A 56,800-nucleotide genomic window follows, 5' to 3' on the forward strand; every position below is an offset into this window, starting at 1 on the left:
GGTTTGAGTGCGGGCGCCCAGCCCGCTTACCGGCCTGCCTGCAACGGGTTTTCGTGCTGACCTACCCCCTTTCCTGCCCACCGCCACACTTTTCAAAAACGCGCCGGCCGGTTACCCGCACCGGCCACGGCGCTTTTGTTCGTTGCCGCTTAAATCTTGCCCTGCGCCACTTCGTCCGGCTTCAGTTCGACGATCGCGTCGAGCGCCTCTTTCACATCCAGCGCGTACTTGGCCAGACGCTTCTGCTCCTCGTTTTCCGCCAGATAGGCCGGCACCGGAACCGGGTGGCCATTCTCGTTGACCGCCACCATCACGACCAGACAATCGGTGGTCTGCATCAGTTCGCCGCCCTTCGGATCCCCCGCCTGCACTGATACGTGGATGTGCATGCTGGTGCGCCCCGTGTGAACCACGCGCGCGCGCAGTTCGACCAGATTGCCGACGAGAATCGGCCGGCGGAAGCGGATATTGCCGACGCTGACCGTCACGCAATAACGTCCGGACCAGACCGCGGCACACGCGTAGGCGGTTTCGTCGATCCATTTCATCAGTGCACCGCCGTGCACCTTGCCGCCGAAGTTGACCGAGGTGGGCTCGGCGAGAAAGCGGAAGGTAGTTTCCGAACGGTCCAGCGGCGCAGCAACAGGGGTGCTCATCTTGACTCCGGGCAAACGAATGTTTCTAAAGGAGCCGATTATACGAGCGCAATTTTGACTGTGTGACGCGGCGAGGGTCGGTAACTATGTTTTGCCGCAGACAAAAGGGTCTGCTTGCGAGATGCGGCGCAGCATTTTCCCCGGATTGATCGTTACAGGAGGAAGTCAGCGGACGCCACAAAGTCAAGTCGATTTCCGCCAAAATGGCGTTCTACGCCGACACGATGTTTCATTTGTGATAAGAAATTCCTTCATCGATCGTGCCGTACATATCGATGCTGCCCGAACCCGCGCCCGACGATGCCGCGCCACCCTGCGCACAGGCGGCGCACAAAAGCACGGTAACGGCGATGGCAAGCAGGAGCTTCATGACGGCGCTTTTCTCGAAGTCGGGCTTTGATTCTAGCCTGGCTCGGCGAAGCCGCGCACAAACGCCCCGGCAGGCTGGCGAGTGCAAGCTGCATTCGACGCTTCACGCCAGGCCGAAACATCGAATGCAGCCTCCCGCTATAGTGAAGACGTTGGCGAACGCTCGCCTGCGCCGTACCGGGAGATTCACATGACTGCCCAGCTTTCTGACGAACAGAATCACTTTCCAGGCCTCAGCCGGATCGGCGCGCTGCTCGCCGATCCCGGCCGCGCCGCCATGCTATGGGCGCTGATGGACGGCAGTGCGCGCCCGGCCGGCGAATTGACGATGGTGGCAGGTCTTTCGCCGTCGGCCGCCAGCGCGCATCTTGCCCGCCTCACCGAGGGCGGTCTGCTGACCGTCGAGGTACGCGGGCGACATCGCTACTTCCGGATTGCCTCACCCGACATCGCCGCCTCCATCGAAGCGCTTGCCAACGTGGCACAGGCGAGCGCACCGCTGCGCGTGACACCGCGTCCGGCCCGCACGGTCCCCGTCGACATGCGTTACGCACGCACCTGCTACGACCACATGGCGGGCGAACTGTCCGTGCAACTGTTCGAGCGGATGCTGAGCCACGACCTCCTGACCCTGCACGGCAATACGCTCGACGCCACCGCCAGGGGGGCGGCTCAACTCGCCCGCTGGGGTATCGACGTCACCGGCCAGCGCAGCCGCCGCCGACGTTTCGCCTGCACCTGCCCGGACTGGAGCGAGCGGCGCCCACACCTCGGTGGCGCACTCGGCGCGGCCTTACTCGATGCCTGGTCGACGCACGGCTGGGTGGAGCGCACCGAGCGGCCGCGCATCCTTCGGATCACACCGGCTGGTCACCAGCACTTCAACGAGTTCCTGACGAACTGAGCGCCGCCCGGCCAGGTGCGGTCGGGTCATAGCCGCCGTTTCCGGCACAACCGGACCGGCAGGATTTTTTGTTACACGGCTGGTAAGGAGGCTTACAAATGCGGACGCCTTGAAACATGCCACAACGCTAAAGTTCTTTCACGGATGCAACCACCGAGTGTCCGTTAGAGAGACAACATGAAAACGATCAGCACCGAACAACGTACAACGCGCCGCGTCACCGTTTATACCCGCGGTTATACGCTGATAGCAGCCGCAGTCTTGACGCTCGCAGCCCAGACCGTCCTCGCCCAGGAAGCCCCTCCTCCGGAAAACGCGCCTGGCGCGGCCCAGAGCACCGGCAATACCGATCCGCCGGGCCGCGTCGCCCGCCTGAACTACACCTCCGGTGCCGTGACGACCGAGCCTGCCGGTGCCACCGACTGGTCCTACGCGCAGATCAACCGTCCGCTCACCACCGGCGACCAGCTCTGGGACGACCAGAACGCACGCGCGGAAATGCACATCGGCTCGACCGCGGTGCGACTCGGCGATTCGACCAGCCTTGATATCCTCAATCTCGACGACTCCAACGCGCAGCTGAAAGTCGCGCAGGGCACGCTGTCGACCCGCGTGCGGGAACTGGCGCCGGGCTCGACGTATGAGATCGATACGCCGAATCTCGCGCTTGGCATCACCGCTCCCGGCGACTACCGTGTCGACGTCGCGCCCGACGGCAGCAGCACGACCGTCACCGTGCGCGGCGGCGCCGCCACTGTGTATGGCGACAACGGTCAGGTGCAGATCGCCGCCGGCCAGCAGATCCGCTTTGCCGGTACCGCGCTGCAGCAGGTGGCGGACACCGGCGCGCCGGGGCTCGACGGCTTCGATCAGTGGGCCGCCAGTCGCGATGCCGAAGAAGACCGCTCGGTGTCGGCCCGCTACGTCTCGCGCGACGTGCCTGGTTATGAGGATCTCGATGCCAACGGCACATGGCGCAGCAGCCCGCAGTACGGCGAGGTGTGGACGCCAAATGCAGTGCCGGCCGGCTGGGCGCCTTATCACGACGGCCATTGGGTCTGGCAGGCGCCGTGGGGCTGGACCTGGGTCGACGACGCGCCGTGGGGCTTCGCGCCGTACCACTACGGCCGTTGGGCCTACGTCGACGACTCGTGGGCGTGGGTGCCCGGCCCGGTCGTCGTCGATGCGCCGCCGGTGTATGCGCCGGCGCTGGTCGGCTTCGTCGGCGGGGGCGGCGGTTCGTTCGACTGGGGCGTGAGTCTGGCGGTCGGCGGTGTGGCCGCGGCGGGCGTCGCATGGTTCCCGCTCGGTCCCGGTGAGGCTTGGCATCCGCGTGGAGGCGGCTGGAGTCCCGGCTACTACAACCGCGTGAACAACTACAACCATGTGAACGTCACGAACATCAATAACGTGACGAACATCAACAACATTCACAACACCTACATCAACTACCGTGCACCGGGCGGTGTCACGGCCGTGCCGGCGACTGCCTTTGTGCATGGCCAGCCGACTGGCCGGTTTGCGCAGAAGGTCGATCCGGCGCAGTGGCGCAACGCGCAGATCAACCCGGGCAGCCCGGGGATCGCGCCGGTACGTCAGAGCTTCGGCTCCGGCATGCGTAACGCCAACTACCGGCCGCCCGCAGCTGTGACGGCACGCCCGGTGGTAGCCACGCGCAGCCCGGCCGTACCGGCCGCCTATCGCGACACGCTCGCGCAACGTTTCGCCCAAGGCGGCGGCCAGGTGCCTGGCGCCGGCGCGCCGGTCGTGCGCACTTCGGTGCCGGCGCATTTTGCTGGCGCTGCGGCACACGGCGCACCCGCCGCGGCGGCGGCCATGCAGAACGTCCGGGTGGTGCAGGCCAATTCGCCGCGGATGGCTGCGGGTGCTGCGCCGCGCGTCCCGGAGGGCGGCGCGCCGCGACCGGGTGAGCCTGCAGCGAACGGCGCACGTCCGTTTGCTGGCGGTCCGAATCCGGCGAACGGTGGACAAGCGCCGCACGGCGCGCCTGAGCAGGCTCGGGCCGGCGCTCCGGGTACACCGGGGGGGCCTGCCCAGTTGGCAAATGAACGTCCGCAGCCGAACAATGGCGTGCCGCGCCCGCCGCAGGCTGCCGGTGTCAATCCAAACGGCTTCGGGCAGCACGGCGCAGGCGGCCCGGTAACGGCTCAACAGGCCACGGCCGAGGGTCGTCACGAACCCGCGTGGACGCAGCCGCATACGCCGATGGCACAGCAGGCCCAACAGGCGCAGGCGCACGGCGCACCGCAGCAGGAGGCGGGCCGTCAGCCGTTCACACCGCAAGGCGAAGCGCCGAACCGGCAGCAGCCGGGTGCCATCGCCGTGCAGCAGGGCGAGCAGCAGCACGGCGTGCCGCATCCGGGCGAAAATCCGGCGATGGCTGCTCGCGTGCCTGAACCGGCCGGACGGGAACCGCACGCACCGGCGGCAGATGTGCAAGCGCAGCCGCAACAGCAGGCGCGCGCCGCGGAATTTCATCCGCCGGTGGCTCAACAGGCTCCTCGAGAAGAGCCCCGCCCGCAGCCTCAAGCGCAAGCTCAGCCTCGTCAGGAATATCACCCGCAACAAGCCCAGCAGGCACCGCGCGAAGAGCCTCGTCCGCAGCCGCAAGCACAACCGCGTCAGGAATATCATCCGCAACAGGCCCAGCAGGCGCCACGCCAGGAACCGCGCCCACAACCGGCACCGCGCCAGGAGCCTCGCCCGCAGCAGGCACAGCAACCGCGTCCCGAACCGCGTCCGGCGCAGCAGGCTCAGCGGCCTCAGCCGCATCCCGAGCAGCATTCCAATAACGGCGGCCACGAGGAGCATCGCAAGGGCTAACGACAGGAATGGATCTGAACCAGACTAGCGAGCGGAATTAATCGGACGCTCGGTAGTAAACGCACTAACGCTATTCATCACCTTTAAACCCGCGGTCCCGCCGCCGCAAAACAAAAAGCCCACGCAGGATTATTTCTGCGTGGGCTTTTTATTACCGCAGCGCGCCGCCAAAGCAGTGCGACGTGAGAATCAAACTGCCATTGGCGCGGTCAACGGCTCGTGATGTCGATAACCAACCAGCGAGAAATCCGCCGGCTCGATCTTCTCGAGCCACTCGGGTTCGTACACCCCGGTTTCAGCATAGTCCGGCACGCGCTCGTCAATCGCCAGTTGCGGGCTCTCATAAGGCTCGCGCGCGAGTTGTCGCTGCAGCATATCGAGCTGGTTTTCGTAGATATGCGCGTCGCCGATAAAGTACGTGAACCAGCGCGGCGTATAGCCCGTCAACCGTCCGACCAGATGCAGCAGGGCTGCACCCTCGGTCAGATTGAACGGTGTGCCAAGACCCACATCGTTACTACGGATGTACAGGCACAGCGAGATTTCGCGGCGCGCCGCATTGGGCAGGAACTGGTACAGCAAATGACACGCCGGCAGCGCGATTTCTTCGAGCACGGCAGGATTCCAGCCGTGGAACAGAATGCGCCGGTCGGCCGGGTTCTGCATGATCGTGTCGAGGCACTGCCGTAACTGGTCAATTGCCTTGTACAGCAGCACCTTGCGGCCGCCGTCTTCCTCGAACTCGGTGACGACCCGGTAGCCGCGCCCGGTCGCATCCGCTATCCGTTCGCTTGCCGATGCGTCCAGCACCTTGTATGCGGGCCACTTGCGCCATTGCACGCCATAGACGTCGCCCAGGTCGTCAGGGCCCTCACGATACGGATTAGCCAGCCATTGGGGATTCTGATTGGCGTTCGCGTCCCACACCTTGCAGCCGAGATCGCGAAAGTCCGCGGCGCTGCGCGAAGCGCGCAGGAACCCGACCAGCTCGCCAATCGCCGATTTAAACGCCAGTTTTTTGGTGGTGACGGCGGGGAAACCCTGCTGGAGGTCGAAGCGCAGCATCGCGCCCGGCATGCTGATAGTGCGGATGCCGGTGCGGTTCTCCTGCCACGTGCCGGTATCGAGAATCGAGCGGACGAGGTCGAGGTATTGTTTCATTCGGGTTCCTTCGGCCCGGCGCCGGGCGCCTGGGAGTTTTTACGTCAAAACCCGATTCTAGCAAGCCAAGCCCGCTCACGTCCCGCTGAAGTCCCGTCGAGGTCCGACTCAGGTCCCGCCCGGTCAGATATGCGGCACCGAGGCCGGCTCGCCATGCGGCACGATCGGCTCGCCTTCCATATGACGCATCCCGTGCGCGCACAGCAGGCGGTACAGCGTCACCCGCGAGATACCCAGTTCCTGCGCCGCATCGCCAAGGCGGCCGCGGTGACGCAGCAACGCCAGTTCGATAGCCTGACGCTCCGCCGCTTCGCGCGCCTGCGCGAGCGACACCGGCACGATCTCCACATACTCCGCGAGTTCGAGATCGCGGGCCGTGATCGCGCGCCCTTCCGACATGACGATGGCACGCCGCACCCGGTTGATCAGTTCGCGCACATTGCCCGGCCAGCTGTAGTTGTGCAGCGCTGCGATCGCATCGGGCGCGAAGCCTCGCAAACGGCGGCTTGCATCCTTTTTGAAGCGGTCCAGCATGTGCCGCGCAAGTAGTTCGATATCCTTACCACGTGCACGCAACGGCGGTTCGTCGATTTGTAGCACGCACAGACGGTGGTACAGGTCCGAGCGGAAACGTCCTTCGATCATCGCCGCGTTCATATCGACGTGAGTCGCCGAGATGATGCGCACATCGACGTCGATCGCGCCATGACCGCCGAGGCGCTCCACCTTGCGCTCCTGCAGAAAGCGCAGCAGGCTCGCCTGGCTTTCGAGCGGCAGATCGCCGATTTCATCGAGGAACAGGGTGCCGCCGTTCGCCGCTTCGACCCGGCCGATCTTGCGTTGATTGGCCCCCGTAAAGGCGCCACGCTCATAGCCGAACAGTTCGGACTGCAGCAGATGCGGAGGAATTGCGCCGCAGTTGATCGGCACGAACGGCGCGCCGCGGCGCGACGAACGCTCATGGATCGCCACTGCCGTCAGTTCCTTGCCGGTACCGGACTCACCCGAGATAAACACCGGAGCATCGGTCATCGCGACCTTGCGGATGGAGCGGAACAGCGCAAGCATGGCATCGCACGAACCGACCATTTCGCCTTCCGTGCCGCTCGGCGTACCGTCGTTTGAAGCGGGTTCGCCAAGCGAGATCATGCCGTAGGCGTGGCCTACCGAGTCGACAATCCTGTCGCCCGAATAAGGCACCGTCACGTAATCGAAACAGTAGTCGCGCACCAGCCGGCGCAGCGCTGCGTCCTGCAATTGACCGGGCATGGTTGCGGCGACCCAGCCCACGTTCGGCATCGTCAGGCACGATTCGAACGCAGCAATCTCGTGCTGCTGGAAATGACTCGACAGGTCAAGCAAACCGCCCGCTGCCATTCCGGCGCGAACGGCACGGCGCACGTCGCGCGCCGAACCGACGACTTCGACGTTCCAGCCCCGTTGGTGAAACCTGGTATTCAATTCCGCGCTAGGGTCACGCGAAACGTAAATCAGTTGCCGCGTTGCGGGTTCCATTATTCAGATCCTCTCGTCAACGAACGTTAAGGATGACGGCACGCGCCTGAACTTGTTTCAGACACATTGACTCAGCTCGGGATTCGCACGTAGCAAATACCGAACGGCCATTCCATTCCGTGCGGACAGCTGATCCCCGAAAAGCGGCGTGTGTGATTGAGACGGCCCAGCTTCAGGCTTTTTTTAAATGTGACTCTGTTTTCGAGAGCTTACTATACGCGCGCCGCTTCGAAAACAAATATGCGAATTTAATCGCGCCCTCTACCGCCCAGCAAGGCTGGACGGGCATTCCACAAGTCTGAACATTTTGAATAAAACGTTTCCAGACTGGTTGGCTACGTATCTACCCTGAGCCTTTGGGTACGGGCCTCAAATGCGAATTATCGGTATTTCCTGCCGCCCGTTTCAGGGCTGAAACATTTTTGCCTCCTTTTTGCCTGGTGGCTCTGCACGCCCTGCCCTGCACCCAATCGCATCAACGGGTTGAGCCTCATGGCACATGTTTCGCTAAAAGTCTCGCACCAAGGAGACACATCATGCGACTCGCTTTCCGCATCGACTTGCGCCACTTCCAGCAGCCCGCAGCAATATGCGCCGCGCTGCTACTCACAGCGCTGCCCCCAGGCGTCAATGCACAGGAACCCATCACCGCCAGTTCTCCCGATACCGGATCCGTCACCCTCGCGAGCGTGACGCCCGCAGCGGTGGCGGTCCCGGATACCGCGGTGAGCGACACGGCAGATACCGCAACTACCTCGGCCAATACCGCGGCAACTACCTCAGCAGCTACCGCGACCGATCCCTCAGCCAACACCGCGAATACCGCTGCACCCGTTAGCGATCTCGCAGGCGACCCGCTGAGCATCCCGGCCGCCGCGACCACGGCCAATGATCTGGCGCTGGACGATCAGGCGTTGTCGCAACAACGCGGCGGTTTCGGCGGGATGCTGATGGTGGCTGCGACGCCACAGCTGATGCATGGCAACGCCAGCGGCGGCAACCACGTGACGCTGTGGGACGAAATCGCCCCGCCGTCGCCGATGCCGATTCCCGTCGACGTAGCCCGCTCGGCCCAGGGCAACGTCACGACCTATCAGCGCAACTAGTTGAGCGACGTGCGTCCGCACCCCGCCAGCAAGGAACCGACATGAACGCCTCAACCCAGATGACCCGCCAGCACCGCCCCGGCAACTCCCGCACCGCGCTCGTCTGCGTGCTGGTGAGCGGCCTCGCGGCCGGCGCCGCGATTCCGGCCGCAGCGCAGGTAGCGGACGCTCCGGGCAACCTGATCATCCAGAGCACGGTCACGCCGCGCGATGCGTTCGTGCCAGTGCCGAAGGCGGACGACCCGATCGCCGTGCAGGTCCAGACGTTCCCGACCGGCGCCTTCGATTCGGCGATGGGCGCAATGGTGAGCGACACCGATCTGACCCGGGCGCACGGCACTTCCGGCGTCACCGGCGGCAGCTTCATGCCGGCGCTGGTCGGCTCCAACGGGATCGAACATCTGCTCGCCGGCAACGGCACGGTTGCCGGCAGCGGCATCCCGGTGGGAGCCGGCGCCAGCCTCGGCGGCATCGGCGGAATCGGCGGCTCGATTGCACAAACGGTCACTGGCGCGCTTGCACCGCTCGGCGCAGCAATGGGAGCAATGAAATGAAAGCGACGCGCGCCCCGTTCATGAACACGTTGCCGTCACGCCAGCCCCTGTTGCGTCCAGTGGTCGCCCTCGCGCTGTTCGGCTGCGTCAGCTGCGCCGCTCAGGCGCAAGGGGTGCCGGCCCAGTTGAGCGATCTGCAGTCGCTGATCGGCAGCGGTGTGGCGAACGGCGCCACAGGCGTCGTAGCGATCAACGAGGCCGCGGGTCTCGACAACGCGCAAGCCAATCAGGGCGTGATTACGGGCGGACAGGTGCCGCTCAATCTGATCAGCAGCTCGCAGAGCGCGTCGACGAATGCGAAGACGACGGCAGCGCGCAGCGATATCGGCAGTAACGCATTTTCAAACACCTCTGGCCTTATCGAAGTGAATCAGTCGGCGGGTGTAGGGAATCTTCAGCGGAACAGCGCCTTGATCGGTGCTGCTCCGGTTGAAGGGGAGATCGTAGCGGATGGGGTGCTATCCGCTACGACGGCCAAAAACGGCGGTTCGGTTGGTTCTGCTCAAAACCACGACGCGCGCGAGGTATCCATCGGTGCGGATGCGCTCAAGAACGTCAGTGGAATCGTCCAGATCAACCAGGCAGCCGGTACAGGCAATGTCAGTTCAAACAGTTTTGTGCTCCGTCCCCCGGCGGGCACCTTTTTCTAACGAGCCACACCCTTTATCGGAGCGTCATCATGAAGCGCACTCTCATTGCAGCGGCTGTTCTGTCGACGTTGGCAGCCAGCTCGGCCTACGCAGAATGCACGGCCGGCTGCGACCCGGCTGAGCTGTTTACCGCAACCGACATCTATACCGACATCGGCGAATTCGGCTTCATCCAGCTGCGCGGCCGCGTCGACGTCAACAGCAGCTCGGGCGCCACCGTCAACAACACGCAGAACGTCAGCATCTCCGGCGTGAACATGAAGACACCGCCGCAAAGCTACACCTCCGGCCATGTGACGACGTCCATCGACACGTCGAATACCTGGAACAACGCCAGCGGCGGCGGCAGCGGCTGGGGCGCCAGCCAGTCGTACAACGCTAGCGCTTACCAGTACAACAAGACCAACACGCAGACGAAGACGGCCTCGTCGAGCGCCGGGTTTGTTGCTGGCGGCGGCTTCGCGACGGGTATCGCAGCGGGTTATCAGGGCTACAACTACGCGAACACGCATGCTTCTGCAAACGGCTTCCTCGCAGCCGGCCTGATCGCCGGTATCGGCGGTGGCGGCGGCGTGATCGTCGGCGGACTGGCAGCAGGCTTTGCCGCGGCGCTCAACACGCACGTCTCGGACAACTACGGCGGCGGCTTCGCCGGCGCAGCAGCGGGCTACGGCGTCGCCTACGGCGGCTACGCAGCCAACAGCATGAGCACGGCTACGCAGACCTACAGCGGCAGCGGCAGCAGGGAATCCGCCAGCGTGTCGGAAGGCAGCCACGCTTATGGCTGGACGCATAACTACTCCGACAACGCCGGCAACATCTCGGTAACGGGCAGCGTGACCCAGCACATCAACACCGAAACACCGACGGAAATGTCGGCTGGCATCGGCAACAACGCGCTGCAAACGACGAGCGGCAACGTCGGCGTCAACATCGCAACCGGTGTCGACAACGCGCAGTCCAACGACGCCGCGCTGTCGAACATGGATGTGGGTCCGGTATTCGGCACCGCGCAGATCTACTCGACGCAGGCATCGGGCGGCTCGGCCAAGGTAGGTGACTTCAACTTCGTCTCCTCCGTCGGCGCAGGCGCGCTCGCAGATGCAACCGGCAACATTGGCGTGAACGTGGCATCGGGTCTGGGCAACGTGCAGAACAACAGCCTCGCAGCTTCGGCCACCACGACCAGCGCCAGCAACCACTGGGGCAGCGGCGGCGAAGCGATCGCCAGCGACCAGAACTGCCAGACCGCAGACGCCATGGTCAACGGCCAGTTCACCGGCTCGGCCACGCTCGGCGCCGGCGCTCTCGCCAACGCAACAGGCAACATCGGCGTGAACATCGCGTCGGGGGTAGGCAACCTGCAACACAACGGCCTCGCAGTCGCCAGCGTGTCGCACTAGTAACAAGAGCATCAACGCAGGAAGACAACGGTCAGCCTTCGGGCTGGCCGACTGTCTCCGCAGGGGGAATGACCATGTTCGGGGTGAGCAGGGTAACGCATTGTCTCTTTCTGGCATTGTTCGCCGGACTTGGGCTGTCACAGCCGGGTCACGCCCAGAGTGCGCTCAACATGTATGCCGCTGCGGGTGTGCCGTTCGACATGAACGTGCATTCGATCCGCGATCTCCGCTACAACCACATCGTCTCCCAGCGCTACGACTATAGCTGCGGCTCCGCTGCGCTCGCTACGTTGCTCAAGTTCGGCTACGGCATCGACATTCCGGAGACCGAAATGATCCGCCGCATGATGGTTTTCTCGAAACCGGAAGTGGTGGTGAAAAACGGCTTCTCGATGCTCGACATGAAGAAGTTCGTCGAGACGATCGGCCTGCGCGGCCGCGGCTTCCGGGTTGCTCCCGAAGCGCTTTACCACCTGCAGATTCCCGTGATCGTGCTGATGAACAGCGACGGCTACGAACACTTCGTGATCGTCAAGCACGCGGAAGATGGCCGCATCTTTGTGGCCGACCCTGCACTGGGCAACCGCATCGTCATGGAAAGCGACTTCGTCTCGAAGTGGAACGGCCTCGTATTCGCGGTCGTCGGCAAGCCATTTATGGAGGATTCTCCGCTCTTGCAAGGCAACGAGTCGCTCGCGCTCAAACTGCGCGAACGTGCGCTGGAAGACGGTACGGCAGCGACTCCCTTTGTTGAATATGGGCTGATCAAGGCAGAGTTGTTCTGACTCGTCATGGAACGAAACCTAATCACTATCGGCTGCGCGTTGTGTTTCGCAACGTGTGGTCTTGCGTCCGTCGCCCAGGCTGCCGAGGCGACGGCCCTCTCTATCGTTGAAGACACCGCCGCCGTCAATCTGCAACCCGTCGACGACGACGTCCTCGCCTCGCAAAGCGGCAAAGGCATCGGTGGCGACGTCATCTCCGGCGTCGTCGTGAATCTGCTGTCGCAGTGGAATCTGCCGAACGGCACCACCGCCCTCGCGCAGGGCGCACTCTCGATCGTGACCAACGCGCTTAACCAGACGAACGTCCAGGTCAGCTCGAACGCGGTCGTCATCGGCCCGAACACCTCCGCAGGCAGCGGGGCCAATCCCAACGCGAGCGCCACGGGTGGTCAAAACGTCACGGTCAACGGCGTCTCGCAGATCACCCAGGTCGCCGGCAACGGCAACAACAGCGCCAACCAGGCGGTGATCGACTTCAACTCGCCGGCAAGCACCCTGTCTACCGGCACGTTTAACAACCAGACCTCAGCCTCCGCGAGCAACGCGAGTGGCTCCGTGAAAGCCGGCGTCACGTTCGGCAACGGCGCCATGTCGATCGCACTGCAAACGCCGGCGGGCATCGCCACGCAAACCATCGCGCCGGGTACTTCACAACAAGCCGGCATGATCTCCCAACTACTCAAGATTGCAGGCAATAACCAGCAAGTCGCCAACGCGCTGCAACTGCATTTGCAGACGCAACAGATGTCGGCGTCGATGCTCCGCCAGCTCGGCGTACTACAAGCACTGCAAAACACAGTGAGGAGATAAAAACGGGCCGCCACCCGATAAAAACGTAGGAAAACGAAGTATCAGAACGGCCGCGCGAAGCACATGGAGATATGCGACGCGCAGTCAGAATACCGGGGGAGCACAAAATGATGAGATTCTCAACGACCGGGACACCGCGCGTGATGTTAGCGGCCATCCCTGCGGCGGTTATGCTATTTGCACTTTCACAGGGCGCCCACGCCCAGGCGCTCGCGGACCAATCGGTCGAGGACCGGCTGAACACGTTGATGCGGGTGATCAGCGAACAGCAGAAGCAGATTAATTCGCTCGAACAACAGGTCACGAACCTGGAGATGTCGCAGCGCGGCCGGGGCCTGCCGGGGGCCGGTGCGTCGGCCGACGGCAGCATCGCCGCCGGCCAGCAGCCAGGCGCAGATGGGCTGCCGGCGCCGCTGCCGCCGCTCGCCCAGATCAACCCCGAGTCGAGTGCGCCTGGCAGCGGTACGGGCACCGCGACCGGCGTACCGGTCAATCCGCCGGTGCCGGATAGCGGCAACAGCAACGGCGGCGGCCTGCCGCCTGCGACCGATGGCACAGGCGCTGTCGGCCAGACCCAGAAAGCCGCGGAGCCGGTGCGCACGCAATCGGAAGACGCCGTAGTGCAGAGCCAGCAGCACACGCCGCTGTTCGACCACAAGCTGACCTTCGACTGGGGCATCAGCGATACCTACTACGATCGCCGCCAGTTGCAACTGTCGGGCTTCCTCGCGCTCGATGCGATTTTCCTCGGCAACATCAACCTGGGCGAGACCAAATCGCACCAGGTGATGGCGGACCTCGACACCCGCTACGGCCTCAGCGACCGGCTGAGCGTCGATCTCGACGTGCCGTATATCTACAGGCACAGCAACTTCATCGTCGGCGGCGCCGGTGGCGCAGCGAGCACGCTCTCGGATGCGTCGGCCAATTCGAGTGACATCGGCGACGTCAACTTCGGTGTGTACTACGAGTTTCTCAAGGAAACCAACAGCCTGCCGGACCTGGTAGGTAGCCTGCGCATCAAGGCGCCGACCGGTTCGTCGCCGTTCGGCATCAAGCTGCAGCAGGTCGATGCCGACAACACGAACCTCGTCGCCCCGAGCAAGCTGCCTACCGGCACCGGCTTCTGGAACGTCACCGCGGGGCTGTCGGTCCTCAAGACCTATGACCCGGTCGTGCTGTTCGGCAGTCTTTCGTACACCTACAACATCGCGCGTTCGTTCTCGGACATCTCTTCGGTCATCGGCCAGACCGAGCCCGCGACGGTCAAGATCGGCGACGTGGTGCAGTTCGGCGGCGGCGCCGCGCTGGCCTTCTCGGACAAGGACTCGGCCAGCGTGTCGTACACGATGGCATTGGAGCCGGAGTCAGAGACCAGGGCGCCTGGCGGCTCCTATTCGAAGGTGCCGGGCAGCGAAACGACCGCTGCCGCGCTGACTTTCGGCCTGAATCACGTAGTGAACAAGCACCTGACGATCAATGGTTCGGTCTCCGTGGGGCTCACGCCCGACACACCGAACTTCGTGATCGGCGTGCGCTTTCCCTACACTTTTTGACGTGCCAACGATACGAGGTTGATCGTGCGCGAATCATCCCATCTGACCAGTGTTGCACCGCCCTCAGGCACGCATCTTTCTCTGGCACGCCCGACGGAAGCTGCTGTGGTACGGCCGCAGGAAATCTCCGCGGGACTTCCACAGGAGCTGCCTGTGGGCCGGCCGAAGGAAGCCGCCATCGGACGGCCGCGAGACGCCTGCGCCGCGGCTCAGGCGGTGCCGAAAAGCCCCTACGCGCAGACCGAGCGGACCCTGCTCTACGTCGCCCGCACGCCTGACGAGACGCTCACCGCCCATCTGCGAAGCCGTGGCTGGAACGTCATGGCCGCGCGTTCGGCGCACGAGGTGAGCCGCCTCATCAAGCATGACGTCGTCTGTGCGGGGATCGTCGATCTGGCGAGCTTCGCGCCGCGCGACCTGGGCGGCCTCGAAGCGAGCTTGCGTCAGCAACAGATCGGCTGGATTGCGCTGTCCACCTCCGAGCGTCTGACCGATCCTGAAGTACGGCGCCTGATCCGCCATTACTGTTTCGACTACGTCAAGATGCCAGTCGCCAACGCAACGATCGATTACCTCGTCAGTCACGCGTTCGGCATGGTGACACTGTGCGATCCCGACATGATGGAGAGCACCCCGGCCAGCGACGAAGACGAAATGGTTGGCACCTGCGAAGCCATGCAGCATCTGTTTCGCACCATCCGCAAGGTCGCCAACACCGACGCCAGCGTGTTCATCTCCGGCGAATCGGGCACCGGCAAGGAGCTCACCGCGCTGGCCATCCACGAACGCTCGCGCCGCCGCAAGGCGCCTTTCATCGCCATCAACTGCGGCGCGATTCCGCATCATCTGTTGCAGTCCGAACTATTCGGCTACGAACGCGGCGCCTTCACCGGCGCCAACCAGCGCAAGATCGGACGGGTCGAAGAAGCGGACGGCGGGACGTTGCTGCTGGACGAAATCGGCGATCTGCCGATGGAAAGCCAGGCGAGCCTGCTGCGTTTCCTGCAGGAGGGCAAGATCGAGCGGCTGGGTGGCCGCGATTCGATTCCCGTCGACGTGCGGATCATCTCGGCGACTCACATCGACCTTGAAACCGCGATGCGCGACGGGCGCTTCCGCGCCGACCTGTTTCACCGGCTGTGCGTGCTGCGCATCGACGAGCCGCCGCTGCGCGCCCGCGGCAAGGACATCGAAATCCTCGCCCATCACATCATGCACAAGTTCAAGACCGACAGCGCGCGCAAGATCCGCGGTTTTGCGCCCTCGGCGATCGAGGCCATGTACACCTACAACTGGCCCGGTAACGTGCGCGAAATGATCAATCGCGTGCGCCGCGCTATCGTCATGGCGGAGAACAAGCTGATCTCGGCCGAAGACCTGGATCTGGCCCACTTCACCGCGCAGGAAAGCGTGACCCTTGCGCAGGCTCGCGAATCGGCCGAGAAGCGCGCGATCGAAGCCGCGCTGTTGCGTCATCGGCATCGTCTGAACGAGGCGGCGGTAGATCTGGGCGTGTCGCGTGCGACGCTGTCGCGCCTGCTGGATACGCATGGCATGCGCGACGCGGTCGGTGCGGAGGACGAGGTGTTGCCGGCCGAAGGCGCCCGCGCGGCCGAGTGAAGGTCCACCGCGCACGCCACCGCGCCCCGGCGCACGGCGTTGTCGCTGGGGTGGTGTGGGCGTCAGGTAGAATCGGAGCGGTTACGTTCCCTTCTCCAATCGATGACGACGCTCACCCTGATCGTCGCTCGCGCCCGCAATGGCGTGATCGGCCGCGACAACCAGCTACCCTGGCGCCTGCCCGAGGATCTTGCGTTCTTCAAGCGCACGACCATGGGCGCCCCCATCATCATGGGCCGCAAGACCCATGAATCGATCGGCAGGCCGCTGCCCGGCAGGCGCAATATCGTCGTCTCGCGCGATGCGGGCCGCCGCTTCGCAGGATGCGATACGGCCACCAATCTCGACGATGCGCTCAAACTCGCGGCCCAGGACCAGGCACCGGAAGCGTTCCTGATCGGCGGCGCCGAACTCTACAAAGAGGGGCTGCGCCACGCCGACAAGCTGATCATCACGGAAATCTCGATCGACTTCGACGGCGACGCGCATTTTGCCGCGCTCGATCCGGACGAATGGGAAGAAGTAGCCCATGAGACGCACCGCGCTCACGCGCCAAACGAATTCGACTATGCGTTCGTGACGTACCGCCGCACGGATGCGGCAGCGGGAGAGCAGCCGCCGCAGGCGTAATCGCGCGGAGGTGCAGGCATAAAAAAACGCCAGAGAAGCTGTCTTCTCTGGCGTTTCTGTCTGTGGCGGCCCTACTGACTGCGTGCTGGCTTACTGCCCGGCAATCGTCATCCGCTCGATCAGCACCGAGCCGGTCTGCTTGGTGCCGCGCACGAGCGTGTCCGCGCCAATCGCGACGATATGGTGGAACATCTCCTGCAGCGTGCTCGCCACCGTGATCTCTTCCACCGGATACTGGATCTTGCCGTTTTCGACCCAGAAGCCCGACGCGCCGCGCGAATAGTCGCCGGTCACGTAGTTGACGCCCTGCCCCATCAGCTCGGTCAGCAGCAGGCCGGTGCCGAGCTTCTTCAGCATGGCCTCGAAATCGTCCTCGGGACGCGTCTTCGAACTGAGCAGCTTCAGGTTGTGCGAGCCGCCCGCGTTGCCGGTGGTCTTCATGCCGAGCTTGCGCGCCGAGTAGGTAGACAGGAAGTAGCCTTCCACCACGCCGTCTTTCACCACCGAACGCTGCTTCGTGCGCACGCCTTCTTCGTCGAACGGCGCGCTGCCCATGGCGCGGGCCACGTGCGGGTCCTCGACCACCTGCACGTGCGGCGCGAACACCGGCTTGCCGAGGCTGTCGACAAGGAACGAGGTCTTGCGATACAGCGCGCCGCCGCTCACCGCCTGCACGAACGCGCCGAGCAGACCTGCCGCGAGCGGCGCTTCGAACAGCACGGGCACCTTGCGGGTATCGAGGCCGCGCGCACCGATGCGCGCCAGCGCACGCTGCGCGGCGTAACGTCCGATGGCTTCCGGATCGGCCAGATCTGCCGCGTTGCGTTGCGAGCTGTACCAGTCGTCGCGCTGCATGTTGCGCCCGCTGCCGGCGATCGGCGCGCACGCCACGTAATGGCGCGAATACGGATAGCCGGCGAGGAAACCGCGCGAGGTGGCGAGCACGAACTGCGAGTGCTGCGCCGAGACGCTTGCACCTTCCGAATTGCGGATCTGCGGGTCAGTGGCGAACGCTGCGTCTTCGGAGCGGCGGGCGATCTCGACCGCTTCGTCGGCGGTGAGATTCCACGGATGATACAGATCGAGGTCGCGCGGTGCGGTTTCGAGCAGTTCGGCCTCGGCGAGACCCGCGCAGTCGTCTTCCGCCGTGAAACGGGCGATGTTGTAGGCGGCTGCAACCGTATCCTTCAACGCCTGCGAAGAAAAGTCCGAGGTGCTCGCGTTGCCGCGCTTGTTGCCGATAAACACCGTCACGCCGACCATCTTGTCGCGGTTGTGTTCGATCGTCTCGACCTCGCCACGCCGCACGGAGACGGACAGGCCGTCGCCTTCGGAGATTTCAGTCGCGGCGTCGGTGCCGCCGAGCGACTTTGCGTGACGCAGGATGTCCGAGGCGATTTCCTTCAGCTCATCCTGGGTATGCGGGAAAAAGCGCTGTCTGACGTCCATGTCTGCTGCCATATTCGTTGCCGTCCTTCGTTGCGTCCTGGTCGGGGCCGGGAGCGGCCCTCCGGTGTGTTCTCAAGTACGTCGCTACGTATCCCGCGATCATAGCAAGGTCCGCGCGAGCGTACCTGGCATTCGCCGACGTCTTGCGTCACCGGCAAGAGGCGCGGACCGGCGGCGCCACTGGCGTGACCGCGGGATTCGACGGCACGGCACGCTACAATAACGGTATGACACGTAAAACCCGCATTCAACCGATGGAACCCGCCGCCGAGCCAGAGATCGACGAGAACGGGTATGACCGTCCCAGCAAATCCCAGCTCAAGCGCGAAATGCACGCGCTGCAGGAGCTGGGCGAGGCGCTGATCGCGCTGCCGAAAGATGCGTTGAAGCGCATGCCGATGCCCGAAAAGCTCGACGACGCCGTGCGCGAAGCCCGCCGCATCACCGATCACGAAGGCAAACGCCGCCAGGTCCAGTACGTCGGCCGGGTGATGCGCTCGCTGCTCGAGGACGAGACGGCCGCGCTGCGCACCGCGCTGGATTCGTACAACGGCATCAACAAGGCCGAAACGGCGCGTCTGCACTGGATCGAGCGCACCCGCGAAAAGCTGCTCGCCGACGACGCCGCGCTGACCGACTTCATCCGCCAGCACCCCGCCGCCGACCCGCAGGAAGGCCGCACGCTGATCCGCAACGCCCGTAAGGAAGCGCAGCAGAGCAAGCCGCCGCGCTATTTCCGCGAGCTGTTCCAGTGGATCAAGAATGCGGACGGCCCGGAAGCGGCGGAGGACGATGAACACGAAGGGCACGGCGCCCCGGACGACGACGATGACGAAGATCGCGCGTAATCATCCCGATGAGATCGTGATCGGGCTGGTTTCGATCAGCGACCGGGCGAGCACGGGTGTCTATGAAGACAAAGGGATTCCGTCCTTGCAGGAATGGCTCGGCGCGGCGCTGAGCTCGCCGTGGCAGGCCGTCACCCGGCTGATCCAGGACGATGCGCAGACGATTTCCGCCACGCTGATCGAGTTGGTAGACAAGGCCGGTTGCGATCTGGTGCTGACCACGGGCGGCACCGGGCCGTCGCGGCGCGATGTGACGCCGGAAGCAACGCTGGCGGTGGGCACAAAAGAAATGCCGGGATTCGGCGAGCAGATGCGACAGATCAGCCTGAATTTCGTGCCGACAGCCATCTTGTCGCGCCAGGTGGCGGTGATCCGCGAAACGCCGACGCACGCGGCACTGATCGTCAATCTGCCGGGTCAACCGAAATCGATCCGGGAAACGCTGGAGGGGTTGCGCGACGAGGCAGGAGCGGTGAAGGTGCCGGGGATTTTTGCGGCAGTGCCGTACTGTATCGACCTGATCGGCGGCCCGTACGTGGAAACCAACGCGGCCATTGTGAAAGCCTTCCGGCCGAAAAACGCGATCCGGGCGCCGCGTCAGGCGTGAGCGACGCGCCGGATTGTCGCTTCGATTACTGTTCCGCCACCGGCGCGCTCGCCGCCGGGATCAGAAAGTGCTCGCGGTAGTACTTGAGCTCGTCGATCGATTCGTGGATATCGGCCAGCGCCGTATGCATTGCACGCTTCTGGAAGCCCTTGTAGATGGCCGGTTGCCAGCGGCGGCACAGTTCCTTGAGCGTGCTCACGTCGAGATTGCGGTAATGGAAGAAGCGCTCCAGATCCGGCATCCAGCGCGCCATGAAGCGGCGGTCCTGGCAGATGGAATTGCCACACATCGGCGACTTGCCCGGTGGGACGTACTGGCCGAGAAATTCGCGAATCTGCTCGGTGGCTTCCGCTTCGCCGACGCTCGAAGCGCGCACCCGGTCGATCAGACCCGAACGGCCGTGTGTGTTCTGGTTCCACTGATCCATCCTGGCGAGCGTTTCGTCGCTTTGGTGGATGGCGAGGACAGGCCCTTCCACCACTCTGTCGAGCGTCGAGTTGGTCACCACGACGGCGATCTCGATGATGCGGTCGGTGTCGGGCTCGAGCCCGGTCATTTCCATGTCCAGCCAGATCAGGTTCATGTCGCTGCGCGCGAGCGACGGCCCGTCAGCGGATTCGAGGATGTCAGTCATGGAGGCAACCCTGGTGAATAGCGCCGCGCGCCCCCTTGGGACGGCCCTGTGCGCCGTTGAAACAGTTCGATTTAGCGTGACCCCGCCAGCCGGCGGGAAGAAACATATAATTCTCGCATAGATACCACGGATTCCCCGGATGCCTACTCTGTACTTCACCGTTCTGTTCGCCGTCGCCGTAGTGGCGATGGTCGGCACCAAGCTCTGGCTCGCGTCGCGGCAAATCCGCTTCGTCGCGGCGCATCGCGGGCAGGTGCCCGGCCAGTTTGCGGGCACCATCGCGCTAACCGCGCATCAACGTGCGGCCGATTACACCGTCGAGCGCACACGGCTGACGATGATCGAGATCGTCGTCGGCGCGGCCGTGCTGATCGGACTCACGCTGCTGGGTGGCGTGCAGGCGCTCGATCTGGCGATTTCGGACTGGCTTGGCCGCGGCTACGTCGGGCAGATCGCGCTGATCGCGGCGGTCATTGCGATCACCGGCGTGATCGACCTGCCGTTCGACTACTACCGGCAGTTCGTCATCGAAGAGCGCTTCGGTTTTAACCGCATGGGCAAGGGCATTTTCTTCGCCGACCGCATCAAGGGCCTGCTGCTCGGCGCGGCCTTCGGCCTGCCGCTGCTGTTTGTCGTGTTGTGGCTGATGAACCAGGCCGGGAGCCTGTGGTGGCTGTGGACCTGGGTCGTTTGGGTGGTATTCCAGCTGCTCGTGCTGGTGCTGTATCCGTCGTTCATCGCGCCGCTCTTCAACAAGTTCGAGCCGCTCAAGGACGAAGCCCTGGTTAGCCGGATCGAATCGCTGATGAAGCGCTGCGGGTTCGCCGCCAAGGGATTGTTCGTGATGGACGGCAGCCGCCGTTCCGCGCACGGCAATGCGTATTTCACGGGCTTCGGCGCGGCCAAGCGCATCGTGTTCTTCGACACGCTGCTCGCACGCCTGTCGGGCAGCGAGATCGAAGCCGTGCTCGCGCATGAACTCGGTCACTTCAAGCGCCGCCATGTCATCAAGCGGATGGTGGTGATATTCGCGCTCAGCCTCGTGATGCTCGCGCTGCTGGGCTGGCTGATGCAGTGCGTCTGGTTCTATGAGGGGCTCGGCGTGCGGCCATCGCTGCTGGGTGGGAACAGCGGGCTCGCGCTGGTGCTGTTCTTCCTTGCGCTGCCGGTGTTCCTGTTCTTCGTGACGCCGCTCGGCAGTCTCAGTTCGCGCAAGCATGAATTCGAAGCCGATGCGTTCGCCGCTACCCAGACTGACGCGCAGGATCTCGTCAACGCCCTCGTCAAGCTCTACGAGGACAACGCGTCGACCCTCACCCCCGACCCGCTCTACACCGCGTTCTATTATTCGCATCCGCCAGCATCGCAGCGGATCGACCGCCTGCTGCGGCACGCATGACCGCCCGTCCCCAGAAAGCGGCGCGCCTGCCGTCCACGACGCGGGTGGGCGGCCTCGTCATTGCGGCCCATGGCAGGCACTACCTGGTGGCGCCGGAAGACGGCGGCGCGATGCTGCAGTGTTTTCCACGCGGCAAGCGCAGCGAGGTAGCGGTCGGTGATCGAGTCATCTATGAGCCGACTTCGGCGGATCAGGGCGTGATCGTCGAGATAGCCGAGCGGCGCAATCTGCTGTATCGCTCGGACCAGTACAAATCGAAACTGTTCGCGGCGAACCTCGATCAGTTGCTGATCGTGCTCGCCACCGAGCCGCACTTCAGCGAAGACCTGCTCGGCCGCGCCCTGGTGGCGGCAGAGGCGAACGAACTGAAGCCGCTGATCGTGTTGAACAAGACCGACGTCGAGGTCGAGTTGCCGGGCGCGCGAAAGCGGCTCGCGCGCTACCAGGCGCTTGGCTATACCGTCGTGGAACTATCGATCAAAACCCAGCCGGAGGCCGCACACGCCGCGCTCGAGGAACATCTGCACGGCCACGCCACGCTGCTGCTCGGCCAGTCGGGAATGGGCAAGTCCACGCTGGTCAACCTCGTGGTGCCAAATGCGGAGGTAGCGACTCGCGAGATCTCCACCGCTTTGAACAGCGGCCGCCATACGACCACTTTCACACGGCTTTACCCGCTGCCGGACGGCGGCGCGCTAATCGATTCGCCAGGGTTTCAGGAATTCGGTCTGCACCACCTGACCGAGGGCAAGCTTGAGAGGGCGTTCCCTGAGTTCAGGCCGCTGCTGCCCAACTGCCGCTTCTACAACTGCCATCATCTGCAGGAGCCGGGCTGTGCGATTCTCGAAGCGGTCGCCGATGGACGGATTGCGCCGGCACGGCATGCGTTGTATGCGCAGCTGGTCCACGAGGCAAGCCAGATCGTTCGCTGAGCCTTTTGCAATGCTTTTGTGCGTGGGCGGTCGGTTGCCTGGCGCAACTGGCGCGCAGCCCTTCCTGATCTCCCGATCTCCATCAACCCGTCTTATTTAGACTCCACCGGTCGACACTCATGATGAAACTGATGCGCGCGCCGAATCTGCTGATCGGACAGCATTGGATCAATGTGCTGGCGACCGCGGGCATTGCCTGTGAACTGCACAACCGCTACCTGAACGGCGCGCTTGGGGAAATTCCAGCGGATCAGTGCGCGCCGGAGTTGTGGCTCGTCGACGAACGCGACGAGATGATGGCCCGCAAGCTTATCGAGGTGGCCGCGCATGGACCCAGCGCGGGTTCGCCGTCATGGCGTTGCGCTCAATGCGGCGAGACGCTAGAGGCGCAGTTCACGGTTTGCTGGCAATGCGGGACCGCGCGCAATCCGCTGGACGGGTGACGGCGCGAAGCGATGGCGTGGGTAGCTCAGTTGGCCAAAACAATTTGAGGCCGGGGTCACCGGCCTCAATCGAGATACTGCTCACGCATGTGGCATTGTCACGTAGTCATATGACTGACACTCGCGTCAGGCGAGCCAGACCGCTATCGTCAGCATCAGCAGCAGGATCATCCACAGGATGACAGCACGCCACACCAGTCCCACCGCCGATTGCAGCGTGCGCGGCGTACAGTCATCACCTACCTGCAGGGGATCGCCATCGCCCGTTGCCAGTGCATCGAGACTCGACGGCTCCGCCAGCGGGCCGCTCAGACGTGCGCCGAGCGCACCGCTGCCGGCCGCGAGCAACACGCCGTCATTGGTGTCGGGCCATTGCCGCGCATGGTTGCGCCATGAATAAATGGCGTCTTCGAAATTGCCGACAATCGCAAAGCCCAGCGACGTCAGCCGCGCCGGCACCCAGTCGATTACAAAAAACGCCTGCTGCGCAAAACTGGAGAACGCCACGGTGCGGTCGTCCGTCGGGCGCGACCACGTCCGCGCCAGGTACTCGGCGATCCGGTACAGCACCGCGCCCGCTGGTCCCACCGGCACGAGGAACCAGAAGAACACGCCAAACACATGACGGTGCGAAGCCACCACCGCGTGGATCAGCGTATGACGGACGATCTCGCTGACGGGCATGTCGACCGTATCGAGGCCCGTCCATTCATTGAGGATTTCACGCGCGCGCGGCACATCGTCGTTGTTGAGCGCGAGGTGAATGTCCGTGAAGTAGTGGCTGAACTGGCGGAATCCTAGCGTGAAATAGACGATCACGACGTTCCACAAGAACGCGAGCACGAAGTTGATGTGATAGAGCACGTAGTAGACAAGCGCGACGGCCAGCGTCCACGGCACCACCACCACGAGCCACGCAAGCAGGCCGTGCTTGGGCTTGCCGGCGTCGAACCCGTGCGCCGCCGACTCCGCATGATATTGAAGCAGCGCCGACACCGGATTGTTCGGCGATAACGCGCGCACCTGTTCGATGATCAGAGCCAGCAATACGGAGAAAAAAGTCATGCGATGCGCCGTGCTTTTCGGGTTTTTACGATTGTTTTATAACGATAGCACAGGGTCGGATCCGACCGGGCGCGCTGATGGTTGCAAAGCTGCGACACCTGAGCCGCTTCGGGCGGGCTGGCGTGAGTCATGCAGCAAGAAAGCGATAGAAATTGCGCAACATACCGGCCGTCGCCCCCCAGATAAAGTAGTGTCCGGCCGCGTCGCCGCGAGGATAAGGCATGGCAAAAAAGCGCCGCTCGCCACCCTCCCAGCGGAACACGCGCACCTCATGGTGAGCGGGGTCCATCAGAAAATTCAGCGGCACTTCGAAGACTTCGGCGACTTCGAGCGAGTCGGCTTCCACGGTGAACGGCGGATGTACTAGCGCCACTACCGGCGTGACACGAAAGCCTGTGCCGGTCAGATAGTCGGGCATGGCGCCGAGCACCTCGACGCGCGCGGGGTCCAGACCTACCTCTTCCTGCGCTTCACGCAACGCCGTGGCCGTTGCGTTCGCATCGAACGGTTCGTGACGGCCGCCCGGGAAACTGACCTGGCCGGCGTGATCGTTGAGGTGATCGGCTCGCTGCGTCAACAACACCGTGATCCCGTCGTCGCGCACCACTAGCGGTACGAGCACCGCTGCGACGCGCGGATCGCCGAACTCCTTCCAGCGGGCGTCACCCGGCTCCGGCGTCCAGGAAAGGCGCTGCTCGAAGCGGGCGCGCAATCCATCAGGCGTCAGACGTGTGGGGGCAACCGGTGGCAGATCGTCGCCGGTCGATTCGACAGGCAGCGTTTCGGGTTGGAAGACGGGTCGGGTCAACGGGACTCTCGGAACGAGCTTTTGTAGGACATGCCGCTATTTTGACCCAACAAAGAAAAAAGCACCCGGGAAGGGTGCTTTTTCTTACAGCTTTTACGCTTAAGAAGCGGCGCGGTCTTTCGAGACCAGCTTTTCCTTGATCCGGGCCGACTTGCCCGAACGGTCGCGCAGGTAGTACAGCTTCGCACGGCGCACATCGCCACGACGCTTCACGACGATGCTTGCCAGCAGCGGCGAGTACGTCTGGAACGTACGCTCGACGCCTTCGCCCGACGAAATCTTGCGGACGATGAACGACGAATTCAAACCACGGTTACGCTTGGCGATAACGACGCCTTCGTAAGCCTGAACACGCTTACGCGTGCCTTCAACCACGTTCACGCTGACAATCACCGTATCGCCAGGGGCGAATTCGGGGATGGTCTTCTCGCCGAGGGCGCGCGCGATTTCTTCCTGCTCGAGTTTTGCAATCAGATTCATCACTGACTCCTAAGTCCATCTTGTCGGCGTTCGTACCTGCCTCACAGAACACTGCTCGGCTACGGCCCCGATAGAGGATGGGTTCACATCAGGCACCGTACACGCATGTGCGGCGCCGCCTATTCGCGAGTGACACCGGGGCTCTACGCCTTCGATGCTTCCTTCGCGAGACTTGCAAGCCATGCCTCATCGGCACGGCTCAACATCTTGTTCTTTCTGGCCTTTTCGATCAGATCGGGCCGTTTGTTCAACGTATTGCGCAGCGCTTCACGGCGACGCCACAACTCGATTTCCGCGTGATGGCCGCCGAGCAGCACATCGGGTACACGCACGCCTTCGTATTCCTCGGGACGCGTATAGTGCGGGCAATCCAGCAGCACATCGACGAAACTGTCCTGCACTGCCGATTGCGAGTCGTTCAGCACACCGGGTAGCTGACGCACCACGGCATCCATCAACGCCATTGCCGGCAACTCGCCGCCCGACAGCACGAAGTCGCCGAGGCTCACTTCTTCGTCGACGCAACGATCGATCAGACGCTGGTCGATCGCTTCATAACGGCCGCACAGCACGATCAGACCAGGTTCCGCGGCAAACCGCATCACCCCTTCGTGATTGAGCGTCGCACCTTGCGGGGACATCATCACGACGCGCGAACCGGTAATGCCTTGCTCCGCCTGCGCGGCTTTCGCCGCGCCGATCGCGTCTTCCAGCGGCCTGCCCAGCATTACCATGCCCGGGCCGCCACCATACGGGCGATCGTCGATCGTACGGTAGTTGTCGGTGGTGAAATCGCGGGGATTCCACGTGCGCAAACCGTAGCGCTCCTGCTTCGCCGCGCGACTGGTAATGCCCCAATCGGTCAGCGCACGAAACATCTCGGGAAAGAGCGTGACGACATCGAACTGCATCGCTCTCTCCGGTCAACGAGCTAATTTAATAATCAGCTTCCCAGTCGACAACGATTTGCTTCGCCGCCTGGTCCACCGTTTTGACAAAAACACCGACGAACGGAATCAACCGCTCGCCAGTCACCGGCTTACCGTCTTTACCAGTATCCGGATATTCGATGCGCAACACCGAATGCGCACCGTTGTCGATCATGTCAGCCACCTTGCCGAGAGCAACCCCGGTCAGGTTCACGACATCCAGGCCGAGCAGATCGACCCAGTAGAATTCGTCAGCTTCCAGCGTCGGGAAATCGCTGCGGCAGATATACACGCGAGCGCCACGCAATGCGAGCGCCTCGTCGCGGTCAGTCACGCCGCCCAGGTGGGCAACGACGCTGTCGCTGTGTATCTTTGCCTGCAGCGCCGGTGCCGAATTGCGCTCGTGGCCTTTCATCAGCCACCAGCGCTTCGCGCTCAGCAATGCATCGCCGCCCCGTCCGGCATCCGCATGCGCGGCTACCTTGACCCAGCCCTTGAGGCCGTAAGCGTCGACGATTGCACCCACTTCAACAGCGTCGTCCGGCCAGCTTTCGACCGTTTCGGCACGCATTGCTGCGGCGCCGGAATCGACGTTAGCTGCACCGGGGGCCTTGGCCTTGACGCGTTCCACCGGCTTGCGGACAAACGCGCCGAACGGTGCGTCACCTGCTGCCTGCGCGCGCTGAGCCGGCTTGGCGCGACCTGAACTTCCCGAATCACGCTCAGACATGACGCCACCTCAGACCACACCTCAAGTCGAAGTTCGTTACCACCTTCGACGTCTGCTTCAGCAAAACGCGCAGTAAAACTCGCGCATCGGACACCTCGCGCAAGCTGCGCGAGCCGCCGGCGATGCACATGCTAGCTACCATTAAGCAGCCGGCTGCGCCTTTTGCGCTTCTTTCACGAGACGCTCGACCGTCGGCGACAGTTGCGCGCCAACGCCTTGCCAGTACGTCAGGCGGTCTTGAGCGATACGCAGCGACTCACCCTTCGTAGCGATCGGGTTGTAGAAGCCAACGCGTTCGATGAAGCGGCCGTCACGACGGTTACGCGAATCGGTTGCGACGATGTTGTAGAACGGGCGCTTCTTGGAGCCGCCACGAGCCAAGCGGATGATGACCATACTAGAATCCTTGAAAACCGGGGTTCGGAACCACTGAAACAGGCGATTATAGCGGGAAACTGAAGCCATAACAAACACTTACGGGGAAAACTAGCATTCATCGTTGCGCTGGGGCTGTCGTCCGGCCGGCCGGCCCTCTTCAAATCGCCCGATCACCTGACGGAAAGCCCGCAAACCTCGCCTCGCTACCGTACCGCCCGCCGCCCTTTCCGCCCGGTTCCCGCCTGTCGCACGGGCCCGACTTACCGCGTCACCTACGAGGCAACCTGGGCGTCAGCGAATTCCATCAATCAGCTTGCGACGTGGCCTGCGCCACGCCGCGGGGCGTAGAATGCGCCTCGGTCCGCGCACCGTTGCGCACCAGTCCTCACGACCGCCCGTCACTGAACTCTTGCCCCCATGTCCACACGCGTTTCGAATTCACCGCGCTTCAGGTCCAAGACGATTACCGCGGCACTCGCCTTCTTCTTCGGCAGCCTCGGCGCGCACCGTTTCTACTTATATGGAAAGCGCGACCTGTATGGCTGGATTCACCTGATCTGTACGCTGTTCGGCATTCCGGGTGTTCTGCTGCTGATCCTCACCCAGCGGACCTCGGCGCTCGGTTGGGTGCTGGCGGTCCCGGGCGCAATCTCACTATTTTCCGCATTCCTTGCAGCGATTGTCTACGGACTGCGTCCCGACGAAAAGTGGGATGCGCAATTCAACCCGCAGAGCGCGCAAAGCAGCCGTTCCGGCTGGCCGGTGATCTTCGTCGTGATTTTCTCGCTGTTCATTGGCGCCATGCTGATGATGGCGAGCCTTGCCGTTGCATTCGATACCTATTTCGAATCGTCGATGTAGGCGATTCGAGGGGCGTCGGCCGAACAGATCGATCAAACGGGCTGGCGGCGCCAACGCTCGTACGCCCCAGCTAAAAGAGATCCATTTGTCCGTCGTCGCGCGCCGGGATCGGCGCCGGCGGCTGCGCGCGGACAAACTGCGACATATCCAGAATGCCTCGCCGACGCTCGTTCAGACCGAGCCGACGCGCGGCTTTATGGAAGCGCTGATTCATCAGATCGGCCCACAAACCCTCACCTTTCATTCGTGTGGCAAAGGAGGCGTCGTAGTCCTTGCCACCGCGCATGTCGCGCACGCGGTTCATGACCCGCTCGGCCCGATCCGGGAAATGCGCTGCGAGCCAGTCTTTGAATAGCGGCGCGACTTCCCACGGCAGACGCAGCACGATATAGCTCGCATTGGTCGCCCCCGCTTCCGCACACGCCTCCATGACCCGCTCCATGTCAGGCTCGGTGACGAACGGAATTACTGGCGCAATACTGACGCCCACCGGAATTCCGGCCTCGCTCAGCGTGCGGATTGTGCGCAGCCGTCGTGCCGGCGTTGCTGCTCGTGGTTCGAGCGTGCGGGCAATCTCGGCATCCAGCGTGGTGATGGTGATGGCCGCCATGAACTGGCCGCGCTCCGCCATAGGTACAAGCAGATCCAGATCGCGCTCGATCAATGACGACTTGGTAATAGCCGCAAACGGATGACCGCGCGCGTGCAACACCTCGATTACCCGTCGCGTGAGACCCAACTCGCGTTCGACCGGCTGCCAGGCATCCGTATTGACGCCGAGTGCGATCGGCTCCGGCACGTACGACTTCTTCGAAAGCTCCCGTTCGAGCAGTTCCGGCGCGTTGACCTTGGCGTAAATGCGGCTCTCGAAATCGAGTCCCGGCGATAGCCCCAGATAACTATGGGTGGGCCGCGCGAAGCAATAGATGCAGCCGTGTTCGCAACCGCGATAAGGATTGAGCGAGACGTTAAACGGGATGTCGGGCGACGCGTTGCGGGTCAGGATGGTTTTGGCACGCTCTTCAAAGATCTGCGTGCGCAACTTGGGTGAACTACCTTCCTCTTCCTCATTTGGCGCCCAGCCGTCATCCACCGCTTCGCGCTGGTCAAGCTCATAGCGGCCTTGCAGGTTCGTCACGGCACCGCGCCCTTTGTGGGGCGTAGGCGGGGCGATCGGATATTCGGGGACGGAATCAGTCACGGCGAGGTCAGGCCAAAACAGGAAACGGGAACGAAAAAACGGCTCACTGTTACTGTATAAATATACAGTGTTTGAGCCGTTTGTCGAGTCCCGTCTTTACCTTACCGACAGCCTATTCGCCCACCGCGATCGTCAAGGTTTCCTTGATTTCTTCCATCACCACATAGCTCTTCGACTGCACCGCCCCGGGCAGCTGCAGCAGGATATCGCCGAGCAGCTTGCGGTAGTCGGCCATCTCGCCAATGCGGGCCTTGATGAGGTAGTCGAAGTCGCCCGACACCAGATGACACTCGAGCACCTCGGGAATCTTCTGCACCTCGCGGCGAAACTGGTCGAACATGTTGCCGCTCTTGTGGTCGAGCGTAATCTCGACAAACACCAGCAGCGCAGCGCCCAGCTCAGCCGGATTGACACGCGCATGGTAGCCGGTGATCACGCCGTCGCGCTCCATCCGCTTGACCCGTTCGATGCATGGCGTAACCGACAGCCCAACCTGCTCGGCGAGGTCTTTCATCGCCATCCGGCCGTCCTGCTGAAGCAGCCTGAGAATCCTGTGATCGAGCTTGTCGAGCGCACGGATCGGTTGACGATGTGTTCGCATGGCCTTTTTACTGAAAATCTTAAAAATACAATAACAAAAACTACCTGACACTCAATACTATAGCGGATAACACTGGGCTGAAAGCGTATCACCTCGTTAATCGAATTATCTACAAACGAGCTGATTTCTCCAAGGACGCGCGAGCCCCAAAGAACCTTCTGGAGCAGCTATGCGAGTCGTCGTTTTGGGCAGTGGCGTCGTCGGGGTGACGAGCGCTTATTATCTTGCACGCGCCGGTCATGAAGTCACGGTGATCGACCGCGAAGCCGGTCCGGCACTCGAAACGAGCTTTGCCAACGCCGGTCAGATCTCGCCAGGCTACGCGTCGCCATGGGCCGCGCCGGGCGTGCCGATGAAGGCTGTCAAGTGGATGTTCCAGAAGCACGCGCCGCTTGCCATCCGCCTCGACGGCACGCAATTCCAGTTGCAATGGATGTGGCAGATGCTGCAGAACTGCACGTCGTCGCGCTATGCGGTCAACAAGGGCCGTATGGTGCGCCTTGCCGAATACAGCCGCGACTGCCTGCAGGCCCTGCGCGCCGACACCGGCATCCAGTACGAAGGCCGTACCGGCGGCACGCTGCAGGTGTTCCGCACGCAGCAGCAATTCGACGGCGCCGCGAAAGACATCGCCGTGCTGAAAGACGCCAATGTGCCGTTCGAACTGCTGTCGCCGGACGAACTCGCGCGTGCCGAGCCAGCACTCGCTGCAACTGCCCACAAGCTGACGGGCGGCCTGCGTCTGCCGGGCGACGAAACCGGCGATTGCCAGATGTTCACCACGCGCCTCGCGGCGCTGGCTGAAGAACTGGGCGTGACATTCCGCTACAACACGCCGATCGACGCGCTCGCCATGGCGGGCGGCCGGATCGCCGGCGTGCAATGCGGTAGCGAACTGGTACGCGCCGACGCGTTCGTAGTGGCGCTCGGTTCGTATTCGACGAAGTTCCTCGCGGACATCGTCAAGATTCCGGTGTATCCGCTGAAGGGCTATTCGATCACCGCGCCAATCGTCAATGCCGCGGCCGCGCCGGTGTCGACCGTGCTCGATGAAACCTACAAGATTGCGATTACGCGTTTCGACGACCGGATTCGCGTCGGCGGCATGGCGGAGATTGTTGGCTTCGACAAGTCGCTGCGTCAGGCGCGTCGCGAGACGCTCGAGATGTGCGTGAACGACCTGTTCCCGGGCGGTGGCGACACGGCCAAGGCTAGCTTCTGGACCGGCCTGCGTCCGATGACCCCGGACGGCACGCCGATTGTCGGCCGCACGCCGGTGTCGAACCTGTTCCTGAATACCGGCCATGGCACGCTCGGCTGGACCATGTCGTGCGGCTCGGGCCAACTGCTGGCGGACCTGATGTCGGGCAAGCAGCCTGCCATTCAGGCGGACGACCTGTCGGTGCACCGCTACCTCGGCGAAACGGGTGGTGCAACGCGTCCGGCTTACGCCTGAGCGGTTTGGCAAGTTACCACCCGGAACGACAGTAACGCTGTCCGCCCCTCTCAAAACAAACGGCGCCTGCAAGCTTCCAGGCGCCGTTTGTTTTTCGCGCGATCTCATCGATCACGCAGTCTCGCACTCAATTCACGCGCAACGTCAAAACTGATCCTCCGACAGCGCCAGCACACCCTCATCCCCCTTCGCGCTGACAATCGCCACTTCAAGCGCGACCGCCTGCGGCAGCACATGCTCTGCGTAGAACTGCGCGGTCGCGATTTTCGCCCCGTAGAACGACGGATCTTCGGTACGCTTCTCCGCAGCCACCAGCAACGCACGCGCCATCTGCCAGCCGCCGAGCACGATGCCCGCCAGTTTCAGATACGGCACGCTGCCGGCAAACACCGCATTCGGATCGCGCTTCGTGTTAGCGACAACAAACTCCACCGCCGCCGTCAACGCACGATGTCCTTGCGCGAGCTGACGCCGCATCGACTCAAAGGCTGCCCCTTGCTGCGAGCCGAGTGCTTCGACCGTTTGCGCAATACCGTCCAGCAGTGACTTCGCCACCGCGCCACCGTCACGCAACGTCTTGCGTCCAATGAGGTCATTCGCCTGGATCGCGGTGGTGCCTTCGTAAATCGGCAGAATCCGCGCGTCGCGATAGTACTGGGCCGCGCCGGTCTCTTCGATAAAGCCCATGCCGCCATGCACCTGCACGCCGAGACTGGTCACGTCGATCGACAACTCCGTGCTCCAGCCCTTTACGATCGGCACGAGGAACTCGTAGATCGCCTGGTGCTCGTTGCGCTTCGCTTCGTCCGGGTGACGATGCGCGATATCGCAATGTGCGGCGGCGACATAAGCGAGTGCGCGCGAGCCTTCGGTCAACGCACGCATCGTCGCGAGCATGCGGCGCACGTCGGGGTGATGAATGATCGAAACCGACTGCCTGGCCGAGCCATCGACCGGCCGGCTTTGCACGCGGTCTTTGGCGTACGCGACCGCCTTCTGATACGCACGGTCCGATACGCCCACACCCTGCATGCCCACTGCAAAGCGCGCGGCGTTCATCATGATGAACATGTACTCGAGACCGCGATTCTCTTCGCCGATCAGATGACCGATCGCGCCACCGTGATCGCCGAACTGCAGCACGGCCGTCGGGCTCGCCTTGATACCGAGCTTATGCTCGATCGACACGCAATGCACGTCGTTGCGCTCGCCGAGCGAACCGTCGTCATTGACGAGAAACTTTGGCACGATAAAGAGCGAAATACCCTTCACGCCTTCCGGCGCACCCGGCGTGCGGGCCAGCACGAGATGGGCGATGTTCTTCGCCATGTCGTGCTCGCCCCAAGTGATGAAAATCTTGGTGCCGAACAGTTTGAACGAGCCGTCGCCCTGCGGTTCGGCACGCGTGCGCACCAGGGCGAGATCCGAGCCGGCCTGCGGCTCGGTGAGGTTCATCGTGCCGGTCCATTCGCCGGAGATCAGCCTGGGCACATAGGTTTTTTTCTGGGCATCCGTGCCGGCAGTCAACAGCGCTTCGATCGCGCCGTCGGTGAGCAGCGGACATAGCGCGAAGGAGAGATTGGACGCGTTGAGCATTTCGACGCACGGCGTTGCGATCAGCTTTGGCAGCCCTTGACCTTCGTAGTCCAAAGGATGTTGCACACCCTGCCAGCCACCCTCGGCGAATTGCCGGAACGCCTCGGCAAAACCCGGCGTTGCCGTCACCTTGCCGTCCTTCCAGCTACTGGGATTTCGATCGCCTTCGACGTTCAACGGCGCCAGCACTTCGCCGCACAGCCTGGCCGATTCTTCGAGCACGGCCTGCGCGGTGTCGAGGTTGGCATCTTCGAAACCGGGCAGCTTCGCAATGTCTTCGAGTGCGGCCAGTTCTTTCATCACGAACAACATGTCCTTGACGGGCGCCGTATAGCTCATTTCAGTTCTCCTCCTGCCTGCGATATAAAAAGGGACGCTGGACTTATCGGTCCCTGCGTCCCTTCGTTTGCTGCCAGACGCCTTTTTTATGGCGCTGTTATGGTCAGCCGAGTTCGCTCACCAGTTCCGGCACCACCGTGAACAGATCGCCCACCAGACCGTAATCGGCGACGCTGAAAATCGGCGCTTCCGGGTCCTTGTTGATTGCCACGATGACCTTCGAGTCCTTCATGCCGGCCAGATGCTGGATCGCACCCGAGATGCCCACGGCGACGTACAGTTGCGGCGCGACGATCTTGCCCGTCTGGCCCACCTGATAGTCGTTCGGCACAAAGCCGGCGTCCACTGCGGCACGCGAGGCACCTAGTGCCGCGTTCAGCTTGTCCGCCAGCGGTTCGAGCACCTTCGTATAGTTCTCGCCACTGCCCAGACCCCGGCCACCGGAAACGATGATCGACGCCGACGTCAGCTCCGGACGGTCCAGCTTCGTAACTTCACGGCTCACGAACTGCGACAGGCCGCTGTCGGCTGCGGCTTCGATCTTCTCGACCGCTGCGCTGCCGCCTTCTGCTGCTACCGGGTCGAAGCCGGTGGAACGCACCGTGATGACCTTGACCGGATCGCTCGACTGCACCGTTGCGATCGCATTGCCTGCGTAGATGGGACGCTCGAACGTGTCGGCGGAATCCACGGCGGTGATATCGCTGATCTGCGCGACGTCGAGCTTCGCGGCGATACGCGGGGCGATGTTCTTGCCGTAGGCGGTAGCCGGCGCGAGGATATGCGAGTAGTCCTTCGCAATGTTCAGCACCGTCGCTTCGACGTTTTCCGCGAGGCCTGCTTCGAGTTGCGGCGCATCGGCCAGCAACACCTTGGCGACACCTGCGACCTTCGCTGCAGCGTCGGCCGCGCCCTGCGCGTTATGACCTGCCACCAGCACGTGCACATCGCCGCCAATCTTGGCTGCCGCTGCCACCGTGTTCAGCGTCGCAGCCTTCAGCGACGCGTTGTCGTGTTCCGCAATTACCAGAATCGTCATTTCGTCCGTCTCCTCACAGCACCTTGGCTTCGGTCTTGAGCTTCTCGACCAGCGTCTTCACATCGGCGACCTTCACGCCAGCGGAGCGCTTCGGCGGCTCGACAACCTTCAGCGTCTTCAGGCGCGGGGTCACGTCAACACCGAGGTCTTCCGGCTTGAGCGTCTCCAGCGGCTTCTTCTTCGCCTTCATGATGTTCGGCAGCGTGACGTAACGCGGCTCGTTCAGGCGCAGATCCGTGGTGACCACAGCCGGCAGCGTCAGCGACAGGGTTTCCGCACCGCCATCCACTTCGCGCGATACCGTTGCCTTGCCATCAGCCACGACAACCTTCGATGCAAATGTCGCCTGCGGCAACCCTGCCAAGGCAGCCAGCATCTGACCAGTCTGGTTCGAATCGTCGTCGATGGCCTGCTTGCCGAGAATGATCAGCGATGGCTGTTCCTTGTCGACCAGCGCCTTGAGCAGCTTGGCGACAGCCAGCGGCTGCAGTTCTTCGGACGACTCGATCAGGATCGCGCGGTCCGCGCCGATCGCGAGCGCCGTGCGCAGCGTTTCCTGCGCCTGCGTCACGCCCGCCGACACAGCGATCACTTCGGTCGCCACGCCTGCTTCCCGCAGACGCACCGCCTCTTCCACGGCGATCTCGTCGAACGGATTCATCGACATCTTTACATTCGCAATGTCGACGCCCGTGCCGTCCGATTTCACCCGGACTTTCACGTTGTAGTCGACCACTCTCTTCACTGGCACCAGGATTTTCATGCACACGCTCCAAAGTTACGAATACGTCAACCCAACGGACATTATAACGACTGGCTCTCGGCGACAGCCGTGCCGCAGGCTGGTTTACATCGAGGATAGCGCTCCTCAGCGGCGTGACAGCAATAACGAACGATCGTTCTATTTTAATCCCGAAAAAACCCGGGTGACAACCCCGGGTTCCGATTCGCGACTCTAATTCATCGTTTGCCGTCGATAGAACTCATGCGGTATCTGACGGTGGGCCTTACCAGGAGGCGATCACCGCGCCGCCGTACTTCGTGTCGATGTACTGCTTCACTTCCGGCGAGTGATACGCCGCGACCAGCTTCGCGACCCAAGGCTTGTTCCGGTCAGCCTCGCGAATTGCGATGATGTTCACATACGGCCCTTTGGGATCTTCGATCGCGATCGCATCCTGTTTCGGCTTCAGCCCCGCCTGCATCGCGTAGTTGGTGTTGATCGCCGCCGCATCCACGTCGCCGAGCGAGCGCGGGATCTGCGCCGCGTCGAGTTCGACGATCTTCAGCTTCCTTGGATTGTCGACGATATCCAGCGGCGTGGCCTTCAGGCCGGCATCAGTCCGCAGCTTCAGCAGTCCTTGCTTTTGCAACAGCAGCAGCGCGCGGCCACCGTTGGTCGGATCGTTCGGCACGGCGATCTTCTCGCCCGGCTGCAGCTCTGCGAGCGACTTGATCTTCTTCGAGTAGATGCCCATCGGGAAGGTCACCGTATCGGCAATGCGGATCAGTTTGTAGCCGCGATCCTTCACTTGCGCTTCGAGGTAGGGGTCGTGCTGATAACTGTTGGCGTCGAGATCGCCACTGGCGAGCGCGGCGTTCGGCTGCACGTAGTCCGCGAATTCGACGATCTTGATGATCAGACCGCTCTTCGCGGCGACGTTCTTCACCACGTCCATCAACTCCGCGTGCGGACCGCCCGTGACGCCGACCTTGATCGTGTCGTCAGCGTAAGCCTCAGTGTTAGCGGCGAATAATGTTGCCGCGCCGAGAGCGGCCGCGACCTTCAGAATAAAACGACGTTGCATGACTGACCTTCTCCAATCCCTTCAAACGGGTTTCGCCAACCCTTGTTTTATTTATGGCTCAGACGCCGCACGAGCCAATCCCCGAAAGACTGCACCAACTGGACAAACACGATCAGGATCAGCACCACCGTCCACATCACGTCCGGCTCGTAACGCTGATAGCCATAACGGATGCCCAGATCGCCAAGGCCACCGCCGCCGATTGCGCCGGCCATCGCCGAGTAGCCCACCAGCGACACGAACGTAATCGTCAGACCGGCGACCACGCCCGGCCACGATTCCGGCAACAGTACCTTGAAGACGATCTGGCTGGTGGTAGCACCCATCGCCTGAGCGGCTTCGATCAGACCGCGGTCAACCTCACGCAGCGCCGTTTCCACCAGACGCGCGATGAACGGCGCCGCGGCGATCGTCAACGGCACGACGGCCGCAGCGGTACCAATCGACGAACCGACCACGATGCGCGTGAACGGAATCACAGCGACCAGCAGGATGATGAACGGCGTCGAACGCACCGCATTGATGACGACACCCATCGAGCGATTCAGCGCGACGTTCTGCAACACGCCCTGACGGTCCGTCAGATACAGCAGCACGCCGAGCGGCAAGCCCACCGCAGCGCCCACCAGTCCGGAGATGCCCACCATGATGAGCGTCTCCCAGAACGACTGGACGAACATATCCAGCATTTCACTCAACATACGACATCTCCTCCACCACCACACCTTGCTCGCGCAGATACGTCAGCGCCTGCGCGACCTTCTCCGGTTCGCCACCGGCGAGCACCGCGAGCGAGCCGAATGCCTGCCCCTGGATCTCGTCGATCTGGCCGTGCAGGATGTTGAAATCGAGCTCGTAGCGACGAATCGTTTCGGACAGGATCGGCTGATCGACACCCGTGCCGGTGAATGCGAGCCGCAGCAGATGGCCGCGGCCAGTCTTTAAACGCTCGGCCACGCGCGCCTTCAGCGCAGGCGGCAGCTCCTGGGCGATCACGTCGCCGATCAGCGCGCGTGTCACTTCGTGATGCGGCTGCAGGAAGACATCGATGACCTTGCCGTGTTCGACGACCTTGCCCGCATCGAGCACCGCGACGCGGTCGCAAACCTGCTTGATCACATCCATCTGATGGGTGATCAGCACGATGGTCAGGCCGAGTTCGCGATTGATGCGCTTGAGCAGTTCGAGAATCGAGCGGGTGGTTTCCGGATCGAGCGCCGAGGTGGCCTCGTCGGACAGCAACACCTTCGGCTTGCTGGCAAGCGCCCGGGCAATCCCCACACGCTGTTTCTGGCCACCGCTGATCTGCGCCGGATAACGGTCTTTCTGCGCGGTGAGGCCAACCAGTTCCAGCAGCGGCAACACGTTCGCGTCGATCTCGTCGCGCTTCATGCCGGCGAGTTCGAGCGGCAACGCGACGTTCTCGTACACGGTGCGCGATGAGAGCAGGTTGAAATGCTGGAAGATCATGCCGATCTCGCGACGCGCCTCGCGCAGTTGCGCGGCGGAGAGCGTCGTGAGATCGCGGCCGTTGACGACGATATTGCCTTCGGAGGGGCGCGTCAGCAGGTTGATGATGCGTACCAGCGTGCTCTTGCCCGCGCCGCTGCGGCCGATGATGCCGAACACCTCGCCCGCCGGAATCGACAGGTTGACGTTGTGCAACGCCTCAACCCAGCCCCGGGGCCCAGCGAAGCGCTGGGAAATATTACGTATTTCGATCATGAAAAAACGAAACGGCGGAACTGCACGCGAGCGTGGATGCGCTCCCGGCAAGCGGCCGCCGTGACTTTTATTTGGGATTTGAGCCGCGATTCTACCGCAGCGTCGACATTCCCTTTAATAATCAATTCCGATCTTTTCATAACTGGGAGGAATTAGAGGCGAGTCCCGCGCGCGGTGCTCGCGCGTGTCACGAGCGTGCGGCTATGATCGGGCGCATCAAAACCACAATGAATAATCACGGCGGATATGGAGACTACTCAGGACAACAATGCTCGGCCGTCGCCTGCGGGTGCGGCAGGAGCAGCGGGCGATGCAAGCGGTGCGGCCGGTGTGGACGCCGTGAAACGAGGCGGTGCGGCCGCGTCGTCGACTGTCACGACCCGCGACGGAACCGAGTTGCCGCTGTACCGTTGGCCCGCCGTTGGCGGCAGGCGGGCGACGGTCGCACTGGTTCACGGGCTAGCGGAGCATGCAGGACGCTACGCGGCGCTCGCCGGTCGGCTGAACGCCGCCGGCATCGAACTGCTCGCCATCGACCTGCGCGGCCATGGCAGCGCGCCCGGCAAGCGGGCCCGCATCGAGCGCTTCGACGACTATCTGCTCGACGCCGAGGCCCTGCTCAGCGTCGCCTCAAACGACAGTACCCCGTTGTTTCTCATGGGCCACAGCATGGGCGGGGCAATTGCCGCGCTATATGCCATCGAGCGTCTGCCGGGCAACGGTCATAAGTTGGCGGGTCTCATCCTGTCGAGCCCTGCACTCGCCCCAGGGCGCGACGTGCCGCGCTGGATGCTGACCATGAGTCAGATCATCAGCCGCGTCTGGCCAGGCTTTCCGGCCATGAAGATAGACGCGGCGCTGCTCTCGCGCGACCCCGCAGTGGTCGAGGCGAATCGCAACGATCCGTTGGTGCACCACGGTTCGATTCCCGCGCGCACCGGCGCGGAGATTCTGCTGGCAATGCAGCGTATCGAGCGCGGCCGTGCGGGCTTGCGTGTGCCATTGCTGGTGTACCACGGCACCGCTGACAAACTCACCGAACCCGAAGGTAGCCGCGTTTTCGGCAAGCATGCCGGTTCGCCCGATAAAACACTCACGCTGCACGAAGCGAGCTATCACGAAACGATGAACGACCTCGACCGCGAGCGGGTGATCGGTGAACTGATTGGATGGATTGAGGCGCATTGCGGTTGAGCCTCGTGTAACCGGTGCGCAGTGAGGGATGACCTGTGCGCGGCGCCAGCACGCCGGACGCTCTCAAACTCAGCGGTGCCAGTCCGGGGCCCGCTTGTCGATGAAGGCCTGGACGCCTTCGAGCGCGGACTCGTCCATCATGTTGCAAGCCATCGTCTGGCCAGCGAGCTGATAGGCTGCCTCGACGCCCATCTCGAGTTGGCGGTAAAAGAGGCCCTTGCCGGCGCGTACCGCCTCGACGGGCTTCGCGCAAATGCTCGACGCCAGCGCGGCGACTGCCGCATCGAGTTCATCCGCTGCTGCAACGCGGTTGATGAGGCCTTGCTGACGGGCCTCGTGCGCATCAATGAAGTCGCCGGTCAGCAACATTTCGAGCGCCGCCTTCCGCGACAGATTACGTGACAACGGCACCGCAGGCGTCGCGCAAAACAGCCCCAGATTGACCCCGGATACCGCAAAGCGCGCCGTGTCGGCCGCAACAGCCAGATCGCACATCGCGACCAGCTGGCAACCGGCGGCAGTCGCAATCCCATGTACACGCGCAATCACCGGTTGCGGCAAGCGCTGGATCGCCAACATCAGCTTCGTGCAGCGGCCGAACAGCGCCTGATAGTAGGCAAGCGATGGCTTCGAACGCATCTCTTTCAGATCGTGTCCCGCGCAAAAGGCGCGACCCGCGCCTTCGATCACCACAACGCGCGCATCCGTTTGCGCGATGGACGCTAGCGCGTCCTGCAACGCGTCGAGCAAGGCCTCGGACAACGCGTTAAACGCCTCGGGCCGGTTCATCGTCAAACGCACGACACCGAGGACGCCATAGGCATCATGCGTAACCTCGACGAGTGCGGCGCCGTTTGCCGCCTCAGGAGTTTTGGCGACGCAGGCTTCTGCAGCGCCTGCTCCTCCCCTGCCGGCTTCCGAAGCGCTTGTGCCAGCCATGCCAGAGGTTTGATTATCCGAATGCATCATCCACCCTCGCTTTGGTTCGCCCAGCTCACCCGGCGCTCCGACCTCGCGAAGAAGTCCGCGAACAGCGCTCAGAGGCGCATCGACGCAATCAGATCTCCGCCAGCGCCTTCAAGTGCGCGACCACGCTGCGCCCAAGCGCCGACAGGTTATACCCACCCTCCAGACAGCTCACGATCCGCCCGTTCGCATAGCGGTTGGCGATCTCGCGAACCTGCTCGGTCAGCCACACGTAGTCGGCCTCGACGAGGCCCATATTGCCGAGATCGTCCTCGCGATGCGCGTCGAAACCCGCCGACACGAACACCATCTCCGGCTTGAACGCATGCAGGCGCGGCAGCCACAGCATGTCCACCGCCTCGCGCACTTCCATGCCCTTCGAACGGGCCGGCATCGGCACGTTGACCATGTTGGGCGCCTGATTGTCGGCCCCGGTGTATGGATAAAACGGATGCTGGAAGAAGCTGCACATCAGCACCCGCGAGTCGCCGGAAAAAGCGGCCTCGGTGCCGTTGCCGTGGTGGACGTCGAAATCGATAATCGCCACCCGCTGCAGACCATGCACTTCCAGCGCATGACGCGCCGCGATCGCAACGTTGTTGAAGAAGCAGAAGCCCATCGCACGGGCCGGCTCGGCGTGGTGACCCGGTGGGCGCACGCTGCAGAAGGCGTTGTCGTAGCGTCCCTCGATGACGGCATCGGTCGCGGCCACCGCGGCACCCGCGGCACGCAGCGCGGCTTGCCAGGTGTGCGGATTCATCGACGTGTCCGGGTCGATCTCCGCGTAACCTGCGTCTGGTGAACGGCTCCGCACATAGTCGACGTGCGCCTGGGTATGCACGCGCAGGAGCGCGGCTTCATCGGCAAGCGGCGGCGACTCGCGTTCGATCAGCGCGTCGATCCGGCTTGCGATCAGTTGATCTTCGATCGCCTGCAGGCGCGCTGGACATTCCGGATGCCATGCGCCCATCTCGTGCAGCAGGCAGTCTGCGTGGGAATAAAAGGCTGTTGCCATGATTCTCTTCTGCGACGCGTCGCGCGAACGCGAACCGCGTGTCTCCGTCCAAAGGCGCGCACGTGCGGCGCGCCCAACACCATCAAGTTACCACACCCTCTGCACGCTTCGGACTGTAGCAACGGTTCTGCACAGTTCTGCAATGGGCCTCGGGTATACTGCCCCGTAATCTTCTGCCGCCCTCCGACCCCTTCGCACTGCGCTCCCAGTTCACTATGACCGTTAAGCTTGCTCTGTCCGCACGAAACCGGCTATGCATCCAGAACATGGCCGCTGCGCTATCCGTTGCATGGTGCGCGTTCGCGGCAGCCAGTCCGGCCGAGGCACAGACCAGCGTCGCCAGACCTCCGTTGCTGGTCGCGCAAAGTCAGCCCCAGCAGGCGGTACCGCAAGGGCAGACCTTTGAAGAAGAGATCATTCCGCAGCGCTACGCAAACAATCCGGATGTCGACGGCTTTATCAACGACATGGTGGCGCGCTATGACTTCGATCCCACCGCGTTGCACGCGCTGTTTGCCGGCGTCAGCTACTCGGCGACCGCGGTCAAGCTCGTCACACCGGCGCCGTCGACAGCGCCGTCCGTGAAGAACTGGCGCTCCTATCAGGCGCGCTTCCTCGATCCGGTCCGCATCAACGCGGGTGTGCGCTTCTGGCGTAACAACCAGGCCACACTGCAGCGTGCCTATGAGCAATTCGGTGTGCCGCCGGAAGTGATTGTCGGCATTCTCGGCGTGGAAACCATCTACGGGCGCTTCATGGGCAACTTCCGCGTGCTCGACGCGCTGACGACCCTCGCTTTCGATTACCCGAACACCCCGAACCGCGCCGATCGCGAGCAGACCTTCCGCAAGAATCTCGAGGACTATCTGGTCTGGACCCGCGACTCGCAAATCGATCCGACCTCGGTGCTCGGCTCGTACACCGGGGCCATCGGTATTCCGCAATTTCTGCCGAGCAGCATCGTGCAGTATGCGATCTCGTATGACGGCAACAAGCAGATCGATTTGCGCAACAGTCAGGCTGACGCAATCGGCAGTGTGGCAAATTATCTGAAACAGAACGGCTGGGAAAACGGTCGACCGGTGGTGTGGAACATCGGCTCGGATGCCGGCAGCCAGGGCATCGCGCAAGCTGGCGCGGATGGTCAACCCGAACCGCACTGGCCGCTCGAGCAATTGCTGCACGCCGGCATGCTGCTCGATCAGCCGGGCCTCGATATGAACGCCGAGGCCGCCACGCCGGTGACCATCATCGACTTGCCCACGCCCGGGATGCCTACCGAATACAAGCTGGGGTTGAAGAATTTCTACGTGCTGACGCGCTATAACCGTAGCTTCTTCTATGCGCTGTCGGTGTATCAGCTCGGCGAGAGAATCAAGGCGCAACTGGAGGCGTCCGGCGATCTGGACAACAACGGCGCACCTGGGTCGACGCCGCCGGGGTTGGTGCCACAGGGTGCGGTGCCGCCTGGTTCGATGGCGCCAGGGGCGCTGCCGCAGGGTGCGATGCCGCCAAACTCCGTCACTCGGAATTCAATGCCGCCGTCTTCGATGCCAGCGGGTTCGTTGCCGCCCTCTCCCGCACCTGCAACGATGGCTGTGCCTCCTGCGGTCAGCCCGATGCCTCCGCCGATGGGTATGCCTGCGCCGGCGCCGGACTCGTCAGACTCGCAATGAGCACGCGCAACCGGCTTACCGTGTTCGAAGCACGGCCTGAACAAAAAAGCGCCGGTCATAGCCGGCGCTTTTTTGTTTGGCGATGCCCCGTCAAGCGCATCCGCCGCGTTTAATTGAGCTCCATCACGCCGGGAACACGCCCGTCGAAAGATACCGGTCGCCGCGATCGCATACCACGAACACAATGGTCGCGTTCTCGACCTGCCGCGCAATGCGCAACGCCACCTCGCAAGCCCCCGCCGAGGAAATACCGCAAAAAATCCCTTCCACAGCCGCCATCTTGCGCGCCATCGCTTCCGACGCCGCCTGACTCACGTTCTCGACACGATCCACACGGCTGCGGTCGAAAATCTTCGGCAGATACGCTTCCGGCCATTTGCGGATACCCGGGATGCGCGAGCCCTCTTCCGGCTGCGCACCAATAATCTCGATGGCCTGATTCTGTTCCTTCAGATACTGCGACACGCCCATGATCGTGCCGGTAGTGCCCATGGCCGAAACGAAATGCGTGATACGCCCTTCGGTTTCCTGCCAGATTTCCGGACCGGTCGATTCGTAGTGAGCGATCGGATTATCCGGATTCGCAAACTGGTCGAGGATGATGCCCTTGCCTTCGCGCTGCATCTGCTCGGCGAGATCGCGTGCGTATTCCATGCCACCCGTCACCGGCGTAAGCACGATCTGCGCGCCGTACGCAGCCATGCTCTGACGACGCTCGACGGACAGGTCTTCCGGCATGATCAGCACCATCTTGTAGCCACGAACAGCAGCCGCCATCGCCAGCGCGATACCGGTGTTGCCGCTGGTGGCTTCGATCAGCGTGTCGCCCGGCTTGATGCGCCCGCGCGCTTCGGCCTTCTTGATCATCGACAACGCCGGGCGGTCCTTCACCGAGCCCGCCGGATTGTTGCCCTCGAGCTTGCCGAGGATCACGTTGTTGCGGCTGCGGATCTCATCGTCAGGCAAGCGGACAAGCTGGACGAGCGGCGTATTGCCGATCGTGTCTTCAATCGTTTTGTAAGCCATATGGGGTGCTGTCGCTGCGCGGAGTATTGAATCCAACGATTCTAAACCACCGTGCGTCGCCCTGCCGTGCGGCCCTTGTAACGGCATGGATGCATCGTCGCAAAGGTATGCCGATATAACGTATATGTATAAACGGCGTGCAACGCAAAAAACCCGCGGCCGAGTACCGCGGGAGCCAGTCATCTGAGTGACAGCTGAAGGAGTGTTGTATGCCGACTTCACTCCAACCTGAAGGAACGCTAAACGATACGGCGGCGCGCGCATAACCACGCGCCGCCGCATGCGTCTATTTCTTCACCACCACTGCCGCGCTACCCTTTTGCGCACCCGTTGCCGTAGCCGGCTGAGACACTGCGGTCGCAGCGGTCGCGGCGTTGCCCTGCGCAGGCGCCGCAGCCTGTACCCCGGCAGCAGCACCAGCCGGACCGACAGCGAGACCTTCCGCCTGCAGGCGCTCGACGGTATGCCCGCCCATGCCTTTGACACGCTTGCTGAGATCCGTGGGATCCTTGAACGGACCGTGCGCGTCGCGCTCTTCGAGAATGGCTTTCGCCTTGGCGGGGCCAATGCCCTTGATGCCACGCAGCCCAGCCTCGTTGGCCGTATTGATGTCGACCGACGCGTAGGCGTGACCGAATGCGGCGAGCATTGCCGCCGTAACCATGATTTTTCGCAACATATGGAATCTCCCTCTTACAACCTGGCCGGTGACGATCACCGTCCAGGAGATTCCAAGTTTAGAGAGGTCTGCGAATGATTTATAGCTGGCCGAATAGCCAACGTACGTAACGATCGACGCCTTCCTGCACGCTAAGGAACGGCTCATCGTAACCAGCTGCGCGCAGTCTCGTGAGATCGGCCTGCGTGAAGCACTGGTACTTGCCGCGCAGCGCATCGGGAAACGGAATGTACTCAATCAAGCCGCGTTGCACCTGCTCGGCAAGCGAGAGCGGCGCTTCGTTGTTGAGCGCGCGCAACGTGTTGACGACGGTCGTCGCAATGTCGTTGAACGGCTGTGCACGGCCGCTGCCGAGATTGAAGATGCCCGACTTCTCCGGGTGATCGAAGAAGTGCAGATTGACCTTCGTCACGTCTTCCACCGAAACGAAATCGCGCGTCTGCTCGCCGGCCGCATAGCCGTTGTATTCGCCGAACAGCTTGACCTTGCCCTCGGCGCGGAACTGGTTGAAGTTGTGGAACGCAACCGACGCCATCCGCGCCTTGTGCGTTTCGCGCTGGCCGTAGACGTTGAAGTAACGAAAGCCGGCAATCTGGCTTTTCGCGGTGGGCAGCACGCGGCGAATCACCTGATCGAACAGGAACTTCGAATAGCCGTAGACGTTGAGCGGTTGCTCCACTTCGCGTTCTTCCACGAAGCGGCTCGAGCCGCCATACGTCGCCGCGGACGATGCGTACAGAAACTGCACGCCCTGCGCGAGGCACGCGTCGAGTACCGCGCGGCTGTAGCGGAAGTTGTTGTCCATCATGTAGCGGCCGTCGGTTTCCATCGTGTCCGAACAGGCGCCTTCGTGGAAGATCGCGCGGACCTTGCCGAAATCGCCGCGCGCAAAGCGCTCGACGAATTCGGTCTTGTCGAGATAGTCGTCGATCTCGCAATCGACCAGGTTTTTGAACTTGTCGGCGCGCGTGAGATTGTCGACGGCGATGATGCGTTGTTCGCCGCGCTCGTTGAGCGCTTTTACGATATTGCTGCCGATAAAGCCGGCCGCGCCGGTGACGATAAGGGTCATGGTCGTCCTGCGGAATTGAGCTTTACATAGGGTTGGAGCGAGCGCTGAAGCGCCAACTCCAACCGACAGTTTCAATGACACCCGGCGCTCGCGCCGCAAGCGGGCGCGAGGCGGCGTGCGGTATTAGAGAAAGAGTTCGTCGTAGTCGACGGTAGCGGTGCCCAGCTTGCCGACCACGATGCCGGCCGCGCGGTTCGCAAGCGCAACAGCGTCGACGAGCGACAGGCCCGCGCCGAGCATCACGGCCAGCGTGGCGATCACGGTGTCGCCCGCACCCGAGACATCATACACTTCACGCGCAACGGCCGAGGCGTGCAGGATGCCGTCGTCGGAGAAGAGCGTCATGCCCTCTTCCGAGCGCGTCAGCAGCAGCGCCTTGAACTCGAGTTCCGCGCGCAGCTTCGTCACGCGCGCGATCAGATCGTCTTCCGACTTCCATTGACCGACCACCTCGCGCAACTCGGCGCGATTCGGCGTGATCAGCGTGGCGCCGCGATAGCGTTCCCAATCGTCACCCTTCGGGTCGACGAGCACTGGCTTGCCGGCCGCGTGCGCCTTCGCAATCATCTTCGTGACGTGTGTCAGACCGCCCTTGGCGTAGTCCGACATCAGGATCACGTCATGGGAGGACAGCAGTTCGTCAAAGCGCGCCAGGCTCGCGAGCAGTACTTCATGCGCGGGCGTGTTCTCGAAGTCGACCCGCAGCAACTGCTGCTGGCGTGACAGGACACGCAGCTTGATGGTGGTCAGCAGAGCAGGATCGCGTTCCAGATGCGGTACCACGCCGCTGTCACCGAGCAACTGGATGATTCGCTCACCCGGCTCGTCATGACCGACCACGCACAGCAATCCCGCCTGCGCGCCGAGGGCGACGGCATTGCGCGCCACGTTGGCCGCGCCGCCGAGGCGATCTTCCTGCTTCTGCACATGCACGACAGGCACCGGTGCCTCAGGTGAAATACGGTTGACGTCGCCAAACCAGTAACGGTCAAGCATGACGTCGCCCACCACCAGCACACGTGCACCGCCGAGCCTCTCGCGCGGTACCGCGATGGGCGCAGAAGTGGACACGGTGGTTTCGTTGACGGACTCAGACATCGGCTGGGAGTTCGGAGGGTTGGGCATAAGGACGTCCAATCGAGTGGTAATCGATGCCCAGTTCGGTCATCGCTTCCGGTTCGTAAAGGTTACGGCCGTCGAAAATGAGCGGCGTCTTCAGCACCGATTTCAGGTGCAGGAAGTCGGGGCTCTTGAACTCCTTCCATTCGGTGACGATCACCAGCGCGTCCGCGCCTGTGAGCGTTTCGTCCTGCGTGCTCGCGAAGTGCAGACGGGCCCGTTGCTCGGGCGCGTCGTGCAGGTCGATCGCGAACACCCGGCGCGCTTCGTTGAGCGCAACAGGATCGTACGCGCGCACCTTGGCGCCGCGAGCCAGAAGTTCAGCAATGATGCGCCGGCTCGGCGCTTCACGCATGTCGTCGGTGTTCGGCTTGAACGCGAGACCCCACACGGCAAACGTGCAGCCGCTCAGGTCTTCGCCGAGCGTGCCGGTGATCTTGCGCACGAGCACTTCTTTCTGCTCGTTGTTCACTGCTTCGACGGCTTCGAGAATGCGCAGATTGTGGCCGCTTTCACTGGCAGTACGCACCAGCGCCTGCACGTCCTTCGGGAAGCATGAGCCGCCGTAGCCGCATCCGGCATACAGGAAGTGATAGCCGATGCGCGGGTCCGAACCGATGCCGCGACGGACCGCTTCGATATCGGCGCCAACGCGGTCAGCCAGATTCGCCATCTCGTTCATGAACGAGATGCGCGTGGCAAGCATCGCATTGGCGGCGTACTTCGTGAATTCCGCCGAGCGCACATCCATGTAGAGCGTGCGTTCGTGATTGCGGTTGAACGGCGCATACAGGCGCTTCATGAGTTCGCGGGCACGTTGGCCGGCTTCGTCTTCGTCGTGGCCTAGCACGATACGGTCGGGGCGCATGAAGTCATCGACTGCAGCCCCCTCCTTGAGGAATTCCGGATTCGAGACGACCGAGAAGCGATGCTGGTCGCTGCCGGCCAAACCGCGCTTCGCCAGTTCCTCCTGCACGACCGCGCGCACGCGTTGCGCGGTGCCGACCGGGACCGTCGACTTGTCGACAATCACCTTGAAGCCGTTCATGGTGCGGCCGATATTGCGCGCCGCTTCAAGGACGTACTGCAGGTCAGCCGAGCCGTCTTCATCAGGCGGCGTACCGACCGCGATGAACTGCACTTCACCGTGCGCCACGCTCGCTTCGACGTCCGTCGAAAACGTGATGCGCCGTGCAGCCCGGGTACGGGCGATGATTTCCTGCAGGCCCGGTTCGTGGATGGGGACGCCACCGTTGTTGAGGATTTCGATCTTGCGCGGATCGACGTCCAGGCAGAAAACGTCGTGACCGATTTCGGCAAGACACGCGCCAGTGACAAGCCCGACATAGCCCGTGCCGATGATGGTGATTTTCATACGCGTTCCGGTTATGGGTTCCGGTTATGTTACCGGTGATGGTTTCCGGGTCAGCTCGACGCCGTGATCGGTTCGACCCGGCGCGGCGCATAGGTTTCCCACCCGCTGCAACCCGGACACTGCCAGTAGAAAAGGCGTGCCCGGAAACCGCAATTCTGGCACGTATACCGTGGCAGATTTTTGGTGCGCTGCCTGATCAGCGTGCGCATCAGTTCGAGTTCGCTGCGCCGCGGTTCTTCCGCCGTGGCCTGCTGCGCTTCGAGCAGGCGCGTCATGCCCGCCAGATTGGGCGACTTCTGCATCTGCGAGCGCGCGAGCGTGTGCGCCGCGTCCTGCCCGCGCAGGGCCGCGACGTACTGGTAGGCGACATCGAGCAGATCGTTCGTGGGATAGCGGTCGACCCACGTCGTCAGCAGATCCGCCCCGTCCTCCGGACGTCCGAGCGCCTCGTAGGCCTTCATCAGCTTCTCCGCGACGAGCGGCAGATATGAAGAATTCTGCTCCTCGACCTTGCGCCACTGCGCGATCGCCGCTTCCTGCGCGCCGCCTGCCATATCCACGTCGCCAAACAGAATGGTGGCGCGCACGCTGTGCGGGTTCGCCTTCAACGCCAGATGCAACTGGCGGCGGGACTCTGCGGGATTCTTTTGCTGCAACGCTTCCTGCGCCAGCTCGCAGTGGAATTGGCCGATTTCCTTGTCCAGCGATTCAGCGCCCATCGTTTCGAGGTGGCGCGCGGTGTCGATCGACTTGTTCCAGTCCTTCTCGATTTCGTAGATGGTGAGCAGCGCACGCTGCGCACCCAGCGCGTAATCGCCGGTTTCGAGCGAGCGGAACGTCTCTTCCGCCCGGTCGAGCAGACCTGCCTTCAGAAAATCCTGGCCCAACTCGTAGAGCGCGTGATCGCGCTCGGTGACGGGCAGGTCGGCGCGGCTCAGCAGATTTTGATGCACGCGAATCGCCCGATCAGTCTCGCCGCGACGACGGAACAGGTTACCAAGCGCGAAATGCAGTTCGATGGTTTCTGGATCGAGCTTGACGACCTCGATGAACGCATCGATAGCCTGGTCCGGCTGTTCGTTAAGGAGAAAATTGAGGCCACGGAAGTATGAACGCGGCAGGTTGGCGCTCTCGGACAACAGCGTCTTGAGGTCGTAACGCGCGGCCATCCAGCCGAACGCGAAAGCGACAGGTATGACGAGCAGCCACCAGAAGTCTAGATCCATGCGATTGGTCGGGAGTACAGAAACAAAAGCCGCGCGCCACGGGCGCACGGCATGGGAAAGCCTAGATCAGCGGCGGCAGCGGCGGGGTTTCGACCACCACAGGCGCCTCGCGTGCCACGCGCAACTCGCGCTTGAGACGGCCGTTCTCGAGCCGCAACCGGACCAGCGCCGGTACCGCCGACACAAGCCCCGCCAGAAGGCCGACCACAAAGAACGCAAGGCCGATCAGGATCAGCGGAGCGGACCACGCGTAACCGGCCAGGAAATTCAGCGTAGCGGTTTGCGTGTTGGAGAGTGCGAGCACCAGAAGGAGCACGAACACCAGAACGCGGATCAGCCAGACGATAAATTTCATGAATAAGGTCTCTTGACGGCAGTTGCGGGTCGAACGCCGGCTTGATGACGCGCGTCGCGCCACGGTCTTGCCCGCGCCGAAGTGACCCGTATTGTAATTGAAGGCCCTGCGAGTGGGCAGTAACAAGCAGTTTGCACGCGCTTACTTGTGGTTTACCTCTTGAATCGAAGGGACGAAGCCTGCCCAACACTGGCCCCGCATCGGACGCGGACCTTGCGCAATCCGGGCGCAGACGAAAAAAAAGCGCCCGAAGGCGCTTTTTTGGTCTTTTGCCGTCTGGCGTTGGCCGCTGACGCTATTAGCACTACGCGCCGCTTACCGCGCGCAGCCGCTTACAGATCGTCGTCCGGCTCTTCGTCCTTCAATGGCTCGCCCGCGCGGCGGTCTACCCGCTCGCGCAGTTCCTTGCCAGGCTTGAAATGCGGCACGAACTTCTCAGGTACCAGCACCTTTTCGCCCGATTTCGGATTGCGCCCCACACGGGAGGGACGGCGGTTGAGGCCGAAGCTGCCGAAGCCGCGAATTTCGATGCGATGGCCGTTGGCAAGCGCCTCCGACATCGCATCAAGCATCGTCTTCACCGCGAAATCCGCATCTTTAAGTACAAGCTGCGGAAATCGCGTAGCCAGCTGGGCGACCAATTCCGATTTGGTCATACTGCAGCAGACCTCTCAAGAAAACTCAAGGCTTACTGGTTCTGGCCGTCGAGCTTGGCCTTCAACAGCGCGCCGAGGTTCGTCGTGCCGGTTGCAGCCGCGCTCGAATCCGACGAAGCCAGGCCGCGGATCGCTTCCTGTTGCTCAGCCGAGTCCTTGGCCTTGATCGACAGGTTGATACCACGCGACTTGCGATCGATGTTGATGATCATCGCGTTGACCTTGTCGCCTTCCTTCAGCACGTTGCGAGCATCTTCCACGCGGTCCTGGGCGATTTCCGAAGCACGCAGGTAGCCTTCGACTTCCGCCGACAGCTGAACCACTGCACCCTTCGCATCTACCGTCTTGACCACGCCGTCGACGATCGAACCCTTGTCGTTCATTGCAACGAAGTTGCTGAACGGGTCGCCTTCGAGTTGCTTGATACCCAGCGAAATACGTTCCTTCTCGACGTCGATGCCGAGAACGATCGCCTCCACTTCGTCGCCCTTCTTGTACTTGCGAACGGCTTCTTCGCCCGTTTCGCTCCACGACAGGTCCGACAGGTGAACCAGACCGTCGATGCCGCCAGGCAGACCGATGAAGACGCCGAAGTCGGTGATCGACTTGATTGCGCCTTGCAGCTTGTCGCCCTTCTTGAAGTTGCGGCTGAAGTCATCCCACGGATTCGGCTTGCATTGCTTCATGCCGAGGCTGATACGGCGGCGGTCTTCGTCGATTTCCAGAACCATGACTTCGACTTCGTCGCCCAGCTGAACAACCTTCGACGGTGCAACGTTCTTGTTCGTCCAGTCCATTTCCGACACGTGGACGAGGCCTTCGATGCCCGATTCCACTTCGACGAATGCGCCGTAGTCGGTGATGTTGGTGACCTTACCGAACAGGCGCGTGCCCGACGGGTAACGGCGGGAAATGCCTTCCCACGGGTCGTCGCCGAGTTGCTTGATGCCCAGCGAAACGCGGTTCTTTTCCTGATCGAACTTGAGGATCTTCGCGGTGACTTCCTGGCCAACCGACAGCACTTCGCTCGGGTGACGCACACGACGCCATGCGATGTCGGTGATGTGCAGCAGGCCGTCGATACCGCCGAGGTCCACGAATGCGCCGTAGTCCGTGATGTTCTTCACTACGCCTTCCACGATCGCGCCTTCCTTCAGCGTTTCGAGCAGCTTTGCGCGCTCTTCGCCCTGGGTGGCTTCGATCACAGCACGGCGCGACAGCACGACGTTGTTACGCTTGCGGTCGAGCTTGATGACGCGGAATTCCAGCGTCTTGCCTTCGTACGGGGTCGTGTCCTTGACCGGACGCGTATCAACCAGCGAACCCGGCAGGAACGCGCGGATGCCGTTGACCATGACGGTCATGCCGCCCTTGACCTTGCCCGTGATCGTGCCGGTCACGAGTTCGTTGTTGTCGAGGGCCTTTTCCAGCGACAGCCACGAAGCCAGACGCTTCGCCTTGTCGCGCGACAGGATGGTGTCGCCATAGCCGTTTTCCAGCGCGTCGATCGCGACGGAAACGAAGTCGCCCGCCTGCACTTCTACCTCGCCCGCGTCGTTCAGGAACTCTTCGAGCGGGATGTAGGCTTCGGACTTGAGACCAGCGTTGACGACCACGAAGTTGTGGTCAACGCGCACGACTTCGGCGGAGATCACTTCGCCAGCGCGCATGTCTTGCTTGGTCAGCGACTCTTCGAACAGAGCCGCAAAAGATTCGGTATTCGGGGTAGAGGTTTGCAGGTCGGACATAAAAATCGAAATTTGCATGGTTTTCGCGGTGCCCGGCTGACCGGATGGTCAAGCAATAACGGCTAGAGTGCGAATGCCACGCGGGGTTAAGGGGTTAAAACACGCTCCACGCCCATGCGCAGAGCACCTACACGACAACGGACTGCTTCTTGCATCTACTGCTTTACAACGAAATTCATGACTGCATTTTCAAGCGATGGGCAAAAGCGCCCGATACCACTGCACCACCTGATCGACCGCCTGGTCGACCGACAACGTGGAAGTGTCGAGCAGCTTTGCATCCGCTGCAGGCTTGAGTGGCGCGGCTACACGCTGACTATCGCGTGCGTCGCGTTCACGCAAATCCCGGAGCAAGTCATCTATATTAGCAGAAAAACCTTTTTGGATCAATTGCTTATGCCGGCGAGCGGCGCGGGCCTCGGCGCTGGCGGTCAGAAACACTTTGAGCGCAGCATCCTGGAAGATCACAGTGCCCATATCGCGGCCGTCCGCAACCAGCCCCGGCTCCTTGCGAAAAGCCCGCTGACGGGCCACCAGAGCGGCTCTCACGGGTGCGTGGACGGCAATCGCCGAGGCCCGTTTGCCGACTTCTTCAGCGCGAATCTCGCTTGAAACGTCGACGCCGTCGAGTTGCGCGAGCCCCTCGCGGAACGTGATATGGAGGTCGTCGATCAGTTTGGCAAGGGCGTCGGGATCGTCCGCCGCGATGTTGTAGCGCTGGCTGGCCAGCGCGGCGAGCCGGTACAGGGCGCCGCTATCCAGCAGATGGAAGCCGAGATTGGCGGCGACCAGCGCGGCCACGGTGCCTTTGCCGGAGGCGGTCGGGCCGTCGATCGTAATGACGGGCGTCTGGTGAAAGGGACGGGTCGGTTTCATCGAAAAAGTCGCGCGTCAGGTCGATTCGGGTGAATCAAGGTTGGGCCAACGCCGTGAAGCGCTCGAAATAGTCCGGGACAGTCTTGGCGACGCACTTCGGATCGTTGATACGCACCGGCACGCCGCCGAGGCTCACCAGCGAGAAGCACATCGCCATGCGGTGGTCGTCGTAGGTGTCGATGGCGGCGTTCGGCGTCAGTTGCTCCGGCGGCGTGACGGCGATGTAGTCTTCGCCCTCGACCACTTTGGCGCCGACCTTGCGCAGTTCGGTCGCCATGGCGGCCAGCCGGTCGGTTTCCTTGACGCGCCAGCTGGCGATGTTGCGCAACGTGGTCGTGCCGTCGGCGAACAGCGCCGCGACGGCAATGGTCATGGCTGCGTCCGGGATCAGGTTGCAATCCATGTCGATCGGTTCCAGCTTGCCGTGGTCATGACCGACGCCGCGCACCTCGATCCAGTCGTCACCCATCGACACGTTCGCGCCCATGCGGATCAGCGCGTCGGCGAAGCCCACATCACCCTGGATGCTGGCCCGCCCCACACCTTCGACGCGCAGAGGACCGCCGCCGAGCGCGCCCGCCGCGAGAAAATACGAGGCGGACGACGCATCGCCCTCCACCATGATCTTGCCCGGCGACTGATAGCGCTGCCCCGCGGGCACCGTGAATTGATGCCAGCCGTGACGCTCGACCTTGATGCCGAAGCGCTCCATCAGCTTGAGAGTGATCTCGACATAGGGTTTGGAGATCAGTTCGCCGTCCACCTGAATCACCGTCACGCCGCTTTCCGTGCGCAGCAGCGGCAAGGTCATCAGCAGCCCGGTCAGGAACTGGCTCGACACGTCGCCGCGCACGCGGATCGGTGCATCGACGGCGATCTGGCCTTCGCGAATCCGCAGGGGCGGAAAGCCTTCGTTGCCCTCGTAATCGATCCGGGCTCCGATCTGCCGCAGGCCGTCGACGAGGTCGCCGATCGGCCGCTCGTGCATCCGCGGCACGCCGTGGATGCGATAGCTGCCGCCGTTGACCGCCAGCGCCGCCGTCAGCGAGCGCACCGCCGTGCCGGCGTTGCCGAGAAACAGGTCGGCGGTCTTCGCGGTAAACGCGCCGCGCGTGCCCGTCACGACGCACTCGTCGCCTTCGCGCTTGAGCTTGACGCCGAGCTTTTCGAGCGCGTCGAGCATCACTCGCGTGTCGTCGGAATCGAGCAGGTTGGTGATCGTCGTTTCGCCTTCAGCAAGCGCCGAGAGCAACAACACGCGGTTCGAAATGCTCTTCGAACCTGGCAGGCGAATCGTGCCGGACGCGCGGGAAAACGGTCCGAGATCGAGGTATTCCATGATTGAGTCCAGTTCCGGTTATTTCGCGGCGTCGGGGGCAGCGGCTAGCGCCGCGCGCTGTTCCTGCCATTCGGTGCGCGCCTCGCGCGAGCGGGCAAATACGGCCTCGAGCGCGGCGCCGTCCGCGGCCTCGACGGCCGCACGCAACTGCGCAAGCACCGCCGTGTAGCCGTCCAGTTCGTCGAGCAGCGCTATACGGTTCGCTACGCAGATGTCGCGCCACATTTCCGGGCTCGATGCGGCAATCCGCGTGAAATCGCGGAAGCCGCCTGCCGCGAAAGAAAACTTCAGCGCTGCGTCGGGAGAATTGAGAATCTGCTCGACGAGCGCAAACGACAACAGATGCGGCAAGTGGCTCACCGAAGCGAAGACACGGTCGTGCTGCGCCGGCGTCATCGCATGCACCGCTGCGCCGGTCGTGCGCCACATGGCGGCGACGCGCTCCACCGCCTCAGGCGGATTCTCCGGCAACGCGCACAGAACCACGTTACGGCCGACGTACAGATCAGGCAAAGCGGCGTCCACTCCGCTCGACTCGCGTCCGGCGATCGGATGGCCCGGCACGAACTGGCTAATCCGTTCGCCCAGCGCGGCGCGCGCCGCGGCAACGACATCGGACTTGGTGCTGCCTGCGTCGGTGACGATGGTAGCCGGGTCGAGAAACGGCGCGATCCGTTCGAGCAGCGGCTGGGTCTGTGCCACGGGCGCCGCCAGTAGCACAAAATCCGCGCCGGACAGCGCCGCACGCAGCGCTGCGTCATCCGAAAGCGAGGCCGTAGCGTCGATCACGCCGAGTTCGAGCGCCCGCGCAGTCGATGCGGACGAGCGGCCCACGCCAATCACGGTACGCGAGCCTGCCGCATCGCCGCGCTCGCGTAGCGCGCGCGCAAGCGAGCCGCCGATCAGGCCGACACCAAAAATCACCAGCTTGTTAAAAGAAAACCCAGCCACGTCGATCACACAGAAAAGCGCGCCATAGCGTGAAACGCCGGCGCGCGGGTCAAAATCTGACGCTCGGTTTCAACGCCTTGCGCCACCACTCACGCGGGCGCAAGCGTCTTTTCGAGCGCCTTGAGAAACGCTTCGTTTTCTTCCGGCAGGCCGATCGTGATGCGCAGCCATTGCGGCAAACCGTAGTTGCCAACCGGACGCACGATCACACCCTGCTTCAGCAGCGCGAGGTTGACGCGGTTGCCGGCGTCGTCGTCATTGCCGACACGCACCAGCACGAAATTGCCCGACGACGGCACATACTCGAGACCGAGCTTGTCGAATCCTTCCGTCAGACGACGATAACCCTGGGCATTGAGCGCCGCGCTCTTTTCGAGGAACGCCGCGTCGTTCAAGGCTGCGATTGCCGCGGCCTGCGCCAGCGTGTTCACGTTGAACGGCTGACGCAGACGGTTAAGCAGATCGGTCAGTTCCGGTTGTGCAATCGCGAAGCCGACGCGCAGACCCGCCAGGCCGTAGGCCTTCGAAAATGTGCGCGACACCAGCAGGTTCGGATAACGACGCACCCAGGCGATCGAGTCGTAGCGCTTTTCCGGCGCCAGATATTCGGTGTACGCCTCGTCGAGCACCACCACGACATTGCGCGGCACCTTGGCGAGGAACGCTTCGAGCGCCGGTCCTTCGATAAAGGTACCGGTCGGGTTGTTCGGATTGGCGACGAAGATCAGACGGGTGTCATCCGTGATCGCGGCCAGCATGGCGTCGAGGTCGTGGCCGTGCTTGACCGCCGGCACGACGATCGCACGCGCGCCCAGACCCTGGGTAGCCAGCGCATAGACCGCGAACGAGTACTGCGCGTAGACGATCGACTGCCCCTTTTCGACAAACGCGTGCGCCGCGATTTCGAGGATGTCGTTGCTGCCATTGCCGAGCGTGATCCAGTCAGCCGGAACATCGTAACGGCCGCTCAATGCCGCCTTCAGCTCGAACGCGTTCGCATCCGGATAGCGGCCCAGTTCACTCGCGGCCTGCACCATCGCACGTTGCGCGGATTCCGGCATGCCGAGCGGATTCTCGTTCGACGCGAGCTTCACGATGTTCGCCTCATCGAGACCGAATTCGCGGGCTACTTCCGAAATCGGCTTGCCGGCGATATAAGGCGCAATCGCGCGCACATAGGAAGGACCGAAAGGGGTTGTCATGAGTATCTCCGGATCGACTATTTGACGTATTGAATAAGGTTCGGCGAGAAGTGCGGCCTGGATCTCAACGCGCTTGCGGGTACGAGCCGAGAATCTTCAGGAATTCGGCCATCTCGCCTAGCTCGGCAAGGGCTGCGGCAACCGGAGCATCGTCGCGATGACCTTCGACGTCGATGTAGAAGTAGTACTCCCACGTGCCGACACGCGCCGGCCTCGACTCGAAGCGCGTCATCGAAACGCCGTGACGGGCCAGCGGCTCCAGCAGCTTGAACATCGCCCCTGGCTCATTGGCGACCGAAACGATCAGCGAGGTCCGGTCTCTGCCGCTCGCGCCGGTCGGCTCTTTGCCGATCATCACGAAGCGGGTGCGGTTGTGCGGATCGTCCTGAATCAGTGCGTGCACGACCTGCAGGCCGTAGCGCGTCGCCGCGCGA

Annotated in this window: 55 protein-coding genes and 1 pseudogene (1 of these 56 cut by a window edge); 20 read left to right on the top strand and 36 right to left on the bottom strand. The window is 62.8% G+C overall.

The genetic code is table 11. From position 1 onward, the window contains the following. Nucleotides 1-149: 149 nt before the first annotated feature. Nucleotides 150-656 (bottom strand): acyl-CoA thioesterase, encoded by a 507-nt coding sequence (locus P3T24_RS36750; RefSeq protein ID WP_074263806.1) that lies wholly within the window; start codon nt 654-656, stop codon nt 150-152. A 229-nt stretch (nt 657-885) separates the two neighbouring features. Then, complete coding sequence (locus P3T24_RS36755) at nt 886-1,026, bottom strand: hypothetical protein (protein WP_167379375.1); 141 nt, start codon at nt 1,024-1,026, stop codon at nt 886-888. A gap of 189 nt (nt 1,027-1,215) precedes the next feature. Between P3T24_RS36755 and P3T24_RS36760 the strand changes: the two genes are divergently transcribed. Further along, a complete protein-coding gene (locus P3T24_RS36760; RefSeq protein ID WP_429441663.1) occupies nt 1,216-1,929 on the top strand; it encodes an ArsR/SmtB family transcription factor in 714 nt (237 codons plus the stop codon). A 177-nt stretch (nt 1,930-2,106) separates the two neighbouring features. Next, nucleotides 2,107-4,773, top strand: coding sequence for a DUF6600 domain-containing protein (locus tag P3T24_RS36765; protein WP_429441665.1), 2,667 nt, complete (start codon nt 2,107-2,109; stop codon nt 4,771-4,773). 189 nt (nt 4,774-4,962) lie between these two features. Here the strand turns inward: P3T24_RS36765 and P3T24_RS36770 are convergent, their stop codons facing one another. Both P3T24_RS36770 and P3T24_RS36775 read right to left on the bottom strand, forming a co-directional pair. After that, on the bottom strand, nt 4,963-5,934 hold the full coding sequence (locus P3T24_RS36770) for a thymidylate synthase (protein WP_429403986.1): 972 nt from the start codon (nt 5,932-5,934) through the stop codon (nt 4,963-4,965). Nucleotides 5,935-6,057: 123 nt separating this feature from the next. Then, a complete protein-coding gene (locus tag P3T24_RS36775; RefSeq protein WP_074263803.1) occupies nt 6,058-7,449 on the bottom strand; it encodes a sigma-54 dependent transcriptional regulator in 1,392 nt (463 codons plus the stop codon). A gap of 536 nt (nt 7,450-7,985) precedes the next feature. Here P3T24_RS36775 and P3T24_RS36780 point away from each other — a divergent pair. The 9 genes from P3T24_RS36780 to P3T24_RS36820 all read left to right on the top strand — a co-directional run bounded on the left by P3T24_RS36780 (nt 7,986) and on the right by P3T24_RS36820 (nt 16,563). Further along, a complete protein-coding gene (locus P3T24_RS36780) occupies nt 7,986-8,555 on the top strand; it encodes a hypothetical protein (RefSeq protein WP_429441666.1) in 570 nt (189 codons plus the stop codon). Nucleotides 8,556-8,596: 41 nt separating this feature from the next. Beyond that, nucleotides 8,597-9,109 (top strand): hypothetical protein, encoded by a 513-nt coding sequence (locus P3T24_RS36785; protein WP_083611365.1) that lies wholly within the window; start codon nt 8,597-8,599, stop codon nt 9,107-9,109. Then, nucleotides 9,106-9,759 carry a hypothetical protein gene (locus P3T24_RS36790; protein ID WP_429441668.1) on the top strand — a complete coding sequence of 218 codons (654 nt, stop codon included), beginning with the start codon at nt 9,106-9,108 and terminating at the stop codon, nt 9,757-9,759. The genes P3T24_RS36785 and P3T24_RS36790 overlap by 4 nt, the downstream gene beginning before the upstream one ends. A 29-nt stretch (nt 9,760-9,788) precedes the next feature. Further along, the gene (locus P3T24_RS36795) at nt 9,789-11,162 is read left to right on the top strand and encodes a hypothetical protein (RefSeq protein WP_074263801.1); all 1,374 of its coding nucleotides are present in this window, start codon (nt 9,789-9,791) and stop codon (nt 11,160-11,162) included. Nucleotides 11,163-11,332: 170 nt separating this feature from the next. Further along, nucleotides 11,333-11,947, top strand: a complete 615-nt coding sequence (locus tag P3T24_RS36800; RefSeq protein ID WP_254368888.1) for a C39 family peptidase — start codon at nt 11,333-11,335, stop codon at nt 11,945-11,947. A gap of 6 nt (nt 11,948-11,953) precedes the next feature. Beyond that, complete coding sequence (locus tag P3T24_RS36805) at nt 11,954-12,757, top strand: peptidase C39 (protein ID WP_429441670.1); 804 nt, start codon at nt 11,954-11,956, stop codon at nt 12,755-12,757. 107 nt (nt 12,758-12,864) lie between these two features. Next, the gene (locus P3T24_RS36810; protein ID WP_074263799.1) at nt 12,865-14,313 is read left to right on the top strand and encodes a hypothetical protein; all 1,449 of its coding nucleotides are present in this window, start codon (nt 12,865-12,867) and stop codon (nt 14,311-14,313) included. A 24-nt stretch (nt 14,314-14,337) separates the two neighbouring features. Next, nucleotides 14,338-15,933 (top strand): sigma 54-interacting transcriptional regulator, encoded by a 1,596-nt coding sequence (locus P3T24_RS36815; protein ID WP_429441672.1) that lies wholly within the window; start codon nt 14,338-14,340, stop codon nt 15,931-15,933. Nucleotides 15,934-16,035: 102 nt separating this feature from the next. Beyond that, on the top strand, nt 16,036-16,563 hold the full coding sequence (locus P3T24_RS36820; protein ID WP_429403976.1) for a dihydrofolate reductase: 528 nt from the start codon (nt 16,036-16,038) through the stop codon (nt 16,561-16,563). Between the two features lie 90 nt (nt 16,564-16,653). Here the strand turns inward: P3T24_RS36820 and pmbA are convergent, their stop codons facing one another. Next, entirely contained in the window at nt 16,654-18,024 is a 1,371-nt protein-coding gene (gene pmbA, locus P3T24_RS36825) for a metalloprotease PmbA (protein WP_429441674.1), read from the bottom strand. Between the two features lie 215 nt (nt 18,025-18,239). On the opposite strand from pmbA, the gene yjgA reads away from it, so the two are divergent. Beyond that, the gene (yjgA, locus tag P3T24_RS36830) at nt 18,240-18,860 is read left to right on the top strand and encodes a ribosome biogenesis factor YjgA (RefSeq protein WP_429441675.1); all 621 of its coding nucleotides are present in this window, start codon (nt 18,240-18,242) and stop codon (nt 18,858-18,860) included. Then, complete coding sequence (gene mog, locus P3T24_RS36835) at nt 18,841-19,467, top strand: molybdopterin adenylyltransferase (RefSeq protein WP_074263796.1); 627 nt, start codon at nt 18,841-18,843, stop codon at nt 19,465-19,467. The genes yjgA and mog overlap by 20 nt, the downstream gene beginning before the upstream one ends. A gap of 25 nt (nt 19,468-19,492) precedes the next feature. Here mog and orn read toward each other — a convergent pair whose 3' ends face one another. Beyond that, entirely contained in the window at nt 19,493-20,101 is a 609-nt protein-coding gene (gene orn, locus P3T24_RS36840) for an oligoribonuclease (protein ID WP_429441676.1), read from the bottom strand. Between the two features lie 139 nt (nt 20,102-20,240). Between orn and P3T24_RS36845 the strand changes: the two genes are divergently transcribed. The 3 genes from P3T24_RS36845 (at nt 20,241) to P3T24_RS36855 (ending at nt 22,875) form a co-directional block, all read left to right on the top strand. After that, nucleotides 20,241-21,500, top strand: coding sequence for a M48 family metallopeptidase (locus P3T24_RS36845; protein ID WP_074263794.1), 1,260 nt, complete (start codon nt 20,241-20,243; stop codon nt 21,498-21,500). Next, nucleotides 21,497-22,432: a ribosome small subunit-dependent GTPase A gene (rsgA, locus tag P3T24_RS36850; RefSeq protein ID WP_429441678.1), complete on the top strand. Its 936-nt coding sequence runs from the start codon at nt 21,497-21,499 to the stop codon at nt 22,430-22,432. The genes P3T24_RS36845 and rsgA overlap by 4 nt, the downstream gene beginning before the upstream one ends. A gap of 122 nt (nt 22,433-22,554) precedes the next feature. Beyond that, nucleotides 22,555-22,875, top strand: coding sequence for a putative signal transducing protein (locus tag P3T24_RS36855; RefSeq protein ID WP_074263792.1), 321 nt, complete (start codon nt 22,555-22,557; stop codon nt 22,873-22,875). A gap of 126 nt (nt 22,876-23,001) precedes the next feature. On the opposite strand, the gene P3T24_RS36860 is transcribed toward P3T24_RS36855, so the two are convergent. The 6 genes from P3T24_RS36860 to rpsP form a co-directional block, all read right to left on the bottom strand. Continuing rightward, nucleotides 23,002-23,940 carry a CobD/CbiB family protein gene (locus tag P3T24_RS36860; RefSeq protein ID WP_074263791.1) on the bottom strand — a complete coding sequence of 313 codons (939 nt, stop codon included), beginning with the start codon at nt 23,938-23,940 and terminating at the stop codon, nt 23,002-23,004. A 127-nt stretch (nt 23,941-24,067) separates the two neighbouring features. After that, on the bottom strand, nt 24,068-24,748 hold the full coding sequence (locus tag P3T24_RS36865) for a CoA pyrophosphatase (protein ID WP_074263790.1): 681 nt from the start codon (nt 24,746-24,748) through the stop codon (nt 24,068-24,070). A 99-nt stretch (nt 24,749-24,847) separates the two neighbouring features. Then, a complete protein-coding gene (gene rplS / locus P3T24_RS36870; protein WP_074263789.1) occupies nt 24,848-25,228 on the bottom strand; it encodes a 50S ribosomal protein L19 in 381 nt (126 codons plus the stop codon). A gap of 143 nt (nt 25,229-25,371) precedes the next feature. Next, a complete protein-coding gene (gene trmD / locus P3T24_RS36875) occupies nt 25,372-26,139 on the bottom strand; it encodes a tRNA (guanosine(37)-N1)-methyltransferase TrmD (RefSeq protein WP_429403964.1) in 768 nt (255 codons plus the stop codon). A gap of 25 nt (nt 26,140-26,164) precedes the next feature. Further along, entirely contained in the window at nt 26,165-26,887 is a 723-nt protein-coding gene (gene rimM / locus P3T24_RS36880; protein WP_429403962.1) for a ribosome maturation factor RimM, read from the bottom strand. Between the two features lie 141 nt (nt 26,888-27,028). Next, the gene (gene rpsP, locus P3T24_RS36885) at nt 27,029-27,283 is read right to left on the bottom strand and encodes a 30S ribosomal protein S16 (RefSeq protein ID WP_074263786.1); all 255 of its coding nucleotides are present in this window, start codon (nt 27,281-27,283) and stop codon (nt 27,029-27,031) included. A 399-nt stretch (nt 27,284-27,682) separates the two neighbouring features. Between rpsP and P3T24_RS36890 the strand changes: the two genes are divergently transcribed. Next, nucleotides 27,683-28,126, top strand: coding sequence for a TM2 domain-containing protein (locus P3T24_RS36890; RefSeq protein ID WP_074263785.1), 444 nt, complete (start codon nt 27,683-27,685; stop codon nt 28,124-28,126). Between the two features lie 70 nt (nt 28,127-28,196). On the opposite strand, the gene P3T24_RS36895 is transcribed toward P3T24_RS36890, so the two are convergent. Together P3T24_RS36895 and P3T24_RS36900 are read right to left on the bottom strand one after the other, a co-directional pair. Beyond that, nucleotides 28,197-29,327, bottom strand: coding sequence for a PA0069 family radical SAM protein (locus P3T24_RS36895; protein ID WP_429403960.1), 1,131 nt, complete (start codon nt 29,325-29,327; stop codon nt 28,197-28,199). 112 nt (nt 29,328-29,439) lie between these two features. Further along, nucleotides 29,440-29,928 carry an Lrp/AsnC ligand binding domain-containing protein gene (locus P3T24_RS36900; protein ID WP_429403959.1) on the bottom strand — a complete coding sequence of 163 codons (489 nt, stop codon included), beginning with the start codon at nt 29,926-29,928 and terminating at the stop codon, nt 29,440-29,442. Nucleotides 29,929-30,097: 169 nt separating this feature from the next. On the opposite strand from P3T24_RS36900, the gene P3T24_RS36905 reads away from it, so the two are divergent. Beyond that, nucleotides 30,098-31,384 carry a D-amino acid dehydrogenase gene (locus P3T24_RS36905; RefSeq protein ID WP_074263740.1) on the top strand — a complete coding sequence of 429 codons (1,287 nt, stop codon included), beginning with the start codon at nt 30,098-30,100 and terminating at the stop codon, nt 31,382-31,384. Nucleotides 31,385-31,528: 144 nt separating this feature from the next. Here P3T24_RS36905 and P3T24_RS36910 read toward each other — a convergent pair whose 3' ends face one another. The 6 genes from P3T24_RS36910 to P3T24_RS36935 form a co-directional block, all read right to left on the bottom strand. Further along, on the bottom strand, nt 31,529-33,319 hold the full coding sequence (locus P3T24_RS36910) for an acyl-CoA dehydrogenase (protein WP_429441679.1): 1,791 nt from the start codon (nt 33,317-33,319) through the stop codon (nt 31,529-31,531). 103 nt (nt 33,320-33,422) lie between these two features. Beyond that, nucleotides 33,423-34,358 carry an electron transfer flavoprotein subunit alpha/FixB family protein gene (locus P3T24_RS36915; RefSeq protein ID WP_429441681.1) on the bottom strand — a complete coding sequence of 312 codons (936 nt, stop codon included), beginning with the start codon at nt 34,356-34,358 and terminating at the stop codon, nt 33,423-33,425. Between the two features lie 13 nt (nt 34,359-34,371). Further along, nucleotides 34,372-35,121, bottom strand: coding sequence for an electron transfer flavoprotein subunit beta/FixA family protein (locus P3T24_RS36920; RefSeq protein WP_429441683.1), 750 nt, complete (start codon nt 35,119-35,121; stop codon nt 34,372-34,374). Between the two features lie 244 nt (nt 35,122-35,365). Then, nucleotides 35,366-36,166, bottom strand: coding sequence for a MetQ/NlpA family ABC transporter substrate-binding protein (locus P3T24_RS36925; protein ID WP_429441685.1), 801 nt, complete (start codon nt 36,164-36,166; stop codon nt 35,366-35,368). A gap of 47 nt (nt 36,167-36,213) precedes the next feature. Next, complete coding sequence (locus P3T24_RS36930; RefSeq protein ID WP_074263735.1) at nt 36,214-36,867, bottom strand: methionine ABC transporter permease; 654 nt, start codon at nt 36,865-36,867, stop codon at nt 36,214-36,216. Next, a complete protein-coding gene (locus tag P3T24_RS36935; RefSeq protein ID WP_429441687.1) occupies nt 36,857-37,891 on the bottom strand; it encodes a methionine ABC transporter ATP-binding protein in 1,035 nt (344 codons plus the stop codon). Before P3T24_RS36935 ends, P3T24_RS36930 begins: the two co-directional genes overlap by 11 nt. A 246-nt stretch (nt 37,892-38,137) precedes the next feature. Here P3T24_RS36935 and P3T24_RS36940 point away from each other — a divergent pair, with 246 nt between their 5' ends. Then, nucleotides 38,138-39,085, top strand: coding sequence for a lysophospholipase (locus P3T24_RS36940; protein ID WP_429441688.1), 948 nt, complete (start codon nt 38,138-38,140; stop codon nt 39,083-39,085). Between the two features lie 69 nt (nt 39,086-39,154). Here P3T24_RS36940 and P3T24_RS36945 read toward each other — a convergent pair whose 3' ends face one another. Together P3T24_RS36945 and P3T24_RS36950 are read right to left on the bottom strand one after the other, a co-directional pair. After that, the gene (locus P3T24_RS36945; RefSeq protein ID WP_429441690.1) at nt 39,155-40,024 is read right to left on the bottom strand and encodes an enoyl-CoA hydratase; all 870 of its coding nucleotides are present in this window, start codon (nt 40,022-40,024) and stop codon (nt 39,155-39,157) included. A gap of 118 nt (nt 40,025-40,142) precedes the next feature. Further along, the gene (locus tag P3T24_RS36950) at nt 40,143-41,066 is read right to left on the bottom strand and encodes a histone deacetylase family protein (protein ID WP_429441691.1); all 924 of its coding nucleotides are present in this window, start codon (nt 41,064-41,066) and stop codon (nt 40,143-40,145) included. A gap of 266 nt (nt 41,067-41,332) precedes the next feature. On the opposite strand from P3T24_RS36950, the pseudogene mltB reads away from it, so the two are divergent. Then, nucleotides 41,333-42,505, top strand: a pseudogene (mltB, locus tag P3T24_RS36955) (lytic murein transglycosylase B); the annotation flags it as partial. A 360-nt stretch (nt 42,506-42,865) separates the two neighbouring features. Here mltB and cysM read toward each other — a convergent pair. The 14 genes from cysM to pheA all read right to left on the bottom strand — a co-directional run. Then, nucleotides 42,866-43,768 carry a cysteine synthase CysM gene (gene cysM, locus P3T24_RS36960; RefSeq protein WP_074263732.1) on the bottom strand — a complete coding sequence of 301 codons (903 nt, stop codon included), beginning with the start codon at nt 43,766-43,768 and terminating at the stop codon, nt 42,866-42,868. A gap of 286 nt (nt 43,769-44,054) precedes the next feature. Then, nucleotides 44,055-44,447, bottom strand: coding sequence for a ComEA family DNA-binding protein (locus P3T24_RS36965; protein WP_074263731.1), 393 nt, complete (start codon nt 44,445-44,447; stop codon nt 44,055-44,057). Between the two features lie 79 nt (nt 44,448-44,526). Continuing rightward, a complete protein-coding gene (rfaD, locus tag P3T24_RS36970; protein WP_429441692.1) occupies nt 44,527-45,519 on the bottom strand; it encodes an ADP-glyceromanno-heptose 6-epimerase in 993 nt (330 codons plus the stop codon). 123 nt (nt 45,520-45,642) lie between these two features. After that, the gene (gene rfaE1, locus P3T24_RS36975; RefSeq protein ID WP_429441694.1) at nt 45,643-46,644 is read right to left on the bottom strand and encodes a D-glycero-beta-D-manno-heptose-7-phosphate kinase; all 1,002 of its coding nucleotides are present in this window, start codon (nt 46,642-46,644) and stop codon (nt 45,643-45,645) included. Continuing rightward, nucleotides 46,610-48,013, bottom strand: a complete 1,404-nt coding sequence (locus tag P3T24_RS36980) for a UDP-glucose dehydrogenase family protein (protein ID WP_429441696.1) — start codon at nt 48,011-48,013, stop codon at nt 46,610-46,612. Before P3T24_RS36980 ends, rfaE1 begins: the two co-directional genes overlap by 35 nt. A gap of 50 nt (nt 48,014-48,063) precedes the next feature. Beyond that, nucleotides 48,064-49,239 (bottom strand): lipopolysaccharide assembly protein LapB, encoded by a 1,176-nt coding sequence (gene lapB / locus P3T24_RS36985; protein ID WP_074263727.1) that lies wholly within the window; start codon nt 49,237-49,239, stop codon nt 48,064-48,066. A gap of 61 nt (nt 49,240-49,300) precedes the next feature. Beyond that, nucleotides 49,301-49,594 (bottom strand): lipopolysaccharide assembly protein LapA domain-containing protein, encoded by a 294-nt coding sequence (locus tag P3T24_RS36990; RefSeq protein WP_074263726.1) that lies wholly within the window; start codon nt 49,592-49,594, stop codon nt 49,301-49,303. Between the two features lie 332 nt (nt 49,595-49,926). Further along, on the bottom strand, nt 49,927-50,250 hold the full coding sequence (locus P3T24_RS36995) for an integration host factor subunit beta (RefSeq protein ID WP_074263725.1): 324 nt from the start codon (nt 50,248-50,250) through the stop codon (nt 49,927-49,929). Between the two features lie 32 nt (nt 50,251-50,282). Further along, nucleotides 50,283-52,016, bottom strand: a complete 1,734-nt coding sequence (gene rpsA / locus P3T24_RS37000) for a 30S ribosomal protein S1 (protein ID WP_020068971.1) — start codon at nt 52,014-52,016, stop codon at nt 50,283-50,285. A gap of 171 nt (nt 52,017-52,187) precedes the next feature. Further along, nucleotides 52,188-52,874, bottom strand: coding sequence for a (d)CMP kinase (cmk, locus tag P3T24_RS37005; protein ID WP_429409158.1), 687 nt, complete (start codon nt 52,872-52,874; stop codon nt 52,188-52,190). A 34-nt stretch (nt 52,875-52,908) separates the two neighbouring features. After that, nucleotides 52,909-54,213, bottom strand: a complete 1,305-nt coding sequence (gene aroA, locus P3T24_RS37010) for a 3-phosphoshikimate 1-carboxyvinyltransferase (protein WP_429441698.1) — start codon at nt 54,211-54,213, stop codon at nt 52,909-52,911. A gap of 18 nt (nt 54,214-54,231) precedes the next feature. Beyond that, nucleotides 54,232-55,173: a prephenate dehydrogenase gene (locus P3T24_RS37015; RefSeq protein WP_429409160.1), complete on the bottom strand. Its 942-nt coding sequence runs from the start codon at nt 55,171-55,173 to the stop codon at nt 54,232-54,234. Between the two features lie 80 nt (nt 55,174-55,253). Next, nucleotides 55,254-56,366 carry a histidinol-phosphate transaminase gene (gene hisC, locus P3T24_RS37020; protein WP_429441699.1) on the bottom strand — a complete coding sequence of 371 codons (1,113 nt, stop codon included), beginning with the start codon at nt 56,364-56,366 and terminating at the stop codon, nt 55,254-55,256. Between the two features lie 64 nt (nt 56,367-56,430). Beyond that, nucleotides 56,431-56,800: the final stretch of a prephenate dehydratase gene (gene pheA / locus P3T24_RS37025; RefSeq protein ID WP_429441700.1), read on the bottom strand. The gene runs 713 nt beyond the window's last position; 370 of the gene's 1,083 nt are visible here — the last part of the coding sequence; the start codon falls outside the window, past its right edge; it ends in the stop codon at nt 56,431-56,433.

The organism is Paraburkholderia sp. GAS33, from assembly GCF_050436645.1.
Taxonomy (GTDB): Bacteria; Pseudomonadota; Gammaproteobacteria; order Burkholderiales; family Burkholderiaceae; genus Paraburkholderia; species Paraburkholderia phenazinium_B.

Bases quoted from the DNA above. Each gene is read 5' to 3' on its own strand.
- P3T24_RS36750 (WP_074263806.1), bottom strand. From the start codon at position 656: ATGAGCACCCCTGTTGCTGCGCCGCTGGACCGTTCGGAAACTACCTTC.
- P3T24_RS36755 (WP_167379375.1), bottom strand. From the start codon at position 1,026: ATGAAGCTCCTGCTTGCCATCGCCGTTACCGTGCTTTTGTGCGCCGCC.
- P3T24_RS36760 (WP_429441663.1), top strand. From the start codon at position 1,216: ATGACTGCCCAGCTTTCTGACGAACAGAATCACTTTCCAGGCCTCAGC.
- P3T24_RS36765 (WP_429441665.1), top strand. From the start codon at position 2,107: ATGAAAACGATCAGCACCGAACAACGTACAACGCGCCGCGTCACCGTT.
- P3T24_RS36770 (WP_429403986.1), bottom strand. From the start codon at position 5,934: ATGAAACAATACCTCGACCTCGTCCGCTCGATTCTCGATACCGGCACG.
- P3T24_RS36775 (WP_074263803.1), bottom strand. From the start codon at position 7,449: ATGGAACCCGCAACGCGGCAACTGATTTACGTTTCGCGTGACCCTAGC.
- P3T24_RS36780 (WP_429441666.1), top strand. From the start codon at position 7,986: ATGCGACTCGCTTTCCGCATCGACTTGCGCCACTTCCAGCAGCCCGCA.
- P3T24_RS36785 (WP_083611365.1), top strand. From the start codon at position 8,597: ATGAACGCCTCAACCCAGATGACCCGCCAGCACCGCCCCGGCAACTCC.
- P3T24_RS36790 (WP_429441668.1), top strand. From the start codon at position 9,106: ATGAAAGCGACGCGCGCCCCGTTCATGAACACGTTGCCGTCACGCCAG.
- P3T24_RS36795 (WP_074263801.1), top strand. From the start codon at position 9,789: ATGAAGCGCACTCTCATTGCAGCGGCTGTTCTGTCGACGTTGGCAGCC.
- P3T24_RS36800 (WP_254368888.1), top strand. From the start codon at position 11,333: ATGTATGCCGCTGCGGGTGTGCCGTTCGACATGAACGTGCATTCGATC.
- P3T24_RS36805 (WP_429441670.1), top strand. From the start codon at position 11,954: ATGGAACGAAACCTAATCACTATCGGCTGCGCGTTGTGTTTCGCAACG.
- P3T24_RS36810 (WP_074263799.1), top strand. From the start codon at position 12,865: ATGATGAGATTCTCAACGACCGGGACACCGCGCGTGATGTTAGCGGCC.
- P3T24_RS36820 (WP_429403976.1), top strand. From the start codon at position 16,036: ATGACGACGCTCACCCTGATCGTCGCTCGCGCCCGCAATGGCGTGATC.
- pmbA (WP_429441674.1), bottom strand. From the start codon at position 18,024: ATGGCAGCAGACATGGACGTCAGACAGCGCTTTTTCCCGCATACCCAG.
- yjgA (WP_429441675.1), top strand. From the start codon at position 18,240: ATGACACGTAAAACCCGCATTCAACCGATGGAACCCGCCGCCGAGCCA.
- mog (WP_074263796.1), top strand. From the start codon at position 18,841: ATGACGAAGATCGCGCGTAATCATCCCGATGAGATCGTGATCGGGCTG.
- orn (WP_429441676.1), bottom strand. From the start codon at position 20,101: ATGACTGACATCCTCGAATCCGCTGACGGGCCGTCGCTCGCGCGCAGC.
- P3T24_RS36845 (WP_074263794.1), top strand. From the start codon at position 20,241: ATGCCTACTCTGTACTTCACCGTTCTGTTCGCCGTCGCCGTAGTGGCG.
- rsgA (WP_429441678.1), top strand. From the start codon at position 21,497: ATGACCGCCCGTCCCCAGAAAGCGGCGCGCCTGCCGTCCACGACGCGG.
- P3T24_RS36855 (WP_074263792.1), top strand. From the start codon at position 22,555: ATGAAACTGATGCGCGCGCCGAATCTGCTGATCGGACAGCATTGGATC.
- P3T24_RS36860 (WP_074263791.1), bottom strand. From the start codon at position 23,940: ATGACTTTTTTCTCCGTATTGCTGGCTCTGATCATCGAACAGGTGCGC.
- rplS (WP_074263789.1), bottom strand. From the start codon at position 25,228: ATGAATCTGATTGCAAAACTCGAGCAGGAAGAAATCGCGCGCGCCCTC.
- trmD (WP_429403964.1), bottom strand. From the start codon at position 26,139: ATGCAGTTCGATGTCGTCACGCTCTTTCCCGAGATGTTTCGTGCGCTG.
- rimM (WP_429403962.1), bottom strand. From the start codon at position 26,887: ATGTCTGAGCGTGATTCGGGAAGTTCAGGTCGCGCCAAGCCGGCTCAG.
- rpsP (WP_074263786.1), bottom strand. From the start codon at position 27,283: ATGGTCATCATCCGCTTGGCTCGTGGCGGCTCCAAGAAGCGCCCGTTC.
- P3T24_RS36890 (WP_074263785.1), top strand. From the start codon at position 27,683: ATGTCCACACGCGTTTCGAATTCACCGCGCTTCAGGTCCAAGACGATT.
- P3T24_RS36900 (WP_429403959.1), bottom strand. From the start codon at position 29,928: ATGCGAACACATCGTCAACCGATCCGTGCGCTCGACAAGCTCGATCAC.
- P3T24_RS36905 (WP_074263740.1), top strand. From the start codon at position 30,098: ATGCGAGTCGTCGTTTTGGGCAGTGGCGTCGTCGGGGTGACGAGCGCT.
- P3T24_RS36910 (WP_429441679.1), bottom strand. From the start codon at position 33,319: ATGAGCTATACGGCGCCCGTCAAGGACATGTTGTTCGTGATGAAAGAA.
- P3T24_RS36915 (WP_429441681.1), bottom strand. From the start codon at position 34,358: ATGACGATTCTGGTAATTGCGGAACACGACAACGCGTCGCTGAAGGCT.
- P3T24_RS36920 (WP_429441683.1), bottom strand. From the start codon at position 35,121: ATGAAAATCCTGGTGCCAGTGAAGAGAGTGGTCGACTACAACGTGAAA.
- P3T24_RS36925 (WP_429441685.1), bottom strand. From the start codon at position 36,166: ATGCAACGTCGTTTTATTCTGAAGGTCGCGGCCGCTCTCGGCGCGGCA.
- P3T24_RS36930 (WP_074263735.1), bottom strand. From the start codon at position 36,867: ATGTTGAGTGAAATGCTGGATATGTTCGTCCAGTCGTTCTGGGAGACG.
- P3T24_RS36935 (WP_429441687.1), bottom strand. From the start codon at position 37,891: ATGATCGAAATACGTAATATTTCCCAGCGCTTCGCTGGGCCCCGGGGC.
- P3T24_RS36940 (WP_429441688.1), top strand. From the start codon at position 38,138: ATGGAGACTACTCAGGACAACAATGCTCGGCCGTCGCCTGCGGGTGCG.
- P3T24_RS36945 (WP_429441690.1), bottom strand. From the start codon at position 40,024: ATGGCTGGCACAAGCGCTTCGGAAGCCGGCAGGGGAGGAGCAGGCGCT.
- P3T24_RS36950 (WP_429441691.1), bottom strand. From the start codon at position 41,066: ATGGCAACAGCCTTTTATTCCCACGCAGACTGCCTGCTGCACGAGATG.
- cysM (WP_074263732.1), bottom strand. From the start codon at position 43,768: ATGGCTTACAAAACGATTGAAGACACGATCGGCAATACGCCGCTCGTC.
- P3T24_RS36965 (WP_074263731.1), bottom strand. From the start codon at position 44,447: ATGTTGCGAAAAATCATGGTTACGGCGGCAATGCTCGCCGCATTCGGT.
- rfaD (WP_429441692.1), bottom strand. From the start codon at position 45,519: ATGACCCTTATCGTCACCGGCGCGGCCGGCTTTATCGGCAGCAATATC.
- rfaE1 (WP_429441694.1), bottom strand. From the start codon at position 46,644: ATGCCCAACCCTCCGAACTCCCAGCCGATGTCTGAGTCCGTCAACGAA.
- P3T24_RS36980 (WP_429441696.1), bottom strand. From the start codon at position 48,013: ATGAAAATCACCATCATCGGCACGGGCTATGTCGGGCTTGTCACTGGC.
- lapB (WP_074263727.1), bottom strand. From the start codon at position 49,239: ATGGATCTAGACTTCTGGTGGCTGCTCGTCATACCTGTCGCTTTCGCG.
- P3T24_RS36990 (WP_074263726.1), bottom strand. From the start codon at position 49,594: ATGAAATTTATCGTCTGGCTGATCCGCGTTCTGGTGTTCGTGCTCCTT.
- P3T24_RS36995 (WP_074263725.1), bottom strand. From the start codon at position 50,250: ATGACCAAATCGGAATTGGTCGCCCAGCTGGCTACGCGATTTCCGCAG.
- rpsA (WP_020068971.1), bottom strand. From the start codon at position 52,016: ATGCAAATTTCGATTTTTATGTCCGACCTGCAAACCTCTACCCCGAAT.
- cmk (WP_429409158.1), bottom strand. From the start codon at position 52,874: ATGAAACCGACCCGTCCCTTTCACCAGACGCCCGTCATTACGATCGAC.
- aroA (WP_429441698.1), bottom strand. From the start codon at position 54,213: ATGGAATACCTCGATCTCGGACCGTTTTCCCGCGCGTCCGGCACGATT.
- hisC (WP_429441699.1), bottom strand. From the start codon at position 56,366: ATGACAACCCCTTTCGGTCCTTCCTATGTGCGCGCGATTGCGCCTTAT.